Here is a 57,671-nt window from a genome sequence, read left to right on the forward strand (position 1 = left end):
CCGCGGAGCCAGACCTTCTCCTTCTCCGTCAGCGGGCGGTGCGTCTCGCGGGACTTGCACCAGTGACACGACATGGGCTGCGGTTTCGTCATGCCGCCACGATCCACCGGACCCCCCGCTACCGAAAGACCCCCGCGAGTCACGTCCTCGCGGGGGTCTTTCCTTTATCCGCCCGCCGCCGCGAAGGTTGAGAAGACGATCACGAGGCGGGACGCTTCAGCGGCTCAGGGGGCGACCAGCAGGTTGAACGCCCGGTCCTTCGCGGCCGCGTACCGCTTGGCGACGTCCTGCCAGTTGACGACGCGCCACATGGCCTCGACGAAGTCGACCTTCTGGTTCTTGTACTGGAGATAGAACGCGTGCTCCCACGCGTCGAAGACCAGGATCGGGACCGAGCCCTGGCCGACGTTGCCCTGGTGGTCGTAGATCTGCTCGACGATCAGGCGCCCGCTCACCGGCTCGTACGCGAGGACGCCCCAGCCGGAGCCCTGCGTCGTCGCGGCGGCCTTGGTCAGCTGGGCCTTGAACCCGGCGAAGGAGCCGAAGGAGGCGGTGATGGCGTCCGCGAGGTCGCCCACGCCGTCCGTGGCCAGCGGCTCGCCGCCGCCGTCGCCGGTCATGTTGTGCCAGTAGATGCTGTGCAGGATGTGGCCCGAGAGATGGAACGCGAGGTTCTTCTCCAGGCCGTTGATGGCGCCCCACGACTCCTTGTCGCGGGCCTCCTCCAGCTGCTCCAGGGTGTCGTTCGCCCCCTTCACATACGCCGCGTGGTGCTTGTCGTGGTGGAGCTCGATGATCTGCGGGTTGATGACCGGTTCGAGCGCCGCGTAGTCGTACGGAAGTTCTGGGAGCGTGTAAATGGCCATGTCCGAGTCCTCCGAGCTGCGTACTGCAGAGCTTATTGCAACTGATGCGCAAGTGCAGGCTAACAGCAGTAGTCGGTGGTGCAACGCGAAGGACCCCCGGGCCAGATGGCCCGGGGGTCCTCGGTGAGCTGAGCGGAGTCAGGCGGTGGTCGCCGCCCGCGACTCCGCCCTCTTCTGGCGTACGTAGCCGACGATCGCGAGCACGATGGTCAGGCCGCCCGTGTAGTACAGCTGCACGCGCGTGTCGTGCTCACGGGCCATCAGGACGAAGACGACGACCATCGCGACGAGCGCCAGGACCGTGAGGTACGGGTACGCCCACATCTTCACGACGAGCTTCTCCGGGGCCTCGCGCTCCAGCTTGCGGCGCAGCAGCAGCTGCGAGACGGCGATGAAGAACCAGACGACGAGGATGATCGCGCCGATGGTGTTGAGCAGCCAGGCGAAGACGTCGTCCGGGCGCCAGTAGCTGAGCAGGACGCAGACGAAGCCGAAGGCGGCGGAGATCAGGACCGCGACGCGCGGCACACCGCCGGTGACCTTGCCGATCGCCTTCGGGCCCATGCCGCGGGCGACCAGCGAACTGGCCATGCGGGAGGCGCCGTAGATGTTGGCGTTCATGGCGGACAGCAGGGCGATGAGGACGACCACGTTCATGATCTGGCCGGCGCCGGGGATGCCCAGGTGGTCGAGCGTGGCGACGTACGGGCCCTTGGTCGGGATCTCCTTCGCCGTCCACGGCAGCAGGACCACGACGACGGCCATCGAGCCGACGTAGAAGAGGGCGATACGCCACATCGCCGTACGGACCGCCTTCGCGACACCCTGCACCGGGTGCTCGGACTCGGCCGCGGCGATGGTGACGGTCTCCAGACCGCCGTACGCGAAGACCGAGGCGAGCAGGCCGACGATCAGTCCCTCCGTGCCGTTGGGCATGAAGCCGCCGTGGCCTGTGAGGTTGTCCATGCCGGGCGCGGAGACGTCGGGCAGGACGCCGAGGATCGCCAGTACGCCGATGACGAGGAAGAGCACGATCGCGCCGACCTTGAGCGTCGCGAACCAGAACTCGAACTCGCCGAAGTTCTTCACGGCCGCGAGGTTCGTACCGGTGAACAGCAGCATGAACAGCGCGACCAGCGCCCACTCGGGCACGCCCGGCAGCCACCCGTGCACGATGCCCGCCGCGCCGATCCCCTCCAGCCCCACCGCCACGCAGAGCAGGAACCAGAACGCCCAGCCCGCCGTGAAGCCCGCCCAGGGGCCGATGGCCCGCTCGGAGTGCACGGAGAAGGAACCCGAGGCGGGATACGCGGCCGACATCTCGCCGAGCATGCGCATCACGAGCATCACGAGCGCGCCCGAGATCGCGTAGGCGAGGATGATCGACGGGCCGGCGGCCGCGATGGCGGTTCCGGAGCCCACGAAGAGGCCGGCGCCGATCACACCGCCGAGCGCGATCATGGAGAGATGGCGCTGCTTGAGACCGCGCGACAGCGACGGCTCGGCCGGCGACTGATCGATCGGCTGCGCGTCGACCGGCGACTGCGCGGACGTCCGAGACATGGATGTGCCCTGTTCATTAGCTGAGACGGGGGAAAGGCCCACAGTCTGAGCAGCGGCACCGGCTACAGGGAACAGCTGACCGGTATACGGACACGACGCTCACACATCGTGAAGGTTCAGGCACGCCGCGCGCGCAGTTCCCGCACTCCCGCGACGGCCACGACGAGCGCGGTCGCGCCGGTCGACCACAGGAGCTGCGGACGCGCCGTGTCGTCGGTCAGCATCAGCCCGATGACGGCCGCCATCGCGGCGAGCGTCACCCACGTCAGCCACGGGAACCCCCACATCCGCAGCACGAGCCGCTCGGGCGCCTCCCGCTCGACGAGCCGCCGCAGCCGCAGCTGCGACGCCGCGATCAGCGCCCACACGAACAGCAGCACCGCGCCGACCGAGTTGAGCATGTAGAGAAAGACGGACTCCGGCCACTCCAGATTGAGCAGCACCGACACGAAGCCGAACGCGACCGACGCGAGCACGGCCCGGCGCGGCACGCCCCCGCCGCTCACCTTCAGCAGCGCGCGGGGCGCCTCACCGCGCTCGGCCAGCGAGAACACCATGCGCGAGGAGCCGTAGAGGTTCGCGTTCAGCGCCGAGAGCAGCGCCACGAACACCACGATGTTCATGATCTGGCCCGCGGACGGCACTCCGATCGCGTCGAGGACGGTGACGTACGGGCTGATGCCCGCCTTCTGCGCCGTCCACGGCAGCACCGTCACGATGACCAGCATCGAGCCGACATAGAAGAACAGGATGCGGAAGACCGCGCTGCGCACCGCCCGCGAGACCGCGCGCACCGGGTCGTCGGACTCGGCGGCAGCGATCGTGACGACCTCCAGGCCGCCGAACGCGAACACGACGGCGAGCACACCGGAGATGACGCCCTGCCAGCCGTGCGGCAGGAAGCCACCGTCATGCCCGGTGAGGTTGGTGAAGCCGACCGGGTCCGTGTCTGGCAGCAGCCCGAAGACCGCGAGCGTGCCGAGGATGAGGAACGCGACGATCGCGAACACCTTCAGGGCGGCGAACCAGAACTCGAACTCACCGAAGTTCTTCACGGCCGCCAGGTTCGCCCCGGTGAAGACCACCATGAACACCAGCACCCAGGCCCACTGAGGCACGCCCGGCGCCCAGCCGTTGGCGATCTGCGCCGCGCCCGTCGCCTCCACGGCGAGGACGACGACGAGCAGGAACCAGTAGAGCCAGCCGACGCTGAACCCGGCCCAGCGGCCGAGCGCCCGCTCCGCGTGCACGGAGAACGAACCCGACGCCGGCATCGCCGCAGACATCTCGCCCAGCATCCGCATCACACACATCGCGAGCGTGCCCGCGATCAGATACGAGACGACGATGCCGGGCCCCGCGACCGCGATCCCGGCGCCCGAGCCGACGAAGAGCCCCGCCCCGATCACGCCGCCGAGGCCCAGCATCGTCAGATGCCGTTGCTTGAGTCCGCCTCCGAGCGGTTCCGGTTCGGACGGGAGCTGGTCGTGCATCGGCGGTTCAGACTGCTTTCGGGGCTCGCGTGGGTTTGGCGGGAACCTACAGTCTCCCCGGCGGCCGACCCTGCGCGCAAAACGGCCCGTTTCGGTGCTGGCCTCAGTGACGAGCATCACGCCAAGTCGCGCATGAGTGAGGCCCTTTGTGAGGAGCCCACCAACACCCGCCGTCACCCTTTGTCGAGCAGTGACCGTGATCGGGGATCGGCCCCTGGGATAGCGTCACGGTGTCCCAACCTGCCCTCACCCCCGCGGAGTCCCGATGAGTACGGCTGCCGTCTCCACCCGCCCCGGCAAGGTCCTGGCCGACCTGCTCCCCGCTTCGCGCACCCGCGACATCGCGCTCGTGCTCGGCGGCGCCGCCCTCACCGGCGTAGCGGCCCAGATCGCCGTGCCCGTGCCGGGTTCCCCGGTCCCGGTCACCGGGCAGACCTTCGCCGCGCTCCTCGTCGGCACCGCGCTCGGCGCCCGCCGCGGCTTCCTCTCCCTCGCCGTGTACGCGCTCGTCGGCATGGCCGGCATGCCGTGGTTCGCCCAGGGCACCTCCGGTGCGGGCGGCGCCTCCTTCGGCTACGTCATCGGCATGCTGCTCGCCTCCACCGTCGTGGGCGCGCTCGCCCGGCGCGGCGGCGACCGCTCGGTCCTGCGCACCGCGGGCACGATGGTCCTCGGCTCCGCGATCATCTACGCGGTCGGCGTGCCCTACCTCGCCGCCGCCACCGGCATGACCCTCACGCAGGCCGTCGCCGCGGGCCTCACGCCGTTCCTCATCGGCGACGCGGTGAAGGCGGCCCTGGCGATGGGCGTGCTGCCCACCGCCTGGAAGTTCGCCAACAAGTAGTTCTCGCCACGGGCGCTCAGCGCACGTTGCAGCCCCTCCGGAAGAGGTTCGCCGGGTCGTACGCGGCCTTCACATCGGCGAGCCTCTTCCGCGTCTGTGCGTCGTACAGCCCCTCGGTACGGTCTCCGCCGAGCAGGCCCTGGAAGAGCTCGGGCTCGGCATCGGCGGAGACCGTGCGAAGGCGTGCGTCCGCCGTGACGACGTCGACCGACCGGACGTGATCGGCCGCGTGACCGAACTCCCGCGCCAGGATGCCGAGTCCGCCGCCCAGCGTGTAAGAGACCGCGCCCATGCCCGGCGCCGATCCCCCCACTGCCTCAAGGGCGTGGAAGGCACCCCCATTGCGGGACGAGGCCGTGGGGAGCGGCCGCCTCGACGACCTGCCGCCGGCGCGTCCCCGCCGAGACCCGCACCGTGCGCTCCGCCGTATCCACCACGACCTCGTCCAAGCGTCGCGTGGAGACCAGCACGCCGCCCTCGAAGCCGCCGGGCAGCCCGTGCCCGGTGGCCTGCACGCCGACCGGCAGTCCGGCACCGGCCGCGTACGCGACAGCGGCCACGACGTCATCGGCGGAGGTTGCCGCGAAGATGACGTCGGGCCGCTGGGCGAAACCGGTCCGGAAACCGGCGAGTTCCTCGTCGTACCCGGCGTCGCCGGGCCGCAGGACGAGCTGCTGTGTACGGATGCCGTCGGAGTTCATGCGGCAGACCTCTGCCCGCATCACCCGACACCCGCCGTCAGCTTTTGCGCTGACACCTTCCGGGAGGGCCCGGAAGGGTCAGGCGGAGACCTTCTTCCGCTTCTGCACCTGCTCGCGCACGAGCGCGATACCGACTACCAGGGCCGCCACGAGCAGCGACAGGACGACCTGCTCGCGGCCCGCGTCGTCGGTGAGCATGTAGACGAGCACGAACGAGATCATCGCGATCGTGGCCCACGTCAGATACGGGAAGAGCCACATCTTCACGACGAGCTTCTCGGGCTGCTCGCGCAGGATCATGCCGCGCATCTTCAGCTGCGTGAAGCAGATGACGAGCCAGACAAAGAGGGCGACGGCGCCGGAGGAGTTCAGCAGGAAGTTGAAGACGGTGTCCGGCCACTGGTAGTTGAACCAGACGGCGACGAAGCCGAAGACGACGGATCCGAGGATCGCGGCCTGCGGCACACCGTTCTTGCTCGTCTTCGCGAACGCCTTGGGCGCGTCACCGCGCTGGCCGAGCGAGAACGCCATGCGGGAAGCGGTGTAGAGCCCGGAGTTCAGGCAGGACAGCACGGCCGTCAGCACGATGACGTTCATGACCTGACCGGCGTGGGGGATGCCGATCGAGTTCAGGGCCGCGACGTACGAGCCGTCCTTGGCGATCGACTTGTCGTTCCACGGCAGCAGCGTCAGGACGATGAAGATCGAGCCGAGGTAGAAGACGCCGATACGCCAGATCACGCTGTTCGTCGCCTTGGTGACGGCACGCTGCGGGTCCTCGGACTCGCCGGCGGCCAGCGTGACGATCTCGCTGCCCATGAAGGAGAAGACGACCATGAGGACGCCGGTGAGGATCGACCCGGCGCCGTTGGGCATGAACCCGCCCGCGTCCGTCAGGTGCGAGAACCCTGCACCCGGATTGTCCGAGCCCGGCAGCACGCCGAACACGGCGAGCAGGCCGATGATCACGAACCCGCCGATCGCGACGACCTTGATGCCCGCGAACCAGAACTCGAACTCGCCGTACGAGGCGACCGAGGCCAGGTTCGTCGCGGTCAGGACGACCATCACGATCAGGGCCCAGCCCCACTGCGGCACGGCCGGTACCCAGCCGTTGAGGATCACCGCGCCGGCGGTGGCCTCGACCGCGAGGACGACGACCCAGAAGAACCAGTACAGCCAGCCGATGGAGAAGCCCGCCCAGCGGCCGAGCGCCTGGTCGGCGTAGGCGGAGAAGGAGCCGGACGACGGCCGTGCGGCGGCCATCTCGCCGAGCATCCGCATCACCATGACGACCATCAGGCCGACGAGGGCGTACGAGATGAGGATGGCGGGTCCGGCCTTGGCGATGCCCGAGCCGGAGCCGACGAAGAGGCCGGCGCCGATCACGCCGCCGATGGCGATCATCGACAGGTGTCGGTTCTTGAGGCCGGCCTTCAGTTGGTCGGGACCGTTATTTCCGGTCTGACCGCTGTCAGGCTGTGAATCTCCAGGATTGTGGGGCGCCTGGTCGGCCTTCGCAAGGGAGGGTTGCGAGGTCATGGACGAATCCTTAAGTCTCGGGTCACGAGCCCACGCATTCAAACCCAGGGACGTACCGGACGGAAGACCTGACTCCGTATCGTGATTTTCGACTCCGAGACGTTTGCCCGTAAACAAACGGTGACAACGACCCGACCGCGCCGTGCCCGGGTGGGACGTGCCACACTCGGACCCATGCGCGTGTACCTCGGCTCGGATCATGCCGGCTACGAACTCAAGAACCACCTCGTCGAATGGCTCAAGGCCCACGGCCACGAGCCCGTCGACTGCGGGCCCCACATCTATGACGCCCAGGACGACTACCCTCCGTTCTGCCTCCGTGCCGCGGAGCGCACGGCGGCGGACCCGGACGCCCTCGGCATCGTGATCGGCGGCTCGGGCAACGGCGAGCAGATCGCCGCGAACAAGGTGAAGGGCGTCCGTGCGGCCCTCGCCTGGAGCGAGCAGACCGCCGCGCTCGGCCGCGAGCACAACGACGCGAACGTGGTCTCCATCGGCGGCCGCATGCACACGCAGGAAGAGGCGACGAAGTTCGTCGAGATCTTCCTCTCCACCCCGTACTCGAACGAAGACCGCCACACGCGCCGCATCGAGATGCTGTCGCGCTACGAGGAGACGGGCGAACTCCCCGCGATCCCGCCCCACCACCCGCAGGGCTGATAAGTACAGCCCCTCCGGCGTTCGAGGAGCGGGGTCCGGGGCGGAGCCCCAGGTCTTTCGGGAAGGGGCGGGCTGGGGGAGTAAAGAACCCCAAGCCCGCCCCCACCCATCCCGAGGAGAAGGACGACGTGCCCGAGGGCCACACCATCCACCGCCTGGCCCAGGACCACGCGGAGCGCTTCGCAGGCCGCCCACTAGGCGTACGCAGCCCGCAGGGCAAGTTCTCCGACAGCGCCGCACTCCTGGACGGCCTGGTCCTCGACGAAGCGGACGCTCACGCCAAACACCTCTTCCTGGGCTTCGCGGAAACCGGCTGGATCCACATCCACCTGGGCCTCTTCGGCAAGTACACCCTCGGAGAGACCCCGGCCCCGCCCCCCACGGACACCGTCCGGCTGCGCCTGCTGAGCGACACGCACTACTCCGACCTGCGCGGCCCCACGACCTGCGCCCTGATCACGGATGCCGAGAAGCAGGCGATACACGACCGCCTCGGCCCCGACCCGCTCAGGAACGGCGACGACCCGGACCGCGCCTGGCGCCGTATCTCCCGCAGCCGCACCACCGTCGCCGCGCTGCTCATGGACCAGAAGGTGATCGGCGGCGTCGGCAATGTCTACCGCGCGGAGGTCCTCTTCCGGCACGGCATCGACCCGTACACCCCGGGCAAGGACCTCAGGCCCGACGAGTGGACGGCGATCTGGACGGACCTGGTGGCGCTGATGCGCGAGGGCGTCCGGCACAACCGCATCGACACCGTCCGCCCGGAGCACACCCCCGAGGCGATGGGCCGCCCGCCGCGCGTGGACGACCACGGCGGCGAGGTGTACGTCTACCGGCGGGCCACGATGCCGTGCCATCTGTGCGGCACGGAGATCCGCACGGCGTCACTCGCGGCCCGCAACCTCTTCTGGTGCCCGAGGTGCCAGCCGCCCCGCTGACCAACCAGCACCCGCCACACCTCGCCCGCTCAGAATCCGTGCGGCAGCCAGGGCGCCACGACAGACCCGAAGGCGAGCGCCGCCTCGCCGACCGCGCCAGGACGCAGCTCCCGCACCCGCCCGGCCGCCGCCAGCGCCGCCAGCGACGTGTCGCCGAGGTAGGCCGCCGCCAACTCCCGTACGGACAGGGCAAGATCGGCTGTGTCCTCGCTGTCCCCCGTGCGCTTGCAGGACGCCCCCTTGGCGTCCCCGGTCAGCCGCCACCGCCCCGCGTTCCACGGACAGAACTCGTCCGTCACGTCCAGGACGACGTCGACCGGCGCCTGATACGTGCGGGCCTCCAGCGCGACACCGAGGTCCACGAGCCGTACGTGCAGGGAGTCCCGCAGCCGCACCTGGCACCGCCGGATGTCGCTGACCAGGGAGAACAGCGGATCGTCCACCGGCCGGTTGCGCGCCTGGACGGTCGACGTCAGGTCGATGTCCAGGAGGAAGCGCCACAGCGCCGCGTACGCCGCCGCGTCGAGCGCGTCGATGTGCCGCAGCGTGATCCGGCCCTTGGGCCCGGCCGCGTCCCACTCGGGCTTGTTGTGGAAGCGGACGTATCCGACCGTCTCGCCGTCACGCTCGGCCAGCACGCACTGCATCGGCGACGCGCCCTCGCGCTCCGACGGCGCGTCGAGCAGCGGCAGCCGCTCCCAGCCGGGCCTGCGGGCGAGCATGCCGGGCCGGGTGCCGATCGTGCGCAGGTACACGGCCTCGCACTCGGCGGCGGCCTCGGCGACGTCGGCGAACCGCAGCCGTACGTCGTCCGTCCCCGCCGGAGCGTTGATCCGCACCCGCGTCGAGTCGATCTCCACGCTCGCCTGCCGCGTCCCGATCCCGTACCCGAACCGGCCGTAGATCGCGGGCTCGGACGCGGTGAGCACGGCGAGCGGCTCGCCCCAGGACCGTACGTCGTCGAGCTGGCGCCGCATCATCGACGTCAGGACCCCGCGCCGCCTGTCCGTCGCCGCGACGGACACCATCGTGACGCCCGCCGCGGGGACCTGGGCCCCGCCCGGCACCGTCACCCCGAACGTGAACGCCCCCGCCGTCCCCACGCACCGGTCGCCGTCCCAGACGCCGATGGACCGGTCGAACTCGGTGAGGTCGTCCCACAGCGCGCGCTCCTCGGGCGCTTCGGGGACTCCTCCGAAGGCCAGCTCCAGCTTCGCGTACCACTCGTGCCAGTCGTTCTGGCGCAGCACCCGTACGTCCATCGTCATAGGGCATCCCTACCAGGACGCTGCGGACGAAGCGAGAGATTTTCCCCGCCCGCGAAAGGTGCCGGAAGGGGCCTGGAAGAGGGACAAGTGGGACCTCCCGTGCGAAGCCCCTGGCCCGCTGTATAAGGTCCACGAGCAATGGCAGGACGACGCGCGCAAGCCGAGACGTTTCCGGCCCGGATGAAGATGAGACTGCACCGGGCCCGCATCGGCCTGCGCAGATCGGGTGTCGACTACTTCCGCGGCGACGGTTCCGACTGGGTCGCCCTGGCGGGCCTGCTCCTCACGGTCCCGGTCATCACCTGCGGCACCCTCCTCAACTCGGTCTGGTGTTCCCCGACGGCGCTCGTCCTGCCGATCGTCGCGGGCGGACTGCTGCTGCGCCCGGCCAGCCTCCTCGGCCTGTACGCGGCCGCCGCTGCGGCGCTCATCGTGGAGTCCGTCAGGCTCGGCCCGTACTCGGAGGGCGCCGCCCGGGTCACCCCGGGCACTGTCCTGGTCGTGGCGGCCTGCGGTTTCTTCGGGCTGCTCATCGCCCAGTTCCGCAGCCGGGTCGGCGTGCCCTGGCGGCGCGGCGGCACGATGCTGTTCGACCTGCGCGAACGCATCCGCGTACAGAGCAAGCTGCCGCAGCTGCCCAAGGCCTGGCACCGCGAGATGGCGCTGCGTCCGGCCGGCGGCCAGTCCTTCTCCGGCGACTTCGTGGTCGCGGCCCGTACGAACGGCGGCCGCACCCTGGAGGCGGTCCTCACCGACGTATCGGGCAAGGGCATGGACGCGGGGTCCAGGGCCCTGCTCCTGTCCGGAGCCTTCGGCGGGCTCCTCGGCTCCCTGCCGCCGCACGCCTTCCTGCCTGCCGCCAACGGCTATCTGCTCCGCCAGGACTGGGACGAGGGCTTCGCCACGTCCATCCACCTCGTCCTCGACCTGGAGTCGGGCGACTACGAACTCTTCTCCGCGGGGCACCCGCCGGGCCTCCAGCTCAGCGCGGGCAGCGGCCGCTGGGAGGAGAAGGCCGCCGAGGGCCCGCTCCTCGGGGTCTACGACGGCGCCCAGTTCGACTCCATAAAGGGCTCCCTGCGCCCCGGCGACGTCCTGATGCTCTTCACGGACGGCCTGGTCGAGACGTCCGACCGGGACATCGCCGAGGGCATCGACCGCCTCACCGGCGAGGCGGACCGCTATGTCTCGGGCGGGTTCCACGGCGCGGCCTGGCACCTCATCGAAGCGGTGGCCAAGGACGTCAACGACGACAGGGCGCTACTGCTGATCTGCCGGGACGCGTGACGGCTCCGCCTGCGCGTTGATGAGGCTGCGGCGAAGCCGCATGCCTTCAGATGCGCAGGGAACTGCGCGACCAGCCGCAGAAGACCCGCACCCGGCAACGAAAGCTCGCCCCTGGGGTGCGGACCCACCCGTCACACCCCGGCGCCCACTCGCTCATCGAGGGGCGCCCCATCCGGCCGCCCCCCTGGAAGGACCCGCGCGAGCCACTCCGAGCGGCCCGCCGCCATCGGTCCGAGGACGGCGAGCAGCAGTACATAACCCGCGATGAACGGCGACAGCCGCTCGTCCAGGCCCGCGCCCGCCGCCATCGTGGCGAGGATCAGGGCGAACTCACCCCGGGCGAGCAGCGTCGTGGAGATGTTCGCGGCGGGGCCGGGCCCGAACCCGTACACGCGCGCCGCCCCGAGTCCCGCGAGCACGTTCATCACCAGCGTCACCGCGACGGCCGCGAGGACCGGCCACAGCACCGTCGGCAGGTCGCCCGGGTCGATGGAGAGGCCGAACGCGAAGAAGAAGATCGCGCCGAACGCGTCCCGCAGGGGGTGCACGAGCTTGCGGATGCGCTCGCCCGACGTGGTGGAGCCGAGCATCAGGCCGACCATGAACGCGCCGATCGCGTCCGCGACTCCGAACCACTCGGAGACCCCGGCGACGAACACGGCCGCGCCGAGGAAGGAGATGACGAGGAGTTCGTCGTCCTTGGTGTTGAAGAGGTGGCCCACGATGCGGGTGCCGAAGCGCGCTGCGAGCGCGAGCAGCAGGAGGAAGCCGAAGGCCTTGCCGCCGTCCATGACCGCCGACGCGAGACTGTCCGCGCCGGACAGGATCGGCTGGAGCGCGGCCAGGTAGAGGGCCAGGAAGATGTCCTCGACGACGATGATCCCGAGGATCGGCTTGGTCTCCGGATTTCCGAGGCGGCCGGTGTCGACCAGGACCTTCGTGACGATCGCCGACGAGGAGATGCCGAGGACCCCGGCGAGGACCAGAGCCTCGGAGGTGCCCCAGCCGAGGGCGAATCCGAAGCCGAGGCCCGCGCCGACGTTCAGCGCGAGGTACGTCCCGCCGGCGACGGCCATTTTCCGGCCGCCGGTCTTGAGGTCGTCCAGATGGAATTTGAGGCCGAGGTAGAAGAGCAGCAGGACCAGGCCGAGCGCGGAGAGCATCTCCAGGTCGTGCGGGTCGGCGACGAGCACGATGCCGGGTGTGTGCGGGCCGAGGAGGATCCCGGCCAGGATGAACAGGGGGATGGTGGGGAGTCCGATGCGGCCGCCGAGGCGGGCGAGGACGGCGGCGGCGAGAAAGGCGCCGCCCATGGCTATCAAGGTGTCTGCATGTCCGATGGGTCCGTTCCTTCCGTTCTTGGCTTGGTCAGATGGCCGGCTTAGGTCAAGAGAGGGTCAAGAACGCGTCAATAGTTAGCTTACCAAACCATTTCCGTGGTCCGGGGTGGGGTTCTCCCCACCCCGGTTTCGCCAGCGGCCCTCATGGTCGGCAAGGCCCCTCCATCCGTACGTTCGAGACATCGAATCCGGCACCGCACGAGAGGGCGATCATGGGCCTGGGCACGAAGCGGCACGACGAGGCACCGCGTGACGACAGGTGGGCCGTCGACCTGCGCGGCGTCCGCCGTCAGTACGGCCGCGGCGGCGGCGCCGTGCACGCCCTGCGCGGCATCGACCTCGCCCTGCCCCGTGGCAGCTTCACGGCGGTCATGGGCCCCTCCGGCTCCGGCAAGTCCACGTTCCTGCAGTGCGCGGCCGGCCTCGACCGCCCCACCGGCGGCACCGTCCACCTCGGCGGCACCCTCATCACCGGCATGAGCGAGAACAAGCTCACCGCCCTGCGCCGCACCCGCCTCGGCTTCGTCTTCCAGGCGTTCAACCTGCTGCCCTCGCTCACCGTCGAGCAGAACGTCGTCCTGCCCATGCGCCTCGCGGGCCACCGCCCCGACCGTCGCCGCGCCGCCGAGGTCCTCGCCCAGGTCGGCCTCGGCGACAAGGGCAGGCGGCGGCCGGGCCAGCTCTCCGGCGGCCAGCAGCAGCGCGTCGCCATCGCCCGCGCCCTGATCACCCGCCCCGACGTCGTCTTCGCCGACGAGCCCACCGGGGCCCTCGACACGACAACGGCCGCCGACATCCTGGGACTTCTGCGCACGGCCGTCGACAGCATGGGCGCCACCGTCGTCATGGTCACCCACGACCCGGCCGCCGCGGCCTGCGCCGACCGCGTCCTGTTCCTCGCCGACGGCCGGATCGTGGACCAGCTGCACGGCGCCTGTGCGCAGGCGATCGCCGCCCGCATGACGACCCTGACGGCCCCCGGCTACGCGGGAGCGGCCGCCTGATGTTGCCCAACGGCCTCGCCCGCCGGCCTGACGGGGCAGTCCCCGTACGTCCCGCCGCTCGTGTACGGCTCCTTCGTCGGGTCCGTCCTGGTTCTCGGCCTGGACGCGACCGCGCTCCCGGCCCGGGCGGCTCTGCGCAGGCCGTAGGGTCGGCCGCATGCTGACCCTCGCCGAGGTGGAGGCCCTGGCACGCGGGGCCCACGTCACCCAGACGGACAAGGCCGGACGCCCCTACGCGGAACACCTGGAGGCGGTCGCCGAAGGTGTACGCGCCAGGGGCGGCGACGAAGAGCAGATCGCGGCGGCCTGGCTGCACGACGCGATCGAGGACGACGCGCTGTCGCCGCAGTGGCTGGCCGAGGCGGACCTCACGGACCGCACGAAGGCCGTCGTCCTCGCCCTCACCAAGCGCCCCGGAGAGCCTCAAGAGGCCTACGCGCAACGAATTCTGGCCACTCCTGGCGCGCTGCTGGTGAAGCAGTCGGACCTGGCCCACAACGCCGACCCCACCCGTCTGGCGGCTCTGGACGCACCGACGAGAGACCGCCTGGCGAGGAAGTACGCGGGGATGAGGGCCCTGCTGGGTATCGACGAAACCCCGTAGTTCCCCGCGCCCCTACAAGGGGCGCGGGGAACTACGCGACAAGCCCTCAGGTACCCGCACCCGCGCACCCGACGAACGGCGGCGGCACCCTCAGGCGCGGGCCCGCCCACGATCCCGGGCCACCTCGGCCGCGTCCTTCTTGAACGCCCACTCCATCTTCGGCTCCATCGCGAACCGGAACATGCGCTGGACCGGGGGAGTGCACAGGACCGTGATCAGGGAGGCCGCGACGACCGTCACGAACACCTCGCCCAGCGGCTTGTGCAGCCAGGCGTAGTCGTCGAACCAGCCCCAGAACCGCGAGCCCTTCGCGATGAAGCCGTGCAGCAGGTAGCCGTACAGCGTCCCCGCGCCCAGCACGGTGAACCACATCTTCCGCCGCGGCACCCACGCGAAGAAGCACGCGGTGAGGACGACCGAGCAGCCGAAGAGCGCGAACGTCATCACGGCACCGGCCCACCACGGCGCGCCCAGCTCCTGCGCGCTGTCGCGGTGGTAGAACCACGCCGACGTCATCCGCGGAGCGGCCCAGTAGGCCAGCACCAGGGCCACCGCGAAGATCGGCACGGACAAGATCCGCACCTCACGCCGGCGCACCAGCTGGAAGTGCTCGGGCTTCAGGAACAGGCCGACCACGAAGAAGGGGAGGAACTGCAGTACGCGCTGGAGGTCGAGGTCGTCGCCGATGTCGGGGGAGACGGAGGCGAGTACGGCGATGGCGACCGCGAGCGGCACCGGCCAGCGGACGATCTTCCACAGCGGGGTGGTGAGCCGCCACACGAACAGGGCGACCAGGAACCAGGTCAGATACCAGGGGTCGAGCAGGCTGAAGGGCTGCGTCGGATCGTCGTCCGCCCAGCGCTTGAAGAAGGTGTACGCGACCTCGAAGATCACGTACGGCACCGCGACCCCGGTGATGAGCCGCCGGAGCCGGTCGGGCCGCATGTCGAAGCTGCGGGAGAAGTAGCCGGAGATGACGATGAACGCCGGCATGTGGAACGTGTAGACGGTCATGTAGAGCGCCTCGGCGACGCGGCTGTGATCCGTCAGCGGTTCCCAGGAGTGGCCCATCGCGACCAGCACGATGGCCAGGTACTTGGCGTTGTCGAAGAACGCGTCCCGCTGTTTCGCGGGCTTGGCGGCCGGTGTGGGGGGAGCGGCTGCCGTATTCGGTGGCTGATGGGCGGGGGCCGTCTGTGCCGCAGGGAGCGGGGCTCGGGTGGGGGCAGCGCGGAACATCTGAGGCACCTTAGCGGCGCCCGCGGTATTTCGTAAAACCCTCACGTCAAATCCTCCTTACCGCGCGCATACCCCGGATTCGGAGAAGTCGGCATAGCGATGGCGAAGTTTTCGCAGGTCTTCCTGCGGGACTTCGGGAGGCATCCAGATGAGTCCGTTATGACCACTCTCATCCTGATTAAATAGCGCATATCGGCCGCACTCGACCACCTCGGATGTGGTCCCCGCGACAATTCGAATTAACGACGAACAGCACATGCGTGACCCGGCGTGCCCACGATGTGGACGTGCTGTGTGTGCATGGAAACGATCAGGCCGAATTACCGGCCACGGGGACCCGCGAAATTGCCCGGGGAACACGCGCTGATCATGTGCCCCAAGGGCGCGGGGCCGCCGCGCCGCCGCGGGGGAGTGGCCGACGATGCGTCACCCGCCGCATACGGAGGCCGTGTTGGTGGCACGATGGTTCTGGCGGGGGTGTGCGGGGTCGTACCCCCCGGGCCGGGAGAGCGGACCGACCTAGGGTGTGATCAGTGTGGCCATTTCGCTGTCAGTGGTACTGCTGTTGGCGATCATTCTCGTGGTGCTGATCCGGGGAGGGTCGATCAAGGCCGGACCTGCCGTGGTGGCGGTCCTGTTCGGGTTCTTCCTGGCCTCGACCGGAATGGCCGACGACATCCAGAGGTTCCTGAACTCGATAGCGGACACGATCAACTCGATCCAGTTCTGACCGCTCGGGAGTCTGTCCGGCCCAGGACGTGAAAAACCCCGGGCCCGGTTCATGAGAACCGGGCCCGGGGCCACAAGAGCGGGCGACGGGAATCGAACCCGCGTAGCTAGTTTGGAAGACTAGGGCTCTACCATTGAGCTACGCCCGCACACTTCGCGCCGCAGGTCGGTGACCGCGGCAACGGGAAGCATCGTAGCGGGTCCCGGACCCTCGCCGCACACCGCATTCACACCGCTCGTAATGCGGGAGCCGCACCGGCCGCGTGCATGTACCCTACGTGTCGCACCGACGGGGTGTGGCGCAGCTTGGTAGCGCGTCCGCTTTGGGAGCGGAAGGCCGTGGGTTCAAATCCCGCCACCCCGACCAGCGTCGCAACAGCAGCGTCTCAAGCGGTTGAACGCCTCCTCAAGATCGCGTTGTGGGACGGCTCCGGCTTGCCGTTACTATGCAAGCTGCGTGCCCGTGTGTCTCTTAACCGGGCAGGAACCCAGAAGTCAGCCCCCAAGGAGACCGAACCGTGAAGAGCGCCGTGGAGACCCTGAACCCGACCCGGGTTCGGCTCAGCATCGAGGTGCCCTTCGAGGAGCTCAAGGACAGCCTCGACGCGGCGTACAAGAAGATCAACCAGCAGGTCACGGTGAAGGGCTTCCGCAAGGGCAAGATCCCTGCCCGCGTCATCGACCAGCGGTTCGGCCGCGGAGCGGTGCTTGAGGAGGCCGTCAACGACGCGCTTCCGAAGTTCTACACCGAAGCGGTCAACGAGGCCGAGCTCAACGTGCTGGGCCAGCCCGAGGTCGACATCACGGAGCTGAAGGACGGCGAGACGCTGAACTTCACCGCCGAGGTCGACATCCGTCCCGAGATCGTGATTCCGGACTACTCCGGCATCGAGGTCGAGGTCGACGCCATCGAGGTCAGCGACGAGGACGTCGACAAGTCGGTGGAGCAGCTCCGTGAGCGCTTCGCCTCCACCTCCCCGGTCGAGCGGGCCGCCGAGGACGGCGACGTCGTCACGATCGACCTCGAGGCCAAGGTCGACGGCGAGGTGCTCGAGGACGGCGTCGCGTCCGGCGTCTCGTACACGATCGGCTCCGGCGAGCTCCTCGAGGGCATCGACGAGGCCGTGAAGGGCCTGGAGGCCGGTGGCGAGGCCACCTTCACCTCCGAGCTCAAGGGCGGCTCCGCCGAGGGCAAGGAGGCCGAGGTCACCGTCAAGGTCACCCAGGTCGCCGCTCGTGAACTGCCGTCCCTGGACGACGAGTTCGCGCAGCTCTCCTCCGAGTTCGACACCCTCGACGAGCTGAAGGCCGACAGCCGCAAGCGCCTCGAGAACATGAAGCAGTACGACCAGGCCACGCAGGCCCAGGAGCGTGTCCTGGAGAAGCTGCTCGAGCTGGTCGAGGTCCCCGTTCCCGAGAAGCTGCTCGAGGACGAGGTCAAGACCCGCAAGCACAACCTCGAGCACCACCAGCTCGGCCAGATGGGCCTCGACCTCGAGAAGTACCTCGAGATCCAGGGCAAGACGGTCGAGGAGTTCGACGCCGAGACCGCCGAGCAGGCCGTCAAGGGCATCAAGACGCAGTTCGTCCTCGACGAGCTCGTCAACAAGGAGAAGCTGAACGTCAACCAGGAGGAGCTCACCGAGCACCTCATGCGGCGCGCGCAGTCCTCCGGCATGTCCCCCGACCAGTTCGCCCAGGCCGTCGTCGAAGGCGGCCAGGTCCCGATGCTGGTCGGCGAGGTCGCCCGCGGCAAGGCCCTCGCGGTCGTCGTCGAGGCCGCCACGGTCAAGGACACGAACGGCGAGATCGTCGACCTCGAGGACGACGAGGACGAGTCGGCCGCCGCCGGCGAGACCGTCGAGGCGGACGGCTCCGCCGACGCCGAGGAGAAGAACGAGGCCTGAGCCGATCCCGGCTCCGCACGCTTCACGGGCCCCCAGGACGCCGCCTCGCGGCACCCTGGGGGCCCGCCCCTTTCCCGCTTCGCTCCCGGTGCTGCCCGGCGGGGGCTGTCGCGCAGTTCCCCGCGCCCCTGACGGGGCGCAACATGCGCTCACAGCGAACAGTTCCCCTTGCGGGATTCACCGAAGGGACCCGCGCGTTAGGGTCCATGAATACGAGGGCAGATGAGTCCCCGCAGCCGCCGCCGAAGGGCGGTGCGCAGGTGTGGGTTTCCGGCCCTCCGGATAAGACGCGAGACGGCGCGTTGCCGTCAGAGACGAGCAGGTGGATACGTGACGAATCTGATGCCTTCCGCCGCCGGTGAGCCGTCCCTCGGTGGTGGCCTCGGCGACCAGGTCTACAGCCGACTGCTCAACGACCGCATCATCTTCCTAGGCCAGCAGGTCGACGACGAGATCGCCAACAAGATCACTGCCCAGATGCTCCTCCTGGCCGCTGCCGACCAGGCCAAGGACATCTACCTCTACATCAACAGCCCCGGCGGTTCTGTGACGGCCGGCATGGCGGTCTACGACACCATGCAGTACATCCAGAACGACGTCGTCACCATCGGCATGGGCATGGCCGCCTCCATGGGCCAGTTCCTGCTGACGGGCGGCACCCCGGGCAAGCGCTTCGCCCTTCCGAACACGGACATCCTGATGCACCAGGGTTCCGCCGGCATCGGCGGTACGGCTTCGGACGTCAAGATCCAGGCCGAGTACCTGCTGCGTACGAAGAAGCGCATGGCGGAGATCACGGCCCGGCACTCCGGGCAGACCGTCGAGACGATCATCCGTGACGGTGACCGCGACCGCTGGTACACCGCCGAAGAGGCCAAGGCGTACGGCCTCATCGACGAGATCATCAGTGCCGCTACGGGTGTTCCGGGCGGCGGCGGCACCGGGGCCTGAAACCCCGGTTACGCGGTCATCCAAGCCCACCTCACCAGGACGGAACACCGACCATGAACAACATCCCCGGCAGCGGTCTGTACACCGGCCCGCAGGTCGACAACCGCTACGTGATCCCGCGCTTCGTCGAGCGCACCTCGCAGGGCGTGCGTGAGTACGACCCGTACGCGAAGCTCTTCGAGGAGCGCGTGATCTTCCTCGGCGTGCAGATCGACGACGCGTCCGCCAACGACGTCATGGCGCAGCTCCTGTGCCTGGAGTCGATGGACCCGGACCGTGACATCTCCATCTACATCAACAGCCCCGGCGGCTCCTTCACGGCGCTCACGGCCATCTACGACACGATGCAGTTCGTGAAGCCGGACATCCAGACGGTCTGCATGGGCCAGGCGTCCTCCGCGGCCGCCGTGCTCCTCGCCGCCGGTACGCCGGGCAAGCGCATGGCCCTGCCGAACGCCCGCGTGCTGATCCACCAGCCCTCCGGTGGCACCGGCCGTGAGCAGCTCTCCGACCTGGAGATCGCTGCGAACGAGATCCTCCGGATGCGTGAGCAGCTCGAGGAGATGCTGGCCAAGCACTCCACGACGCCGATCGAGAAGATCCGCGACGACATCGAGCGCGACAAGATCCTCACGGCCGAGGACGCCCTGGCGTACGGCCTGATCGACCAGATCATCTCCACCCGGAAGATGAACAGCGACGCTATCGCGTGACGTTCCGCTGTATCGTCTGCCGCTCCTTGGCACGGTTCACGTCAAAGTGAACCGTGCCAAGGGGGGCCCGAACGGGGGGCCCGGCAAGGTACCGTCGGATACAGGCACCAGGAGTCGCTTACGCGAGCGTCTCCCAGGCGAAGGGGAAGCACCTCGTGGCACGCATCGGTGACGGCGGCGATCTGCTCAAGTGCTCGTTCTGCGGAAAGAGCCAGAAGCAGGTCAAGAAGCTCATCGCAGGCCCCGGTGTGTACATCTGCGACGAGTGCATCGACCTCTGCAACGAGATCATCGAGGAAGAGCTCGCGGAGACGAGCGAGGTCCGCTGGGAAGAACTTCCCAAGCCTCGCGAGATCTACGAGTTCCTCGAGGGCTATGTCGTCGGCCAGGAGGCCGCGAAGAAAGCCCTCTCGGTCGCTGTGTACAACCATTACAAGCGGGTCCAGGCCGGTGAGAACGGCGGAGCCCAGGGACGCGACGACGCGATCGAGCTGTCGAAGTCCAACATCCTGCTCCTGGGCCCCACGGGCTCGGGCAAGACCCTCCTGGCCCAGACCCTGGCCCGCATGCTGAACGTTCCGTTCGCCATCGCCGACGCGACGGCGCTCACGGAGGCCGGCTATGTGGGCGAGGACGTCGAGAACATCCTCCTGAAGCTGATCCAGGCGGCCGACTACGACGTCAAGAAGGCCGAGACCGGGATCATCTACATCGACGAGATCGACAAGGTCGCCCGTAAGAGCGAGAACCCGTCGATCACGCGCGATGTGTCCGGTGAGGGCGTCCAGCAGGCTCTGCTCAAGATCCTCGAAGGGACCACGGCTTCCGTCCCGCCCCAGGGCGGCCGCAAGCACCCTCATCAGGAGTTCATCCAGATCGACACGACGAACGTGCTGTTCATCGTGGGCGGCGCGTTCGCCGGCCTGGAGAAGATCATCGAGTCGCGGGCGGGTGCCAAGGGCATCGGCTTCGGCGCGACGATCCACTCCAAGCGCGAGCTGGAGGAGAAGGACCAGTTCCGGGAGGTCATGCCGGAGGACCTGGTGAAGTTCGGGATGATCCCCGAGTTCATCGGCCGTCTCCCCGTCATCACCTCGGTCCACAACCTGGACCGCGAGGCGCTCCTCCAGATCCTCCTGGAGCCGCGCAACGCCCTGGTGAAGCAGTACCAGCGCCTCTTCGAACTCGACGGCGTGGAGCTGGACTTCGAGCGCGAGGCCCTGGAGGCCATCGCCGACCAGGCCATCCTGCGCCGCACCGGCGCGCGCGGCCTGCGCGCGATCATGGAGGAAGTCCTCCAGTCCGTGATGTACGAGGTCCCGTCCCGCAAGGACGTGGCGCGTGTTGTCATCACGGCAGAGGCCGTTCACTCGAACGTGAACCCGACGCTGATCCCGCGCGACGCCCGCGGCTCGGGCAGCGGGGAGCAGAAGTCGGCGTAGCGCATACGTGAGACATGGGAAGGGCCCCGGTCGGGTGACCGGGGCCCTTCTTTCATGCTGTGTCCTACGCGCTGTACGAGGTCAGGACTTGACGCGGACCTCGCCGCGGAGCTTGGTCGACGTGTCGGCCGCGCCCTGCAGATCCGCGCTCTTGCCCGTCATGGCCGTCGCCAGGTCGACCGGAATGACGATGCCGAGCGTGCTGTGGTCACCCCAGATGCAGACCGGCATCGACATCTCCTTGGGAGCGGTGGTGGTCTCGCCGCTGCTGGGCGTGTCGTTCTTGATCTTGGTCTCCTGGCACTTCATCACCGCGCCGTCGGAGTCGAAGCTCTGCGGCTCGCCGACCAGCTCACCGGTGTCGGAGTTGTCCGTCGAAGAGTTCTTCTTCATCTCGGCGAACATCCCGTCGACGACCTTCTCCGGGTCGGAGATCTCGCCGTACACGCCCATGAACTTCAGGTACTTGGCCGCGAGAGGGTTCGTCTTGGCGTCGCCGGCCTCGTAGTCCGCGCCGACGCCCTGGGCGTTCTTGACGCCGTTCTTCTCGGCGTCCTTGACGTCCTTGTCGCTCATGGTGGAGTCGTCGCCGCTCGCCGACTTCTTGTACTCCCCGAGCACCGTCGCCGGCGTCGTCAGCTTGTGGGGGCCGTCGTCCGCCACGGACGAGCCGCCCCCGCCGAACACGAAGTACGCGCCCACGCCGATCGCCGCGACCACGGCCACCGCGCCGATGATCAGGCCCGTCTTCTTCTTGCCGCCCTGGGGCGGGCCGGGGGGCGGAGGGACCTGCCCGTAGGGGGCCTGGGGCTGCTGGCCGTAGGGGCCCGGCTGCTGGGGCTGGCTGTAGCCGCCGGGCTGGCCGTACGGCTGTTGCGGCTGGCCGTACGGGGGCTGCTGCGGCACGCCCTGCGGGGCCTGCTGCGGGTAGCCGTAGCCGGGCTGGGGCGCGGCCGGGGGCTGCTGCCCGTAGGGGCCCGGCTGCTGCTGGCCGTAAGGTCCGGGCTGCTGAGGCTGCTGCCCGCCGTACGGGCCCGGCTGGTTGTAGCTCATTTCTGGGGTTCCCTCCCGATGCTTATGCGTTCCGAACATCCTGGCGGAAGGCGACCGTGTGTGGGGAACCCGGGGGCGGATCGGTGCCATGTTGTTGAAAGGTTGTTCCAGACGGCCGGGACCGCCGCCACGTCGCGCGGGAATCCGGTTTCGGGGCACCCCTGCCGCGCCTCTAAACTGGGCCCGTGACCGAGAACACTCAGCAGCAGAATCCAGCGCCCACCACCGAACTGCCGACCCAGTACGCGCCGGCCGAGGTAGAGGGGGCGCTGTACGAGCGCTGGGTAGACCGGGGTTACTTCACCGCTGACGCGAACAGCGAGAAGGAGCCGTACACGATCGTCATCCCCCCGCCGAACGTCACGGGCGCGCTCCACCTGGGCCACGCCTTCCAGGTCACGCTCATGGACGCCCTCACGCGCCGCAAGCGCATGCAGGGCTACGAGACGCTGTGGCTGCCCGGTATGGACCACGCCGGCATCGCGACCCAGAACAAGGTCGAGCAGCAGCTCGCCGAGGAGGGCAAGTCCCGCCAGGACCTGGGCCGCGAGGCGTTCACCGACCGCGTGTGGCAGTGGAAGGACGAGTACGGCGGCCGGATCCTCGGCCAGTTGCGCCGCCTCGGCGCGGGCCTCGACTGGTCGCGTGAGCGCTTCACGATGGACGAGGGTCTGTCGAAGGCCGTCCAGACCATCTTCAAGAACCTGTACGACGACGGGCTCATCTACCGCGCCGAGCGCATCATCAACTGGTGCCCGCGCTGTCTGACGGCGATCTCGGACATCGAGGTCGACTACCAGGACGACGACGGCGAGCTCGTCTCGCTGAAGTACGGCGAGGGTGACGAGACCGTGGTCGTCGCCACGACCCGCGTCGAGACGATGCTCGGTGACACCGCCGTCGCCGTGCACCCCGACGACGAGCGGTACGCGCACCTGATCGGCAGGCGCATCAAGCTGCCGCTCACCGACCGGACCATCCCGGTCGTCGCCGACACGCACGTCGACCCCGAGTTCGGCACCGGCGCCGTCAAGGTGACGCCCGCGCACGACCCGAACGACTTCGCGATCGGCCAGCGGCACGACCTGGAGTCCATGACGATCATGGACGAGCGCGGTGTCATCACCGTGCACGGTCCCTTCCAGGGCCTCGACCGCTTCGAGGCGCGCTCCGCGATCGTCGCCGCCCTGCGCGAGCAGGGCCGCGTCGTCGCCGAGAAGCGCCCGTACGTCCACTCCGTCGGCCACTGCTCGCGCTGCAAGACCACCGTCGAGCCGCGCCTGTCGCTGCAGTGGTGGGTCAAGGTCGACACGCTCGCCCAGGCCGCCGGTGACGCGGTCCGCGACGGGCGCGTCGCGCTCCACCCGAAGGACATGGAGAAGCGCTACTTCGACTGGGTCGACAACCTCAACGACTGGTGCATCTCACGCCAGTTGTGGTGGGGCCACCGGATCCCCGTCTGGTACGGGCCGAACGGCGAAGTCGTGTGCGTCGGCCCCGACGACCCGATCCCCGGCACGGAGGCCGAGGGCTGGACCCAGGACGAGGACGTCCTCGACACCTGGTTCTCGTCCGGCCTGTGGCCGTTCTCCACGCTCGGCTGGCCGGAGAAGACCCCGGACCTCGAGAAGTTCTACTCGACCGACGTCCTGCTGACCGGCCACGACATCATCTTCTTCTGGGTCGTCCGGATGATGATGTTCGGCCTGTACGCCATGGAGGACCAGGTCCCGTTCAAGACCGTCGCCCTCACCGGTCTCGTCCGCGACGAGTTCGGCAAGAAGATGTCGAAGTCGAACCCGAACGCGGTCGACCCGATCGACTGGATGAACGCGTACGGGTCGGACGCGGTGCGGTTCACGCTGGCCCGCGGTGCCAACCCGGGTGCCGACGTGCCGATCGGCGAGGACTGGGTCCAGGCCTCCCGTAACTTCGCCAACAAGATCTGGAACGCGACGCGCTTCGCGCTGATGAACGGCGCGACGGTCGAGGGCCCGCTGCCGGCGCCGGAGGAGATGACGGCGACCGACCGCTGGATCCTGTCCCGGCTCAACAAGACGGTCGCCGAAGTCGACGCCTTCTACGACGACTTCCAGTTCGCCAAGCTCTCCGACGCCCTCTACCACTTCGCGTGGGACGAGGTCTTCGACTGGTACGTCGAGCTGTCGAAGACGACGTTCTTCGAGGGCGGCGAGCAGGCGAAGGTCTCCGGCCGTGTGCTCGGCGAGATCCTCGATGTGACGCTGCGTCTGCTGCACCCGATCGTCCCGTTCGTCACCGAGACGCTGTGGACGACACTGACGGGTGGCGAGACGCTCGTGATCGCCGAGTGGCCCAAGGACAGCGGCTTCCGTGACGCCGCCGCCGAGAGCGAGATCGAGACGCTTCAGCAGGTCATCACCGAGGTCCGGCGCTTCCGTGCCGACCAGGGCCTGCAGCCCGGTCAGCGCGTGCCGGCCCGGCTCGACCTCGGGGGCACCGCGCTCGCCCCGCACGAGGCCGCCATCCGGCAGCTTCTGCGGCTGCAGCCCGAGGGCGACGCGTTCTCGGCCACCGCGACTCTGCCGGTCGCCGGTGCGCAGGTCGCGCTCGACCTGTCCGGCACGATCGATGTGGCGGCCGAGCGCAAGCGGCTCGCCAAGGATCTGGCCGCCGCCGAGAAGGAGAAGGCCCAGGCCACGGGCAAGCTCGGCAACGAGGCGTTCCTCGCGAAGGCGCCGGACGCCGTCGTCGACAAGATCCGCGGGCGCCTCGCCAAGGCGGACGAGGACATCGCCCGTATCCAGCAGCAGTTGGAGCGGTTGCCTCAGGCCTGACGCGTCCGACGTGCTCTGACGCGTCCGACGTGCCTGATGTGTGGTGAAGGCCCCCCGGGATCCTCTTGGTTCCGGGGGGCCTTCGTGTTTCTCCGGGTGCCTGGGGCCTTATGTACGCAGGGGCTTTATGCGCGCAGCCCCAGGCGTTGCAGCTCTGCGTCCGCCAACGCGTCCAGCACCACAGGGTCCGCCTCTCGCCAGCCCTTCGCGAGGGAGCCGGGGCCGGGATCCGGGGGGACGTCCAGGTCCAGGTCCGGGTCCACGCCCGGGTCCACGTCCGGGTCCTGGTCCGGGGTTCCGCCGGTTGCGGCCGGGAGCAGTTCCGCCGTCGCCGCCAGTTCGTCCAGCGGGCGCAACAGCGCTCTCAGCGCCAGCAGTTCACGGCCGTCCTCCGTCGAGGCCAGCTCCTGCGCTGCCGCAGCCTGGCGCGTCCAGCGGATGCGGCGGGGCAGCCACACCGTGAGCATCAGGCCCACCGGGATCACGAAGAGCGCCACCGCGCCCAGGACCGCGAGCGCCTGTGCGACCGCGGGGCCCTGCGGGGCCGGTGCCGCGCTCACGATCCGGTCGCCCGCGTGGGCCACGCCCCGCAGCGCTCCGTCCACCGAGCTGCCGAGGAGCGGGATACGGGGGCGGCGCTGGGCAGGCTGGGACGCCAGCTGCGCCAGCTGGTGCGCCGCCAGCGCCGCCGCTGCCCACAGCGCAATCCACAGCAGGGCGGCGCCGTCGCCCAGGAGTTGGAGTGCGCGGCGGCCGGGGTTGTGTGCGTACCACATGGTTCGATTGGACCTTCCCGGTACGGGGGTGGGGGCGCACCGCGCCGGGGGGTCTCCCGGCGTCCCCGGTTCGGGTCAGCCCTTTGTGGCCCCCACGCACCCTTCCGTTCGGGCCACTTACGCCGCCGTGAGCAGGCGCTGGAGCGAGTCGAAGTCCTCCACGCACGTGCCGCAGCCCAGCGCCACGCTGTCCAGCGGGGCCTCGGCCGGGAAGACCGGGATGCCTGTGGCCTCCGCCATGCGCAGGTCCAGGCCAGGAAGCAGCGCGCCGCCGCCCGTCAGCACGATGCCGTGCTCCATGACGTCACCGGAGAGCTCCGGCGGGCACTCCTCGAGGGTCGCCCTGAGTGCCGAGACGATCGCTTCGACGGGGGAGTTGAGGGCTTCCCGGATCTCCTGGGTGGTGAGCGTTGCGGTGTGGGGGAGGCCCGCCAGTCGCTGGCGGCCTCGTACCGTGAAGGTGCCGGTTTCGGAGAGTTCCTCGGCCGGGGCCGCGGAGCCGATGGCCAGTTTGACCGCCTCTGCGGTGCGTTCGCCGATCAGCAGGCCGTGTTCCTTGCGCACGTGGTCCGTGATCGCGACGTCCATGCGGTCGCCCCCGACACGTAGGGACTGTGCGGTGACGATGCCGCCCAGCGAGATCACCGCGACCTCCGTGGTGCCGCCGCCGATGTCCACCACCATCGAGCCGCGCGCCTCGGCCACCGGGAGGCCCGCGCCGATCGCCGCGGCCATGGGCTCCTCGATGACGTGGACCGCCCGGGCCCCGGCCCGCTGTGCCGCGTGGACGATCGCCCGGCGCTCCACAGGGGTGACTCCGCTGGGGACACAGATGACCATGCGGGTCCTGGGGCGGCGGCCCGGGACCGCCTTGCGGACGAAGTGGCGGAGCATCTCCTCCGCCGCCTCGTAGTCGCTGATCACACCGTCGCGAAGGGGACGGATCGTGGTGATGGACCCCGGGGTCCGGCCGAGCGTCTCCTTGGCCTCCGTGCCCACGGCGACGGTCGTCCTGTTCTGTTTGAGCGCCACTACCGAGGGCTCATTGAGCACGATCCCCTTGCCACGTACGTAGAGAAGAGTGTTGGCGGTGCCGAGATCGATGCCTATGTCCATGATCGCCAAGTTTGCAGGGTGATGCTGTGGTCCGGAGGGACCAAGGTCCCGAAACGGACGGGCCGAAAGTCCCTGACCTGCCGGGTGGGGTGCGGGCCGGGTCGCGCCGGCGGTTCTCCGTAGACTGGCTTGTGTGAGTGAGCTCCCCCCGCGCGACAGCGGCGAATCCGACGGCTTCGACGACATCGTGGACGCCGAGACCGAGCGTGACCCCGATCTGGCACTGATCGAGGCCGGCAGTCGTACCCTCCGCACGCAGGGGGGTGCTCCGCAGGGGGACGGCGTGCCCGCGCGGCCGCAGGACCCCGAGGTGGCAGAGGCCCTGCGAGAGGTCGAGACCGAGCTCGCGGGGCGGTGGGGCGAGACCAAGCTGGAGCCGTCCGTCTCGCGCATCGCCGCTCTGATGGACGTGCTCGGCGACCCGCAGCGCGCCTATCCCTCGATCCACATCACGGGGACGAACGGCAAGACGTCCACGGCCCGCATGATCGAGGCGCTTCTCGGCGCATTCGAGTTGCGTACGGGGCGTTATACGTCGCCGCACGTCCAGTCGATCACCGAGCGCATCAGTCTCGACGGCGCGCCGATCGACTACGAGCGGTTCATCGAGACCTATCGGGACATTGCTCCGTATGTGGAGATGGTCGACCAGAAAGAGGAATTCCGGCTTTCCTTTTTCGAGGTGCTCACGGGGATGGCGTACGCCGCCTTCGCCGACGCGCCGGTCGATGCCGCCGTCGTCGAGGTCGGGATGGGCGGCAGCTGGGATGCCACCAATGTGATCGACGCGTCGGTCGCCGTCGTGACGCCCATCGATCTGGATCACACGGACCGGCTGGGCTCCACCCCGGGTGAGATCGCCCAGGAGAAGGCCGGGATCATCAAGCAGGGCGCCACGGTGATCATGGCGCAGCAGCCCGTCGACGCCGCTCAGGTGCTCCTGAAGAAGGCCGTCGACGTGGACGCGACCGTGGCCCGCGAAGGGCTCGAGTTCGGCGTCGTCTCCCGCCAGGTCGCCGTGGGCGGGCAGCTGCTGACCCTGCGCGGGCTCGGCGGCGAGTACGACGGGATCTTCCTTCCGCTGCACGGTGCCCACCAGGCGCACAACGCGGCCGTCGCGCTGGCCGCCGTCGAGGCCTTCTTCGGGATCGGGGCCGAGCAGGCCCGGCTCCTCGACCTGGACACCGTCCGCAAGGCCTTCGCCGGCGCCACCTCGCCCGGCCGGCTCGAGGTCGTGAGGCGTTCGCCCACCGTGGTGCTCGACGCCGCGCACAACCCCGCCGGCGCCCGCGTCACCGCCGAAGCCATCAGCGAGGTCTTCGACTTCAGCCGGCTGGTGGGTGTCGTGGGAGCGAGCGGCGACAAGAACGTGCGCGGGGTGCTCGAGGCCTTCGAGCCGATCTTCGCCGAGGTCGTCGTCACCCAGAACTCCAGCCACCGCGCGATGGACGCCGACGAGCTCGCCGCCATCGCGGTCGAGGTTTTCGGGGACGAGCGCGTGCAGGTCGAGCCCCGCCTCGACGACGCTCTCGAGGCCGCCATCACGCTGGCCGAGGAAGAGGGCGAGTTCTCCGGCGGCGGCGTGCTCGTCACCGGCTCCGTGATCACTGTCGGCGAGGCCCGGCTGCTGTTGGGGAAGGGCTGATCCGCCGTGCGCGTGCTGTGTTCATCGACTCTGATCGGTGAGTTCTTCGTCATCGGCTTCGCCGGGCTCGTCGCCATGAAGGACCGCGACCTCTCGGGCGGCGTCGTGTGGGGCGTGTGCGGGGTCGCCATGCTGCTGTCCGTGCTGCTGTGCGGGGCGCTCGGGCGGCGCGGCGGCATCGAGCTGGGGTGGGTGCTTCAAGCGGCGCTCGTCGCCAGCGGGTTCGTCGTGCCGATGATGTTCATCCTGGGTCTCTGCTTCGCCGGGCTCTGGTGGGCCTCTGTTCACTTCGGCCGCAGGATCGACGAGGCCAAGGCCAGGTGGGCCGCCCAGGCCGAGGCCGGAAGTAACACCGCGTAGCCGTGCCCGGTATCGTGCGGGCATCCCACGAAGATTTTGGAGCCGCACCATGAGTCAGCGCACCCTTGTCCTTCTCAAGCCCGACGCCGTCCGCCGCGGACTCGTCGGCGAGATCATCGGCCGCATCGAGCGCAAGGCCGGCTGGACGATCAGCGCGCTGGAGCTGCGGAACCTGGACCAGGACACCCTGGAGCAGCACTACGGCGAGCACAAGGGCAAGCCCTTCTACGAGCCGCTGGTCGCCTTCATGGCGTCCGGGCCCGTGGTCGCTCTCGTCGTCGAGGGCGAGCGGGTCATCGAGGGTGTGCGTCAGCTGGCCGGCCCGACCGACCCGATCGCCGCCGCGCCCGGCTCCATCCGCGGCGACTTCGGCACCATCGTGCGCGAGAACCTGATCCACGCCTCGGACTCGGAGGAGTCGGCCGAGCGCGAGCTGAAGATCTTCTTCCCTGGACAGGTGTAGTCCGGTCCGTGAGACCGTAAAGTTCTTTTTCTGACGCCGCGTCAGTGACGGAGCGCTGCTGAACAGGGGCGGCCGGAGAAATTCGGCCGCCTTTTGGCATATGCGCCCCCATCGGGGGAACGCGACACTCCGTCGGCACGTCCCCAATAGCGGAGCGGGGATTCATCTGCTGACAATGGCGAAGACCCTCGCGCCGTGTTCGTGCAGGCGAGACTACGATGTAAGCCTCCACGCCACTCGCACCCACCTCGCCTACCTAACAAGCCATCAAACGCTCCACTTGGGAAGGCCAGACGAATCCTGATGGGGAACTCAATGTCGTTCATCGGCCGTGACATGGCTGTCGACCTCGGGACCGCCAACACGCTGGTGTACGTCAGGGGTCGCGGGATCGTACTCAACGAGCCGTCCGTCGTCGCGATCAACACCAACACCGGCGGCATCCTCGCCGTCGGTGCCGAAGCCAAGAAGATGATCGGCCGCACGCCCGGCAACATCGTCGCCGTGCGACCGCTGAAGGACGGCGTGATCGCCGACTTCGAGATCACCGAGCGCATGCTCCGCTACTTCATCCTGAAGATCCACAAGCGGCGCTACCTCGCTCGTCCCCGTGTCGTGGTGTGTGTGCCCTCCGGCATCACCGGAGTCGAGCGCCGCGCGGTCATCGAGGCCTCCTCGCAGGCCGGTGCCCGCCAGGTGCACATCATCGAGGAGCCCATGGCCGCGGCCATCGGCTCCGGCCTCCCGGTCCACGAGGCCACGGGCAACATGGTGGTCGACATCGGCGGCGGCACCACCGAGGTCGCGGTGATCTCGCTCGGCGGAATCGTCACAGCACAGTCCATCCGGGTCGCCGGGGACGAGCTGGACAACGCGATCATCCAGCACATCAAGAAGGAGTACTCGCTGCTCCTTGGTGAGCGGACTGCCGAGCAGATCAAGATCACGATTGGCTCCGCGTACGACCTCGACTCCGACGAACACACCGAAATCCGCGGGCGCGACCTCGTGTCCGGGCTTCCGAAGACCGTCGTCATCTCGGCCGCCGAGGTGCGCAAGGCGATTGAGGAACCGGTCAACGCGATCGTCGACGCCGTCAAGACAACGCTGGACAAGTGCCCGCCCGAGCTGTCGGGCGACGTCATGGACCGGGGCATCGTGCTCACCGGCGGCGGCGCCCTGCTGCGCGGCCTCGACGAGCGGCTGCGTCGTGAGACCGGCATGCCGATCCACATCGCCGAGGACCCCCTCGACAGCGTGGCGCTCGGCTCCGGCAAGTGTGTCGAGGAGTTCGAGGCGCTCCAGCAGGTGCTGGACGCCCAGCCGCGCAGATGACCTGACGCGAGACGTCCGCCGTACGAGTGCCTGCCACTTCGTACGGCGGATCGTTGATATATAGGCAAGGCGTAAGAATTCCCCATAACCTGCGGTACCTCAGGGTTTCCGCAGAATCCGATTGAGGAAGGCACGGCCGCCGCACGTGAGGGACACACGAGAGAGCCGGCTGCTCCTGGTGCTGCTGATCGCCATCGCGTTCGCACTGATCACGGTGGACATCCGCGGTGGGGAGGACTCGCCGGTCGACGGTGCCCGCCGGGCCGCCGCCACGGTCTTCGGCCCCGTGGAGAACGGCGTCTCCAGCGCAGTCGACCCGATCGGCAACGCCATAGCTGCCGTCAAGGACTCCGGTGAGCGGCACAACCGCGTCAGCGAACTGGAGCGCGAGAACGCCGCCTTGAAGGCGAGACTCGGCAGCGACGACCGCAACCGAAGCAAGATCCGCCAGTTCGACTCCATGCTGAAGACGGCCGGCGCAGGGCAGTACGGCATCAAGGGGGCCCAGGTCATCGCCATAGGAGCAGCCCAGGGTTTCTCCTGGACCGTCACCATCGACGCCGGCGCCAACGACGGCCTCAAGCGCGACATGACTGTCCTGAACGGGGACGGGCTCGTGGGGCGCGTCACCACCGTCGGACCGAACACCGCGACCGTCCTGCTCGCCAACGACCCCGACTTCACCGTCGGCACCCGCATGGAGCGCACCGACGAGCTCGGCTTCGCCTCCGGACAGGGCGACCGGCCGCTGCGTGTACAGCTCCTCAACGGCAAGGCCAATATCAAGAAGGGCGACCGTCTGGTGACCTTCGGGTCCCAGGCCGACAAGCCGTTCGTGCCCGGCGTGCCGGTGGGGCAGGTGGTGCGCGTCGATCCGTCCGGCGGCGACCTGACCCGGACGATCTATGTGAAGCCGTACGTCGGATTCACCAAGCTCGACGTCGTCGGCGTGGTCGTGCAGGCCCCGCGCACCGATCCGCGCGACGAGGTGCTGCCGTCCAAGCCGGCCAAGCCCAAGCCGACGCCCACCGTCACCGTCACGGCCACGCCGTCCGGGACCCCGGCCGACGCCAACGGCATCGACGAGCAGTAGGAGCTGGATCTCATGCGCTTCAACCGGTTGCTGCTCTCCGCCCCCCTGGTGATCGTCGCCCTGGTGGTCCAGGTGTGCGTACTCGCCCGTCTCCAACTGCCCGGCGCCGTGCCGGACCTCGTGCTCCTGACCGTCGTCGGCCTCGCCCTCGTGTACGGCCATGTCGGCGGCGCGTTCATCGGGTTCGGCGCGGGTCTGCTCGCGGACCTCGCGCCGCCCGCCGACCACGCCGCCGGGCGCTACGCCCTCGTGCTGTGCGTCGTCGGCTATCTCGTAGGCCTCGCCAAGCCGGACAACGGCCAGCTCAGGTCGGCCTTCGGCCCGATGGTCGTGGTCGTCGCCGCGGCTGTCGGCTCGACCCTGCTCTACGCGGTCGTCGGAGCCCTCGTCGGTGACACCGCCGCCCGCCATGTGGGCATCGGCAGCCTGCTGTTCACGGCCGCGCTCTACGATCTGCTCCTCGCGCCGTTCACCGTCCCGTTCATCATCGCCCTGGCCAGACGCGCCGAGAACGATCCGCTCGCCGATTCCTCGCCCGGCGCCGGCAAGGCGACCGACGTCACCGCCGGCTGGCTCTCCTCCGGCACGGGCCTGCGCATCGGCAACCAGCGCGGCGGACTGCGCCTGAAGACCGCCAGGGCGCGCACCGCGCGGGCCGGTCGCATCAAGGGGGTCAAGCGCCTGTGACCGCAGCGCACATCACCACGTACACGCACTGAGAGGGGGAGGCAGCATGACCAACATTCCCGAGACCGGGCGGACCCCACGCGTCCAGATCCGGCTCGTCATCCTCCAGATCCTGGTCCTGTCCCTCCTGCTCACCCTCGGCGGCCGCCTCTGGTACCTCCAGATCCGCAACGGCGCCGAGTACGCCAAGGAGGCCTCCGGCAACCACGTCCAGCAGGTCGTCAGCCCCGCAGTGCGCGGCTCGATCCTGGACGCCCGCGGTGTGCCGATCGCCGACAACGAGACCCGCCTGGTCGTCTCCGCGTCCCGCACGGACCTGATGAAGATGCCCGACGACGGCAAGGCCGTACTGGCCAAGCTCGCCGACGTGCTGGGGATGACGTCCAAGGACGTCACGGAGAAGGTCCGCCTCTGCGACGCCAAGACGCCGCAGCCCTGCTGGAACGGCTCGCCCTACCAGCCCATCCCGATCACGGACGAGGCCACGCCCAAGCAGGCCCTCCAGATCCGCGAGCGCTCCGAGGACTTCCCCGGCATCACCGCCGAGCCCGAGGCCGTACGCCGCTACGCGGGGCCGGGCGGCTCCAACACCGCGCAGGTCCTCGGCTATCTCTCGCCCGTCACCGACGCCGAGATCGAGAAGGCCAAGGACACCTCGTCGCCGTACCTGCGCTCCGACCAGGTCGGCCGCTCCGGCCTCGAGCGCACCTACGACAAGGAGCTGCGCGGCAAGGCCGGCGTCACCCGCTACGAGGTCGACAACCTCGGCCGCGTCATCGGGCGCGCCAAGAGCGACGAGGCCGAGCCCGGCGCCAACGTCGTCACCTCGATCGACGCCCGCGTGCAGGGCGTCGCCGAGCGCGAGCTCAACGAGGCGATGAAGGTGGCCCGCCAGCAGTTCGACAAGATCACCGGCGAGAACTACAAGGCCGACTCCGGCGCGGTCGTCGTCATGGAGGCCAAGACCGGCCGGATCGTCTCCATGGCGTCCGCACCGTCGTACGACCCGAACGTCTGGATCGGCGGCATCTCCGCCAAGGACTACAAGCAGCTCACCGGCAAGGGCTCCGACTACCCGCTGCTCAACAGGGCCATTCAGGGTCAGTCCGCGCCCGGTTCGACGTTCAAGGTGATCTCCACGGCCGCCGCCGCCGAAGCCGGCTACAAGTGGGACGGCGACTACCCCTGCACCAGCTCCTACTCGGTCGGCGGCCAGGTTTTCAAGAACTTCGAGGGGGAGAACTTCGGCCCCATCTCTCTCGGCCGCGCGCTGGAAGTCTCCTGCGACACCGTCTTCTACGGCCTCGCCGACCGGGAGTGGAAGAAGGACGGCGGCATCAACCCGAAGGGGACCCCCAAGGACTACTTCTACAAGGCCGCCCACCAGTTCGGCCTCGGCAAGACCACCGGCATCGACCTTCCCAACGAGGTCACGGGCCGCGTCCCCGACCGCCAGTGGAAGAAAGCCTTCTGGAAGGCCAACAAGGACAGCTGGTGCAAGACCGGCAAGAAGGACGGCAGCTACGTCGAGAAGATCGCCTACGAGAACTGCCTCGAGGGCAACAAGATGCGCGAGGGCGACTCGATCAACTACTCCATCGGCCAGGGCGACACTCTCCTCACGCCGATTCAGGAGGCCATGATCTACGGGGCCCTCGCCAACGGCGGCACCGAGTACGTCCCGACCATCGGCAAGGCGATCATCAGCGCCGACGGCAAGACGGTCAGGGAGATCAAGCCCCAGGTCAGGGCCAAGCTCCCGATCACCAAGGCGACCCTCAAGGGCATGGACGACGCCCTCGCCGGCGTCGTCACCCGCGGTACCGCCGCCTGGAAGTTCGGCGGCTGGCCCCAGGACAAGATCCCGCTGCACGCCAAGACCGGCACCGCCGAGGTCTACGGCAAGCAGACCACGTCATGGCTGGCCACGTACTCCAAGGACTACTCGGTCATCATGACGATCTCCCAGGCCGGTACGGGCTCCGGAGCCTCCGGTGAGGCCGTCCGCAAGATCTACAACGCGCTGTACGGCGTCGCCGCCGACGGCACGATCGACAAGAAGAAGGCCCTGCTGCCCGAGCCGGAGAAGAACCTGCCGAAAATCCAGCGGGACGGCTCGATCGACGCACCGACCATCAAGCCCTACAAGCCCGCCGAGCCGAGCCCGTCCCCCGAGCAGGAACTGGCGGCGGTCATCGGCACCCCGGTCACCGGAAGGCGGGACTGACGCACCATGGCTGGCACCAACGGCTTCTCCGTCTCCGGGTACGGCCCCGAGCGCTCCACCCTCGCCCGGCTCATGGCCAGGGACTCGGTGCTGCGCCGCCTCGACTGGCCGATCCTCCTGTCGTCGCTCGCCCTGTCCCTCATCGGCTCGGCGCTCGTCTACTCGGCGACCCGCAACCGCACCGTGATCAACCAGGGCGACCCGTACTTCTTCCTGTTCCGGCACCTCATGAACACCGGCATCGGCTTGGCCCTGATGATCGGCACGATCTGGCTCGGCCACCGCACCCTGCGCACGGCCGTGCCGATCCTCTACGGCGCCTCGGTCTTCCTGATGCTGCTGGTGCTGACCCCGCTCGGCGACACGATCAACGGACAGCGCAACTGGCTGTCCGCGGGCGGAGTGTCGCTCCAGCCCGCCGAGTTCGCCAAGATCACGATCATCCTGGGCATGGCGATGCTGCTGGCCTCACGGGTCGACGCGGGCGACAAGCAGTACCCCGACCACCGCACGGTAGTGCAGGCGCTGGGCCTCGCTGCCGTCCCGATGCTCGTCGTGCTGCTCATGCCCGACCTCGGCACGATCATGGTCGCGGCCATCATCGTGCTCGGTGTGCTGCTCGCCTCCGGCGCCTCCAACCGCTGGGTGTTCGGCCTGCTCGGCGCGGGTGTGCTCGGCGCGATCTCCGTCTGGCGGCTGCACATCCTCGACGAGTACCAGATCAACCGCTTCGCCGCGTTCGCCAACCCGGCGCTCGACCCGGCCGGCGTCGGCTACAACACCAACCAGGCCCGCATCGCGATCGGCTCGGGCGGCCTCACCGGCACCGGCCTCTTCCACGGCTCCCAGACCACCGGCCAGTTCGTCCCCGAGCAGCAGACCGACTTCGTCTTCACCGTCGCCGGCGAGGAACTCGGCTTCGCCGGAGCCGGGCTGATCCTGCTCCTGCTCGGTGTCATCCTGTGGCGCGCCTGCCGCATCGCCCGCGAGACGACCGAGCTCTACGGCACGATCGTCGCCGCCGGGATCATCGCCTGGTTCGCCTTCCAGGCCTTCGAGAACGTCGGCATGACGCTCGGCATCATGCCGGTGGCGGGCCTGCCCCTGCCGTTCGTGTCGTACGGAGGATCGTCCATGTTCGCCGTCTGGGTGGCGATCGGGCTGCTCCAGTCGATCCGCGTCCAAAGGCCCATGTCGGCGTAGGGACGCCGGACGAGACAGCCCCCTGCCGGAGCCGGGTAGAGACCTGGCTCCGGCAGGGGGCTGCCCATATGACCGAATGGCGACTAAATTCGGTTCGTGACTCCTCCACCCCGCGAGCGGGGCGGCTTCTCACTCAACTCCATCGAGCTTCATGACGGCCAAGCCCTGACCGCTACCCGAGGGCAGGTGCACAACGTAGAACGCATCGGCATCGGCGTCGCTGATACGGACTGGTGGTTCACTCGAAGGGAGGGCCGATGGCGGAGACGAAGCGAGAGATCGAGCGTAAGTACGAGGCGCCTGTGGCCGACGAAGGCTTCGGGCTGCCGGATCTGAGCCGTGTCGCCGGGGTCTTCGCCGTCATCGACAAAGGCGTCGTCGACCTCGACGCCGTCTACTACGACACGGCCGACCAGCGCCTCGCGGCCGCCGCGATCACCCTGCGGCGCCGCACCGGCGGCGCCGACGCGGGCTGGCACCTCAAGCTCCCCGTCTCCCTCGCCGAGGGCGTACGGGACGAGATCCGGGCCCCGCTCTCCGACGACGTGCCCCGCGACCTCACCGGCCTGGTGCGCTCCCGGGTGCGCGAGGCCGATCTCGTACCCCTGATGCGGCTGCGCTCCTCGCGCGACGTCCACGATCTCACCGGCGCCGACGGCGCGCTCCTCGCCGAGGTCAGCGTCGACGGCGTACGGGCCGAGCGGCTCACCGGCGGGGCCGGCGCCACCTCCTGGACCGAGATCGAGGTCGAGCTGGCGGACGGCGGCGACCCGGCGTTCCTCGGCAAGGTCGAGAAGAAGCTCCGCAAGGCCGGGGCGAGCCGCTCGGCCTCCTCGTCGAAGCTCGCGCGGGCCCTCACGGAGACCGGCATCGGCCCGCGCCCGCCCCGGCCCGCAGACGACCCCGAGACCCCCGCCGACCACGTCCTCGCCTACCTCAGGGCCCAGCGCGACGCGATCGTCGACCTCGACCCCGCCGTCCGGCGCGACCTGCCCGATTCGGTGCACCAGATGCGCGTAGCCACGCGCCGGCTGCGCAGCGCGCTGCGCTCGTACGGCAAGATCCTCGACCGGGCCGTGACGGATCCGATCGGCGGCGAGCTGAAGTGGCTCGCCGGTGAGCTCGGTCTCGACCGCGACCAGGAGGTCCTGACCGAGCGGCTGAGCGCGGCCCTCGACGAACTGCCGCGTGAGCTGTCCACCGGCCCCGTCCGCACCCGGCTGCGGACCTGGTCGCGGGCCAGGCGTTCCGGATCGCGCCGCCATCTGATCGCCGTACTCGACGGCAAGCGGTACCTCGCGCTCCTGGCCGTCCTCGACGCACTCGTCGACGCGCCCCCGCTGCGGGCCAAGCAGTCGAAGAACGCCCTGGCCAAGGCCGTGAAGAAGGACTTCAAGCGGCTCGCGGGACGTGTCGACGAGGCGCTCGCCGAGGATTCCGGCCCGGCGCGCGACCACGCCCTGCACGACGCCCGCAAGGCCGCCAAGCGCACCCGGTACGCGGCCGAGGTCGCCGCGCCCGCGCTCGGTGACCGGGCGAAGGACGTCGGCAAGCACGCGAAGGCGATCCAGTCCCTGCTCGGCGAGCACCAGGACAGCGTGATGGCGCGCGAGGCGCTGCGCGACCTGGCGGCGCAGGCCCACGCGGCGGGGGAGAGCTCCTTCACTTACGGGCTGCTGTACGGGCGCGAGGAGGCGCTCGCCGAGCGGGCCGAGGCGGAGCTGCCGCCGCTGTGGGCGAAGGCTGTCTCCTGACCGAGTTACGCTTGACAGTCATCCTTGTCAGCTCACGAAGGTCCCGGGTATGCCTGCCGAAGCCGCAGAGTCGGTTTTTCCACAGCTCGAAGCTTTGCTCCCGCATGTGCAGAAGCCGATCCAGTACGTGGGCGGTGAGCTCAATTCCACCGTCAAGCCGTGGGAGAGCTCCGACGTCCGCTGGGCGCTGATGTACCCGGACGCCTACGAGGTCGGGCTCCCGAACCAGGGCGTCATGATCCTCTACGAGGTGCTGAACGAGCGCGAGGGCGTCCTCGCCGAGCGCACCTACAGCGTGTGGCCGGACATGGAAGCGCTGATGCGCGAGCACAAGGTGCCGCAGTTCACCGTGGACTCGCACCGGCCGCTCAAGGCGTTCGACGTGTTCGGGCTCTCCTTCTCCACCGAGCTCGGCTACACGAACATGCTCACGGCCCTGGATCTCGCCGGCATCCCGCTGGCGGCCAAGGACCGCACGATCGACGACCCGATCGTCCTCGCGGGCGGCCACGCGGCCTTCAACCCCGAGCCGATCGCCGAGTTCATCGACTGCGCCGTCATCGGTGACGGCGAGCAGGCCGTCCTCGACATGACGGAGATCATCCGCGCCTGGAAGGCCGAGGGGTGCCCCGGCGGCCGCGAGGAGGTGCTGTTCCGCCTCGCGAGGACGGGCGGCGTCTATGTCCCCGGGTTCTACGACGTCGAGTACCTGCCGGACGGCCGCATCGGCCGCGTCGTGCCGAACAGGTCCGGCGTGCCGTGGCGCGTCAGCAAGCACACCGTCATGGACCTCGACGAGTGGCCGTACCCGAAGCAGCCCCTCGTCCCGCTCGCCGAGACCGTCCACGAGCGGATGTCCGTCGAGATCTTCCGCGGCTGCACCCGCGGCTGCCGTTTCTGCCAGGCCGGCATGATCACGCGACCCGTGCGGGAGCGAAGCATCACCGGCATCGGCGACATGGTCGAGAAGGGTCTCAAGGCGACCGGCTTCGAGGAGGTCGGCCTGCTCTCGCTCTCCTCCGCGGACCACTCCGAGATCGGTGACATCGCGAAAGGCCTCGCCGACCGGTACACCGAGGACAAGATCGGCCTGTCGCTGCCGTCGACCCGCGTGGACGCGTTCAATGTCGACCTGGCGAACGAGCTCACGCGCAACGGCCGCCGCTCCGGTCTGACCTTCGCCCCCGAGGGCGGCTCCGAGCGCATGCGCAAGGTCATCAACAAGATGGTCTCGGAAGAGGACCTCATCCGGACCGTCGCGACGGCGTACGGCAACGGCTGGCGCCAGGTGAAGCTGTACTTCATGGTCGGCCTGCCCACCGAGACCGACGAGGACGTCCTGCAGATCGCGGAGATGGCGGCGAACGTCATCGCCAAGGGCCGTGAGGTCGCGGGCAACGACATCCGCTGCACGGTCTCCATCGGCGGCTTCGTACCCAAGCCGCACACGCCGTTCCAGTGGGCCCCGCAGCTGTCGTCCGCCGAGACGGACGCCCGCCTGGAGAAGCTCCGCGACAAGATCCGCGGCGACAAGAAGTACGGCCGTTCCATCGGCTTCCGCTACCACGACGGCAAGCCCGGCATCGTCGAGGGCCTGCTCTCCCGCGGTGACCGCCGCATCGGCTCCGTCATCCGCGCGGTCTACGAGGACGGCGGCCGCTTCGACGGCTGGCGCGAGCACTTCAGCTACGACCGCTGGATGGCCTGCGCGGAGAAGACGCTGCCCGAGTTCGGCGTGGACGTCGACTGGTACACGACGCGTGAGCGCACGTACGAGGAGGTCCTGCCCTGGGACCACCTGGACTCGGGCCTCGACAAGGACTGGCTCTGGGAGGACTGGCAGGACTCGCTCGACGAGACCGAGGTCGAGGACTGCCGCTGGACTCCGTGCTTCGACTGTGGCGTGTGCCCGCAGATGGACACGCACATCCAGGTCGGCCCGACGGGCAAGAAGCTGCTGCCGCTGACCGTGGTCAAGTAGCTTTCGAACAGCGGGAGTTGAGGGGCCGGGACGCCGATGACGGTGTCCCGGCCCCTCACTCATGTCACGCCGTGATCGGCTTGTCGTCCACGCGGACGTGGTCGACCGCCCAGTACCAGTTGTTGCCCGCGTCGTACATGCGGAACTTCAGGGTGACCGACTTCGCGCCCGCCGGCACCGCGAGTTCCTTCGTCACGAAGGTGTTCTCGGCGTCGTGGCCCGCGTTGTCGTTGCCCGTCGCGTCGGCGCTGTAGTAGAGGAGACGCGTCTCCTCGCCCGTGTCGAAGACCGCCGTCACCGCCGCCTTCTGCGGGGCCTCCTGGCGGTAGTGCGAGTCGAAGGCGACGTACAGCTTCGACGTGCCGGACGGGACCGGGACCGCGGGGGATACCAGCGTCGAGTCGAACGTGCCCTTCGTCGACGGCGATCCCGTGTCGTCCCAGTCGTCCGGGTCGGCGACCGCGACGACGCCGAGCGCACGGCCGAAGCTGCCCCGGTCCTGACCCCCGGGTGACCAGGCCCGCTTGGTGTGGAACGTCCAGCCCTGGAGGCGGGCGGTGCCCTGCGGCATACCGGCCGCGTTCACCACGGACCAGCCCTTCGGGGCCTTCGCCGTCCAGCCGACGACGCCCGAGACCGGCTCCAGCGCATCCGCCACCGACTCGAAGTCCTCGCCGAGCAGATGGCCCGCCATGGACGGGGCGGTACGCGCCGAGACCTCGCCGTCGGCCAGGACGAACCGCTCGCCGGACCGGCCCCGCGCCGTCACAAGCAGCCGGTACGCGGCCGTTCCCGACAGCTCCTCCGGGACCTGCACCTCCCACTCGGCGGACGCCGACGCGCCCGCCGCGAGCGAGGCGGGCGGCGCCGAAACCGCCTTCACCGCCCAGCCCTTGGGCACCACCGGGTGCGCCTCGATCGCGGACACGGCGGTCGTCGCGTCGAACCGTGCGCGCACGCGGGCGGCCTTGCCGGGGACCAGGATCGCCTCGTCGATCGTGGTCGACGCCGCCTCCAGGGACACCGTGACGCCGAGCGCGTCGGGCAGCCCCATCGCGGGGTCGGTGACGCCTTCGAGCTTGCCGGGGACCCGGCCCGCGTACCGGCGCAGGAAGCCGGGCTCGTCGCGGACGGTGACGGCCACGTCGTACCAGCCCTCGCGCGGCACGCGGATCCGGACGGTGCGGTGCGCGCCCGCGCCGACGCGGAACTCGCGGGTGCCGCCGCCGTAGGCCAGGTCACCGACGAGGAACGTGCGGGTGGTGCGGGCGTGGTTGGTGAGCTCGACGTCGGCGTCGCGGCCGTCGTCGGCGAGGTCCAGGTGCGCCTCGAACGAGCCCGCCGCGTCGCCGCGCAGCTGCCACAGGGCGCCGTTCGGCCCGTGGACGCGCAGGTCGTAGCCGTTGTCTCCGGGGCTCCACACGTCGGACAGCTTCGACTTGGGGCTCAGCGTGTAGTGCTTCGGCGCGATGCCGGGCTCGGGGTACACCGCGAGGACGGCGCCCTGACGGCCGTGGTTGGCGAGATCCAGGGTGACCTTGCCGCCGCGCACGCGGGGCGTGACCCGCAGGTCGTACGGGGTGGGGCGGGCGGTGCGACTGCCGCGCTGCTGCTCGGGCAGGAGCTGCGGCCTGGGCACGGTGGGCGCGGGCAGCTTGCCGGTGTCGGTGACCTTCTGGCGGTTGCCGCTGGTGTCGGGCAGCGTGGGCCACGACGGGTTCTTGCCGGAGAAGTCGAAGACGTCGGTGAGGTCACCGGTGACCTCGCGGCGCCAGGGGCTGATGTTGGGCTCGTGCACCCCGAAGCGCTTCTCCAGGAACTGGATGACGGACGTGTGGTCACACACCGTCGACGCCACGGCGCCGCCGCGCGTCCACGGCGACACGACGATCATCGGTACGCGCATGCCGAGCCCGAGCGGGAAGGGCCCCGCCGCCTTCGTCTCACCGGCGGGCAGCGTGTCGGACCAGGTCAGCGTCCCGTCGGCACCCTTCACGCGGTACTGGCCCTGCTGGTTGACGGGCCGGTAGAAGGACGAGCTGCCCTTGCTGACCCGCACCACGACCTCGCCGTCGGGCGTCACGGTCGACCGGCCGCGGCCCTCGGCGACCGGCGGCACGGGCGCGACCAGGTGGTCGTAGAAGCCGCCGTGCTCGTCGTAGTTCAGGATGAACGCGGTCTTGGCGAAGACCTCGGGGCTGTCGGCGAGCGCGGACAGCAGACGCGCCGTCAGATCCTCCCCGTGCGGCGGCGCGTAGCTGGCGTGCTCGGACAGCGCGGCCGGCGCGACGAGCCAGGAGACCTGCGGCAGCGCGTCGTTCTTCACGTCCTCCGCGAACGCGGCGACCAGCGCGTCACCCATCGCCCACGGGTCGTTCGTCTGCGCCGGGTTGCCGACCTTCTTCATGCCCTTCTCGTACAGCGCCTCACCGGGCTTGGCGGCACGGAAGGTGTTGAACCAGGCGAGCGCGTTGTCGTCGAAGTTCTCCTGCGCCTGGTACGTCTTCCAGGAGATCCCCGCCGCCTCCAGCCGCTCCGCGTACGTCGTCCACTCGAAGCCGGGCTCCTGGTTGTCGATGACGGCGATGTCGCGCACCGTACCGCCGCTGGTGCCGGTCATCAGGTGCTCGCGGTTGGGGTTGGTGCTGGTCTCGGTCGAGCAGTAGTAGTGGTCGCAGATGGTGAAGACCGAGGCGAGCGCGTTGTAGAAGGGCATGTCGGCGGGCTCGTAGTAGCCCTGGCCGAGCCAGCCGCTGCCGCGCCGGGTGACGTAGCCGTCGGCTATGCCGTCGTTGCGGGCGTTCATCGAGTCGCCGAACCCGAAGGCGGCGGCGCCCTGCTGGTACGCGCTGGTGTGCGCGGCGTTCATCGCGAACGGCGCGAGCCAGCCCTCCGCGCGCGACGGGTCGGGCTGGTGGAACACGGGCTTGCCGTTGATCCCGCGCACGGCGGCGCGGTCACCGAACCCCCGTATCCCCTGCATCGTGCCGAAGTAGTGGTCGAACGACCGGTTCTCCTGCATGAACACCACGACGTGCTGGATGTCCTCCAGCTTGCCGGGCCTGCCCGGCGCGGCGAGCGCGGTGCGCAGGCTCAGCGGCAGCGCGGCCAGCGCACCGGCGGCCGCGGCGCCGCCGATGAGGGTGCGGCGGGAGAGTTCGGGTCTGTCCTCGGGGTGCGGCGAGCTCGTGCTCATCGGTGGTGTCCTCCAACGTCCTTCTGCAAGCGGCCTGTTCGGCCCAGACCCGTTATGAATACGAGATAAAAGTGGCCGGGGCCAGAGGTGTGCGTGAAGTTCCCATGACGCGGATCCGTATGCCGCGCTCCGGCGTCTGTGAAGACATGGACTGGGAGAAGCACCCGACGCCCGCGGAGCACGCGACCGCCGAACGCCCGCCCGAGGGCTGCCTCGTGGCCGCGATCCGCATCCCGGTGCGCATCGTCGTCCTGGTCCTCGTCGTACCGATCCGCCTGGCTTGGGACGCGGTCGCCGCCGGCGGTCGTGTTGTCTGGCGTCGCGGCCTCGTCCCACTGGCCCGCGCGTTGTTCGTGGTCCCGTGGGTGTGGCTGTGGCGACGCGTACTAGCCCCGGTGGCACGGAGTGTGGGCGCCGCGCTGACGTGGCTCGGCAGGGCGTTGTTCGTGTGGCCGTGGGTGGCGTTGTGGGGGTACGTGCTGGCTCCGGTCGGCCGGGCGGTCGCTGTCGCGTTGAGGTGGCTCGGCAGGGCGTTGTTCGTGTGGCCGTGGGTGGCGTTGTGGGGGTACGTGCTGGCTCCGGTCGGCCGGGTGGTCGCCGTTGCGTTGAGGTGGCTCGGCGGGGCGTTGTTCGTGTGGCCGTGGGTGGCGTTGTGGGGGTACGTGCTGGCTCCGGTCGGCCGGGTGGTCGCCGTTGCGTTGAGGTGGCTCGGCGGGGCGCTGTTCGTGTGGCCGTGGATTGCCTTGTGGCGCTATGTCCTCGCGCCGGTCGGGCGCGGGGTGCGGGCCGTCGCCCTGTGGGTGTGGTGGAAGGGGGTCGTCGCCTCGGTCGCCTGGTGGTTCCGGTGCGTGATGACGCCGGCCGGGCACGGGATCGCGTGGCTGGGGCGGGGTTTTTGGGCGGGCCTCGCTTTCGTGGGCCGGGGGATCGGACGCCTCGCCTCTGTCGTCCGGTCCGGGGTTGCCGGGGTGGGGCGCGGGATCGCCTGGCTGGCGCGGGGCCTCGCGGCGGCGGGCCGCGCCCTGGGGGCAGGAGTCGCCGCCCTGCTGCGCGCCCTCGTCGTCGTCCCCGCGGTGTGGTTCTACGCACACGCCCTGGCCCCATTCGGGCGCGGCACGGCGACCGCCGTCATCTGGCTCTCCAAGGCCCTCTTCGTATGGCCCTGGGTCTGGCTCCACGCCCACGCGCTCGCACCCGTAGGACGCGCAACTGCTCTTGTGCTCAAGCTGGTTGGGACCAGTCTCGCTCTCGCCGGCCGAGCGCTCGGCGCGGGACTCACATGGCTTGGCCGGGGCGTGTGGTCCGGGCTCGCGTGGCTCGGGCGCGGGATCTGGGCCGTCGTCGTCACCCTCGTACGGTGGATCTTCGTCGTGCCCGCCGTCGCTCTCCGGCGCTGGGTTCTCGTACCCGTCGGGCGAGCCGTCGTCGTCCTCGTACGGGAGATCTGTGACGCGCTCGGGCACGCGTGGCGTGTCGCCGGACACGTCTCCCGGGCCGTCGGCCGGCTCCTCGGCCGGCTCCTGCGGTGGATCTTCGTCGACCCGGTGCGCTGGGCGTACCGCACTGTGTGCACCCCGCTGGGACACCTCGTACGGGACTCCGTATGGCGGCCCGCGGCCCGGGCGGTCAAGGACGCGGGAGCCGCCGCGCGCCAGGCCCTCGCGGCGGCGCGGGAGAGCGTGCGCCAGGCCAGGGCCGACGTCCGCAGGGCGCTCTTCGGAGCGAAACGGGCGGAGCCTCAAGCGCTGGTCAAGGACCGGCGGGAACCTGGTGCGTCTCAGGCACGTACTCTAGGTAGCAGTACGACCGCACTCACGAAGGACTAGAACACTGGGCAAGCGACAGCCCGAAGGCCCGCCGCCCGCACCCGCGGTGCAGCGCATCCGACTGCGCTACACCAAGCGCGGCCGCCTCCGGTTCACCAGCCACCGTGACTTCCAGCGCGCCTTCGAGCGTGCGCTGCGCCGCGCCGAGGTGCCCATGGCGTACTCGGCGGGGTTCACGCCGCACCCGAAGGTGTCGTACGCCAATGCCGCACCCACCGGCACGGGCAGCGAGGCCGAGTATCTGGAGATCGCGCTCACCGAAGCGCGCGATCCGGAAAAGCTGCGCGAGCTTCTCGACGAGTCGCTCCCCACCGGGCTCGACATCATCGAGGCCGTCGAGTCCCGCACCTCGGGCCTTGCCGACCGGCTCACCGCATCCGTCTGGGAGCTGCGGCTCGACGGCGTCGAGGCCGCTGAGGCCAAGGCCGCCGCGGACGCGTTCGTCGCGGCGGAGGCCGTCGAGGTCCAGCGAAGGACCAAGAACGGGATGCGGACGTTCGACGCCCGCGCCGCCGTCGTGAGCCTCGAGGCCGTCGAGGCCCCGCAGGCGCACGAAGACCGGGCTGATAGGCCGACCGACAAGGCCTGTGCGATACTGCGCCTGGTTGTTCGGCACGTGACGCCTGCCGTTCGACCCGACGACGTCCTGTCCGGTCTCCGAGCTGTGGCCGACCTGGCGCCGCCGGTCCCCGCAGCGGTGACCAGGCTGGCGCAGGGGCTTTTCGATGAAGAGACCGGCACGGTGACCGACCCGCTCGCGCCCGACCGCGAGGCAGTCGAGGCCGCACCTCCCGCAAGCGGGGGGAGCGCCGCAGCTGCCGCCGCGACGGCGCCGGTGCCAGGTTCCGCGTAAGGACGGTCGTCAAGCGCCGCCCTCGTACTCGGGAGCCACCTGGGTCGGGCAGCGCACGAACCCAAGGACTTTCGCCAGGCCGTACGCACACATGGCGTACGGAACCGGCGAGAACAGACAGAGAGCTCCCGTGCGGCGCCCGCGCCCCGGACGGCGGCACCGCGCATGAACGCGCGAGCCGCGGACGTCACCGGACCAGGCGCGGCGCCCGGGAGCCTGACGGGAGATCCACCCGCATGCTTGAGCCGACCGAACCCACCGAGACGTCGTCGTCCGGGGGAACCGACAACAACAGCCCCAGCGACACCCTGCCGCCGCGCCGCCGGCGCCGTGCGGCCTCGCGCCCCGCGGGCCCGCCCACGGGTGCCGCCGCTGACACCACCCAGGCCGTGACGGCCGCCGCCGAGCCCGTCGCCGAAGAGACCGAGGCAAGCGCGGCCGCCGAGGCCCCCGCGCAGGACGCCGCACCCGCCGGGCGCCCGCGTCGGCGCGCCACCCGCCGCGCCTCCGCGCCCTCCGGCGCACCCAAGACTTCCGACGCAGCCGAGAGCGCCGAGGCCGAGCCCGCTGCCGCCGCCGCGCCTGCCGTCGCCGCAGAAGAGACCGCCCCCGAGCCGGAGGCCGCGCCCGCCGGGCGCACCCGTCGCCGCGCCACGCGCCGCGTCTCCGCCCCCGCCGGTACCCCCGAGCAGGCCGAGGCTCCCGCCGTGACCGAGCCCGCCGCCGAGCCCGCCGTGGCCGCGGAAGAGACCCCCGCCGAGCCGGCGGCCGCCCCCGCCGGGCGCGGCCGCCGCCGCGCCACTCGCCGCTCCACCGCCCCCGCCGGGGCGCCCGAGCAGGCCGAGCCCGTGGCCGCCGCCGAGCCCGCCGCGGCCGAGGCTCCCAAGGCGGAGACCCCCGCCAAGGCCGAGGCCCCCAAGACAGAGGCCCCCGCCGCGGCCGAGGAGGACGCCGAAGGTGGGCGCCGCCCCCGTCGCCGCGCCACCCGCAAGGCCGCGGTCGGTTTCTCCGAGCCCGCGCAGCGCTCCGCCAGGAAGGCCGCCACGCGCGCCGCCGCCGAGCCCGCCGCCGACGAGACCAAGGGCACGAAGGGTTCGCGCCGTCCCGCGCGGCCGTCCGTCGCCGTCTTCCAGGCGCCGGTCTTCGCCGAGCCGATGTTCCAGACCCCGGAGCGCGCTGCCGCCGCGGCGGCAGCCGCCGAGGCCGCGGTGGAGGAGGAGCCGGTCGAGGCCGAGGCTCCCGTCGAGACCGTGACCGTGGCCGACGTGGTCGCTGAGGAGACGCCGCGCCGTCGCCGTCGCCGTGGCCGCGCCGCTGAGGAGCAGCCCGCCGCCCAGGCCGCCGAGCCGCAGCGGCCCGCCGCCGTCGAGGAGCGCGCCGAGGCCGAGGCTGAGGCCGAGGACGCCGAGGGCGCCGACGAGGGTGACCAGGACCACGAGGACCACGACGAGCAGGGCGACCGCCCCACGCGCCGCCGGCGCCGTGGTGGCCGCCGCCGCCGTCGCGGTGACTCCACGGACGCCGAGTCCGACGAGCAGCACGACGAAGAGGCCGAGCCCACCGACGAGGGCGCCGAGCCCACCGACGAGGGCGATGAGGCCGACGAGGCCGACGAGCGCGAGGAGTCCGGCCCGTCCGGCTCCAGCAGCAGCCGTCGCCGCCGTCGCCGTCGCCGTCGCGCGGGTGACTCCTCCACCGACAGCGAGCCGGGCGACAGCGACCCCGAGCGCACGGTCGTGAAGGTCCGCGAGCCCCGCAAGCAGGAGGAGCGCGGCACCGGCGCCGACGAGGTGCAGTCCATCAAGGGCTCGACGCGTCTCGAGGCGAAGAAGCAGCGCCGCCGCGAGGGCCGTGAGCAGGGCCGCCGTCGTGTGCCGATCATCACCGAGGCCGAGTTCCTGGCCCGCCGCGAGGCCGTCGAGCGTGTGATGGTCGTCCGCCAGCACGGCGAGCGCACCCAGATCGGCGTGCTCGAGGACGACATCCTCGTCGAGCACTACGTCAACAAGGAGCAGTCGACCTCGTACGTCGGCAACGTGTACCTGGGCAAGGTCCAGAACGTGCTGCCGTCCATGGAGGCCGCCTTCATCGACATCGGCAAGGGCCGCAACGCGGTGCTGTACGCCGGTGAGGTCAACTTCGAGGCGCTCGGCATGGCCAACGGGCCGCGCCGCATCGAGACCGCCCTCAAGTCCGGCCAGTCCGTCCTCGTACAGGTCACGAAGGACCCGATCGGCCACAAGGGCGCCCGCCTGACCAGCCAGGTCTCGCTGCCCGGCCGCTACCTGGTCTACGTCCCCGAGGGGTCGATGACCGGCATCAGCCGCAAGCTGCCCGACACCGAGCGCGCGCGTCTGAAGACCATCCTCAAGAAGATCGTCCCCGAGGACGCGGGCGTTATCGTGCGCACCGCCGCCGAGGGTGCGAGCGAGGAGGAGCTGAGCCGCGACGTCGAGCGTCTGCAGGCCCAGTGGGAAGAGATCCAGAAGAAGTCGAAGCAGATCTCGACGAGCTCGCCGAGCCTGCTGTACGGCGAGCCGGACATGACCGTCCGCGTCGTGCGCGACATCTTCAACGAGGACTTCTCCAAGGTCATCGTCAGCGGTGACGAGGCGTGGGAGACCGTCCACGGCTACGTCAACCACGTGGCGCCCGACCTGTCCGACCGCCTCTCGAAGTGGACCTCCGAGGTCGACGTCTTCGCGACGTACCGGATCGACGAGCAGCTCGCCAAGGCGCTCGACCGCAAGGTCTGGCTGCCCAGCGGCGGCTCGCTGGTGATCGACAAGACCGAGGCGATGATCGTCGTCGACGTCAACACCGGCAAGTTCACCGGCCAGGGCGGCAACCTCGAAGAGACCGTGACGAGGAACAACCTCGAAGCGGCCGAGGAGATCGTGCGCCAGCTGCGCCTGCGCGACCTCGGCGGCATCGTCGTCATCGACTTCATCGACATGGTCCTGGAGTCCAACAGGGATCTGGTCCTGCGCCGGCTCCTCGAGTGCCTGGGCCGTGACCGGACCAAGCACCAGGTGGCCGAGGTCACCTCGCTGGGCCTGGTCCAGATGACCCGTAAGCGCGTGGGCCAGGGCCTCCTGGAGTCCTTCTCCGAGACCTGCGTCCACTGCAACGGCCGTGGCGTCATCGTCCACATGGAGCAGCCCACGTCCGCCGGTGGCGGCGGCGGCAAGCGCAAGAAGCGCGGCCGTGGCGGCAACGGCGCGGAGCACACGCACGAGCACGACCACGAGCAGGCGGCGCTCGAGACGGAGGTGGAGACCGAGGAAGAGGTCGCCGCCGAGGTCGCGGCGCCGGTGGCCCTGGCCGAGCCCGAGTTCGTGCCCGACGAGGAGCTGTACAGCAGCCCCGCCGAGGCGGAGGCCGCGGCCCGTGGTGGCCGTTCGCGCCGTCGTGCGACCCGCAGGGCGTCGGCTCCGGCCGGCGCGCCCAAGGGCGAGGCCGCCCCGAAGGAGACCGCCAAGGCGGAGGCTCCCAAGGTGGAGGCCCCGCAGTTCGAGGCCGAGCCCGTCGTGGCCGAGCCGGTCGTGGCGGAGCCCGCCGCGGTCGAGGACGCCGCTCCCAAGGGCCGTACGCGCCGTCGGGCGACCCGTAAGGCGACGGCCCCGGCCGGTTCGCCGAACGCCGCCGCCGAGGCCGAGGTGACCGTCACGGCGCCCGCCAAGCCCGAGCCGGAGCCCGCCGTGGCCGAGGAGAAGGCCGAGCCCAAGGCCGCTGAGGCCGAGGCGCCCGCCGAGAGCGCGGCTCCGGCCCGCCCGCGTCGCCGCGCCGTCCGCAAGGCCACCGCGCCGACCGCGTCCGAGGAGACGGCCCTGATGGTCGTCCCGTCGGCCACGGAGGCGCAGGCCGAGCCGGAGCAGGCCGAGTCCGAGGCCGCCGAAGAGGCGCCCGCCGCCAAGAAGGCGGCCCGTAAGACGGCCAAGAAGGCGACGGCGAAGAAGGCCGCCACCAAGAAGACCGCGGCCAAGAAGACGGCCGCGAAGAAGACGACGGCCAAGAAGGCGGCGACCAAGACCGCCGCCAAGAAGGCGACCGCCAAGAAGACCGTGGCGGCCGAGCAGCAGGCTCAGCCGTCCGTCTCCGCCGCGGCCGACGAGGCCTGAGCAACGCGGTAGATCCGGATCCGACGCCCCCGTTCCGCACGTGCGGAACGGGGGCGTCGGCCTGTCACGGATCACGTCACACCACTGAGCCGCACCCTGCCTCTTGGAGGCCGGCCAACTACCTGTAAAACTCATGGAGTCGCACGAGTGAACAAGAACGATCACGCGACCGCGCGTTGGGGAGAACACGCGGCCCGTGAAACAGGGGAGGGGTAGCAATGGCGCACGCGCGCCTGAGAGGCACGGGCCGTCACCGTGCCGTGAAGCCGGTCAAGGGCGGCAGACAGGCCGTGGCAATCGCCACGGTTCTCTCGGCGGCCGGGATCCAGGCCACCGCGTCCGTGGGGACCGCCGCCGCGGACACCCCCACGTGGACCGAGGGGCCGATCTTCAACGACCCGCACGGCACCACGGACCAGCAGTACGCGATCCGCACCAGGCTGATCCAGCTGACGAACGCGGCGCTGCCCGGTTCGGTGATCAAGGTCGCGGTCTACCACGTGTGGGAGCAGTCGGTCGTCGACGCGCTCGTCGCGGCCAAGAACCGCGGCGTCAACGTGCAGATACTGCTCGACGAGTCCAGCGTCAGCGACCGCCCCACCAACACGTCGTACGCCTCGCTGAAGGCCGCCCTGGGCACCAGCAGGACGAGCCCGTCCTTCGTGACGCTCTGCCCGGCGCACAAGTCCTGCCTGGGCGACCCCAAGTACGGCCAGTCGATCATGCACAACAAGTTCTGGCTGTTCTCCGCGGTCGAGGGCGCCACGAACGTCGTCGTGCAGACCACGTCGAACTCGACGCCGTCGGCGCACACGAAGTTCTACAACGACGCGCTGATGCTGCCGAACAACGGCGTGATGTACGAGGCGTACTCGGACTACTTCACGGACATGACCGGCAAGAGCTGGTCGACGTGGGACTACCGCACCGTCAGCAGCGGCCTGTACAAGGCGTACTTCTTCCCGCGGGCCGGCACGGTCAACGAGTCCGACACGATGTACTCGGTCCTCAACAACGTCGCGTGCTCCTACAAGGACCCGGTGACCGGCGCCGCGAAGAAGACCGTCATCCGGGCCGCGATCTTCAAGGTCACCCGCAAGCAGATCGCCGACAAGCTGGTCTCGCTGAAGAAGCAGGGCTGCTCCGTCAGCCTCATGTACGCGGAGACCGACAGCGCCAAGAGCCTGGGCGGCCCCAAGGGGACGTGGGAGGGTCTGCACGCCACGGGCGGGCCCTCGCTGCGCTGCCTCAACGACGACCGGGACCCGCTGAACCCCGGCAAGAAGCTCACGACGCCGTACATCATCCACTCGAAGTACCTGCTGGTGGACGGCATGTACGACGGCAAGCGGAACAAGATCACCTTCACCGGGTCGCAGAACTACACGGGCCCCGCGCTGCGCGAGAACGACGAGGCGATCGTCAAGGTCGACGACGACTCCGTGCACGACGCCTACCGCGACCACTTCAACCGCGTGTGGAACGTCGCCTGGCCCGGCACGGCCGACGCCACGGACCTGTGCAAGGGCGTGAAGCCGCTGCCGCAGGACGGTGAGAAGCCGCCCGCGTAGCCCGCGCGCACGCGGCGGAAGGGGGCTGGTTTGACCCTTTCGGCGGGTGACCCGTAACCTTGACCGTCGGCGTCTGTTGAGCGCCGCACCCCTGAGCACCTCACCTCCCGGTCCGCCGGGGGAGGCCGCTCGTCCAATCCGGAACATCATGAGCCCTCGGGCACGTGTGAGCGGCTGGCTTCAGGGGTTTCGTTCCGAGCGAAAGAGAGATCCGCGTGTACGCCATCGTGCGCAGCGGTGGTCGCCAGCACAAGGTTGCTGTCGACGACATCGTTGAGGTTGACAAGATTTCCACTGCCAAGGTTGGCGACACCGTAGAGCTCTCTACGCTGCTCGTTGTCGACGGCGACGCTGTGACCAGCGACCCGTGGGTGCTGGCCGGCATCAAGGTGCAGGCCGAGGTCGTTGACCACCACAAGGGTGCCAAGATCGACATCCTTCGGTACAAGAACAAGACCGGCTACCGCCGTCGTCAGGGTCACCGTCAGCAGTACACGGCGATCAAGATCACCGGCATCCCCGCGGCTGCGAAGTAAGGGACTGAGACAAGATGGCACACAAGAAGGGCGCATCGTCCACTCGGAACGGGCGCGATTCCAATGCTCAGCGGCTCGGTGTGAAGCGCTTCGGCGGTCAGACCGTCAACGCCGGTGAGATCCTGGTCCGCCAGCGCGGCACCCACTTCCACCCCGGCACGGGCGTCGGTCGCGGTGGCGACGACACCCTGTTCGCGCTGAACGCCGGTGCGGTGGAGTTCGGTACGCACCGCGGCCGCAAGGTCGTGAACATCGTTCCGGTCGCCTGAAACCCCTAGTTCCTAGGACTCAGGCTCCGTAGAGCGTTTTCGCGAGGGCGGACCTTGCTTGCCCGGCCAGAAGCTTCGGCTTCCGGATCGGGAAGCAGGTCCGCCCTTCGTGTGTTTCCAATAAACGCAGAGCAAAGACATTTCGCACTCCTCCGGCCTTTCGCCGGGGGAACCCCCAGGAGGCACTGAACCATGACCACCTTCGTGGACCGCGTCGAACTGCATGTCGCCGCGGGTAGCGGAGGCCACGGCTGTGCCTCCGTTCACCGTGAGAAGTTCAAGCCGCTCGGCGGCCCGGACGGCGGCAACGGCGGCCGTGGCGGTGACGTCATCCTGGTCGTCGACCAGTCGGTGACGACGCTCCTCGACTACCACCACTCCCCCCACCGCAAGGCCACGAACGGCAAGCCCGGCGAGGGCGGCAACCGCTCCGGCAAGGACGGCCAGGACCTCGTCCTGCCCGTGCCGGACGGCACCGTCATCCTCGACAAGGCGGGCAACGTGCTGGCCGACCTCGTCGGCCAGGGCACGACGTACGTCGCCGCCCAGGGTGGCCGCGGCGGCCTCGGCAACGCGGCGCTGGCCTCGGCCCGCCGCAAGGCGCCCGGCTTCGCGCTCCTCGGTGTGGCCGGCGACCTCCAGGACATCGTCCTCGAGCTCAAGACGGTCGCGGACATCGCGCTCGTCGGCTACCCGAGTGCCGGAAAGTCGTCCCTCATCTCGGTCCTGTCGGCCGCGAAGCCGAAGATCGCCGACTACCCGTTCACGACGCTCGTCCCGAACCTCGGTGTGGTGACGGCCGGCTCGACCGTCTACACCATCGCCGACGTGCCGGGCCTCATCCCGGGCGCCAGCCAGGGCAAGGGCCTCGGCCTGGAGTTCCTGCGCCATGTCGAGCGCTGCTCGGTCCTGGTCCACGTACTCGACACGGCCACCCTCGAGTCGGACCGTGACCCGGTCTCCGACCTCGACATCATCGAGGCGGAGCTCAAGCAGTACGGCGGCCTCGACAACCGTCCGCGCCTCGTCGTCCTCAACAAGGTCGACGTGCCGGACGGCCAGGACCTCGCGGACCTGGTCCGCCCCGACCTGGAGGCCCGCGGCTACCGGGTCTACGAGGTGTCGGCCGTGGCCCACAAGGGCCTCAAGGAGCTGTCCTTCGCCCTCGCCGAGATGGTCGCCTCGGCGCGTGCCGCCAAGCCCAAGGAGGAGGCGACCCGCATTGTCATCCGTCCGAAGGCGGTCGACGACTCGGGCTTCACGGTCGCGCAGGAGGAGGACGGCCTCTTCCGTGTGCGCGGCGAGAAGCCGGAGCGCTGGGTGCGCCAGACCGACTTCAACAACGACGAGGCCGTCGGCTACCTCGCCGACCGCCTCAACCGCCTCGGCGTCGAGGATTCCCTGATGAAGGCCGGCGCGGTCGCGGGCGACGGCGTGGCCATCGGCCCCGAGGACAACGCGGTCGTCTTCGACTGGGAGCCCACGGTCATGGCAGGCGCCGAGATGCTCGGCCGCCGAGGCGAGGACCACCGCATGGAGGAGCCCCGCCCCGCTGCCCAGCGTCGCCGCGACAAGCAGGCGGAGCGGGACGACGCGGAGCAGGAGTACGACGAGTTCAAGCCGTTCTAGGCCGTCGGGTGGTGCTCGGGCCGACGGACGGAGTCCGGCGCGGCTGCCCCGAAGCCTGGGCGGCCGCTTGCGGCCGGGCGGTGTGAGGGCTGCCGTGGGGAGCTTCAGCCCACCGTATGGAACAGCTGAGCATGGGGAAGGCCCCCGGGAGAATCTCCCGGGGGCCTTCCCCATGCTCAGCCTGCGCGCGGAGCGCTACGCAGTGACCGTGTCGCCCGACTCCGGATCCGATTCCAGGGCCTCGGCGATCTCGTCGGCCGTGTCCGTGTCGCGCTGGCCGGGGATCTCCGCCGCGAGGCGGGACTCCATGCGCACGCGTCGCTCGTCGGCCCGGGCGCACAGCGCGCGCACCGCGTCGTTGAAGCGGTCCAGGGACGGCGGGTCAGAGGGGCCCAAGAGGTGCTCCTTGAGCTCCGCGCGGGCCTCCGCGTGGGAATCCGTCTCCGGGGCGCGTACGGCCGCGAGAAGGGCGGGTACCTCCGTTGCCGCGGGCGTCAGGATCGTCGCCGCGCTGACCGTCGGGAATCCGGCGCGGAAATCGCCCTCGGTCATGCCGGAGGTGTTCGCGACGGCGTACGGCTTCTCGCTCGTCAGCCAGTCCGAGACGACCGAGGAGACGTCGCTGATGAGGACGTCGGCCTGGTTGAAGCAGGTGAAGATCGCCGGGCGGGCGTCCGTGATGACCAGGTGCTCCCACTCCGGGAAGGACGCCCAGTACGCGGCCTCCCACGCGGCGGTCGCCTCGGCGACGGCGGCCTGCCGGCCCCCGTCGGGCGTGCCCTGGAGCAGCATGCGCTCCATCTCGTCCGCGCTGGAGCGGAACGCGGTCGACGTCAGCTTGTCCAGCTCCGCCGCGCGGCGCACCAGCTCGGCGGCGGCCTCGGGGCCCGGCCGCGCGCCGGAGCGCTTCGCGGCCGCCTCGCGGACCATCGCCTTGATGCGCTCGTTCGCGGCGCCCGCGCGCGGGTCGACCGAGCCGGTCATCGGGTGCGGCTTGTAGAGGAGGCGCACGGAGTCATCGGCGAGCAGGTGCTTGACGATGTTCTCGCCGGCGAGAACCACCGACGTGTTGCCCGGGTTGCCGTCCCAGCCCTCCCACGTGGGGGCGTAGAGGACCGTCGTGAAGCGTTCATCTGTGGCTCCGCCACGGGGGCCCTGCGGCGCGCCGGTGGAGCGCTTGATGGGCGACAGCTGCGGGCGGCCCACCTCCACGACGTCCTTGTCCTCGACGCCGATGTCGGCGAGCTGGTAGCGCTCGCGGGCCGCGGGCCCGGCCACCCACACCTCGTCGTACGCCTTCGCGTACGGGTTGCAGGAGGACAGCTTGTCGCTCTCGCCGTGGTTGATGAACGCGTGCTTGATCGTCGGGATGCGCAGGACCTGGGAGGTCTTCGCGGCGTTCGCCGGGTGCAGCACCATCTTCAGCGTCGAGTTCTCCAGGGAGAACATCGTGGCGACCTTCGGGAAGCAGATGATCGGCACGTCGGTCGCGTCGATCTTCTGGACCATGAACCGCTCGCGCAGCACGATCAGCGGCTTGCCGTCGACCTCGGAGAGCGTGGAGAGCCACATGTTCGCCTGGTACGCGGACGACGTGCCGCCCGAGAAGTACATCGCGACGGTCGGCTTGTAGTCGGCCAGCCAGCGGTCGAGCCAGGCCATGACCTTCTGCTCGCTCAAGGCGCGCTTCTTCGGGAGCAGCCAGGTCGCGAGATAGACCGTGCCGCCGCCGAGCAGCACGATCGAGACACCGAGGCCGATGACGCCCCAGAGCGCGTCGGTGGTGGCCGCCGTGATCAGCAGGCCGATGGTGCCGGGGGCGGCGAAGCCGAGCAGGCGGTGACCCTGGCGGCGGGCCAGGATGCGCGGCGGGGCCGCGGACAGCCGCAGCTCCGACGCGTCGATGTTCCGCGTCACGATGGGCAGCGCGCGCGTGCGGCGCACCAGGACGGCCACGGCCTGGCACACGAAGTGCAGGGCGTAGAAGGCGAGCAGCGCGATGGTGAGGGGCGACTGCTCGGCCAGCGGCTCGATGCCGTCGATGCGCAGGAGACCGACCAGGATCAGCATGTCGCGCAGCAGCTGCCGGACGGTGACATCGAAGCGGATCTTGCCGAGGAGGGAGAGCAGGCCGGGCTGCTTGTACTGGAGATACGTGTCGAGCGCGAGACCCGCGGCGCTCGCGGCGACGAACACCGGGACGTACGGGATCAGCGCGCTGACGAGCTGGGCCGTGTAGAGCGCGAACATCGCGAAGAGCGCTGAGAGCTGCACGACGCGGCGGGAGGCAAGGCCGGCGGAGGGCACTGGGCGGGGCTCCTGGCAGGGGGGATCGGATGGCGGGGGGAAAGATTTGCGGGGGGTGCGCGGCATTCTTCGACGAAGGCCGACCACTGACCGTATGACTTTCGCGCCCTCGCTAGCAATCCTTCGTGACAGCAATCACCGGATAAAGGGGCAAAGGCCCCAAGGGCTCTGGGTAACGATTCCTTCCGCGGCCTCCGGCGGAATTCCTCTGGGGTGAGCCTGCCGTCCGCCCCTCGGAACCCGGAGGCGCCGCGCCGTACCGCTCACGTAGATTGCAGGACCAGGGCCGTGGCCGGGACGAGGCCCACGGCCGGTCAGCACTGATGGGGAACGCACGTGTCAGCGGCAGGGCAGGACATGAGGCAGGGCGTGGCGGAAGCCCGCAGGATCGTGGTCAAGGTCGGATCCTCCTCGCTCACCACCGCCGAGGGCGGCCTCGACGCCGACCGGGTCGACGCCCTCGTCGACGTGCTCGCCAAGTCCCGCAGCGGCGGCGAGAGGGAGATCGTGCTCGTCTCGTCCGGCGCCATCGCCGCCGGGCTCGCCCCGCTCGGCCTGCGCCGCCGCCCCAAGGACCTCGCCCGCCAGCAGGCGGCCGCCAGCGTCGGCCAGGGCCTCCTGGTGGCCCGCTACACCGCCTCCTTCGCGCGCTACGGCGTCCGCGTCGGCCAGGTCCTGCTCACCAGCGACGACATGGCCCGCCGCGCCCACCACCGCAACGCGTCGCGCACCCTCGACCAGCTCCTCGCGATGGGCGCTCTGCCCGTCGTGAACGAGAACGACACCGTGGCGACGGACGAGATCCGCTTCGGCGACAACGACCGGCTCGCCGCTCTCGTCGCCCACCTCGTCCACGCCGACCTCCTCGTCCTCCTCTCGGACGTCGACGGCCTCTACGACGGCGACCCCGCCAAGCCCGGCAGCTCGCGGATCTCCGAGGTCCGCGGCCCCGCCGACATCGCGCACGTCAAGATCGGCAGCGCGGGCAAGGCGGGCGTCGGCACCGGCGGCATGGTCACCAAGGTCGAGGCGGCCGGGATCGCCGCCGCCGCGGGTATCCCCGTCGTCCTCACCAGCGCGGTGCACGCCGCCGACGCGCTCGCCGCCCGCGACACGGGCACGTACTTCCACCGCACGGGCCGGCGCAGCGCCGACCGCCTCCTGTGGCTCCAGCACGCCTCCACCCCGCAGGGCGCGCTCACGCTCGACGACGGGGCGGTGAAGGCCGTCGTCGAGGGTCGCAAGTCGCTCCTTCCCGCAGGCATCGCGGCCGTCGAGGGCGAGTTCGGCGCGGGCGACCCCGTCGAGCTGCGCGACGCCACGGGGCGGGCGATCGCACGCGGCCTGGTGAACTTCGACGCCAAGGAGATCCCGCAGCTCATCGGTCGCTCCACCCGCGAGCTGGCCCGTGAGCTCGGGCCCGCGTACGAGCGTGAGGTCGTCCACCGGGACGATCTGGTGCTGCTGCACCCCTGACCGCCCCGGCGTACTCGTGAAGATCCGGCGTCCGCGCCGGGCGTAAACCGTGTAGACGGCCGAAAGCCGGGCCTCCCGCGGGGGACCTTCCCCAAAACGGCCCCACGAGGGCGCTTGGCCTGCTCAACTTTGGTGCAGGAAGTTCCGCACGACCATTGCGCAAAGGAGGCCGTCGTGAGACGAGCGCGCCCGGGGGCGACGTCCCGAGGGTCGGCGGAGCGGGCACTGACCAGCGTCGCGGCCGGCGAGTCGTACCAGGGCAGCGGGCAGGAGGAGAGCGCCGT

At 69.9% G+C, this 57,671-nt stretch carries 45 protein-coding genes, 2 tRNA genes and 1 pseudogene (2 of these 48 only partly in view); 32 read left to right on the plus strand and 16 right to left on the minus strand.

Annotated elements, in window-relative coordinates:
• The 4 genes from OG574_RS29975 to OG574_RS29990 form a co-directional block, all read right to left on the minus strand.
• Positions 1–92, minus strand: partial view of a hypothetical protein gene (locus OG574_RS29975; RefSeq protein ID WP_326775751.1) — the 5' end (the start) only. It extends 127 nt beyond the left edge of the window; the window shows 92 of its 219 coding nt (coding positions 1–92); the start codon lies at positions 90–92; the stop codon falls past the left edge of the window.
• Positions 93–224: 132 nt separating this feature from the next.
• Positions 225–866, minus strand: coding sequence for a superoxide dismutase (locus OG574_RS29980; protein ID WP_326775752.1), 642 nt, complete (start codon positions 864–866; stop codon positions 225–227).
• A gap of 138 nt (positions 867–1,004) precedes the next feature.
• The gene (locus OG574_RS29985) at positions 1,005–2,429 is read right to left on the minus strand and encodes an amino acid permease (protein WP_326775753.1); all 1,425 of its coding nucleotides are present in this window, start codon (positions 2,427–2,429) and stop codon (positions 1,005–1,007) included.
• 116 nt (positions 2,430–2,545) lie between these two features.
• Positions 2,546–3,922 (minus strand): amino acid permease, encoded by a 1,377-nt coding sequence (locus OG574_RS29990; protein ID WP_326775754.1) that lies wholly within the window; start codon positions 3,920–3,922, stop codon positions 2,546–2,548.
• 265 nt (positions 3,923–4,187) lie between these two features.
• On the opposite strand from OG574_RS29990, the gene OG574_RS29995 reads away from it, so the two are divergent.
• Entirely contained in the window at positions 4,188–4,766 is a 579-nt protein-coding gene (locus OG574_RS29995) for a biotin transporter BioY (protein ID WP_326775755.1), read from the plus strand.
• A gap of 16 nt (positions 4,767–4,782) precedes the next feature.
• On the opposite strand, the gene OG574_RS30000 is transcribed toward OG574_RS29995, so the two are convergent.
• The 3 genes and pseudogenes from OG574_RS30000 to OG574_RS30010 all read right to left on the minus strand — a co-directional run bounded on the left by OG574_RS30000 (position 4,783) and on the right by OG574_RS30010 (position 7,009).
• Complete coding sequence (locus OG574_RS30000) at positions 4,783–4,875, minus strand: BBE domain-containing protein (RefSeq protein ID WP_442816937.1); 93 nt, start codon at positions 4,873–4,875, stop codon at positions 4,783–4,785.
• Positions 4,873–5,467, minus strand: a pseudogene (locus tag OG574_RS30005) (FAD-binding oxidoreductase); the annotation flags it as partial. The gene OG574_RS30000 and the pseudogene OG574_RS30005, both read right to left, overlap by 3 nt.
• A gap of 78 nt (positions 5,468–5,545) precedes the next feature.
• Positions 5,546–7,009, minus strand: a complete 1,464-nt coding sequence (locus OG574_RS30010) for an amino acid permease (RefSeq protein WP_326775756.1) — start codon at positions 7,007–7,009, stop codon at positions 5,546–5,548.
• Between the two features lie 174 nt (positions 7,010–7,183).
• Here OG574_RS30010 and OG574_RS30015 point away from each other — a divergent pair, with 174 nt between their 5' ends.
• Together OG574_RS30015 and OG574_RS30020 are read left to right on the plus strand one after the other, a co-directional pair.
• Positions 7,184–7,669, plus strand: coding sequence for a ribose-5-phosphate isomerase (locus OG574_RS30015; protein WP_326775757.1), 486 nt, complete (start codon positions 7,184–7,186; stop codon positions 7,667–7,669).
• Between the two features lie 128 nt (positions 7,670–7,797).
• Entirely contained in the window at positions 7,798–8,610 is an 813-nt protein-coding gene (locus OG574_RS30020; protein WP_326775758.1) for an Fpg/Nei family DNA glycosylase, read from the plus strand.
• 29 nt (positions 8,611–8,639) lie between these two features.
• Here OG574_RS30020 and OG574_RS30025 read toward each other — a convergent pair whose 3' ends face one another.
• A complete protein-coding gene (locus tag OG574_RS30025) occupies positions 8,640–9,878 on the minus strand; it encodes a GNAT family N-acetyltransferase (RefSeq protein ID WP_326775759.1) in 1,239 nt (412 codons plus the stop codon).
• 138 nt (positions 9,879–10,016) lie between these two features.
• On the opposite strand from OG574_RS30025, the gene OG574_RS30030 reads away from it, so the two are divergent.
• Complete coding sequence (locus OG574_RS30030; RefSeq protein ID WP_326775760.1) at positions 10,017–11,165, plus strand: PP2C family protein-serine/threonine phosphatase; 1,149 nt, start codon at positions 10,017–10,019, stop codon at positions 11,163–11,165.
• A gap of 131 nt (positions 11,166–11,296) precedes the next feature.
• Here the strand turns inward: OG574_RS30030 and OG574_RS30035 are convergent, their stop codons facing one another.
• The gene (locus OG574_RS30035) at positions 11,297–12,478 is read right to left on the minus strand and encodes a cation:proton antiporter (protein WP_326775761.1); all 1,182 of its coding nucleotides are present in this window, start codon (positions 12,476–12,478) and stop codon (positions 11,297–11,299) included.
• Positions 12,479–12,717: 239 nt separating this feature from the next.
• Here OG574_RS30035 and OG574_RS30040 point away from each other — a divergent pair, with 239 nt between their 5' ends.
• Positions 12,718–13,509, plus strand: coding sequence for an ABC transporter ATP-binding protein (locus OG574_RS30040; RefSeq protein ID WP_326775762.1), 792 nt, complete (start codon positions 12,718–12,720; stop codon positions 13,507–13,509).
• A gap of 157 nt (positions 13,510–13,666) precedes the next feature.
• Positions 13,667–14,113 carry an HD domain-containing protein gene (locus OG574_RS30045; RefSeq protein ID WP_326775763.1) on the plus strand — a complete coding sequence of 149 codons (447 nt, stop codon included), beginning with the start codon at positions 13,667–13,669 and terminating at the stop codon, positions 14,111–14,113.
• Between the two features lie 90 nt (positions 14,114–14,203).
• Here the strand turns inward: OG574_RS30045 and OG574_RS30050 are convergent, their stop codons facing one another.
• The gene (locus tag OG574_RS30050) at positions 14,204–15,352 is read right to left on the minus strand and encodes an acyltransferase family protein (protein ID WP_326775764.1); all 1,149 of its coding nucleotides are present in this window, start codon (positions 15,350–15,352) and stop codon (positions 14,204–14,206) included.
• Between the two features lie 535 nt (positions 15,353–15,887).
• Between OG574_RS30050 and OG574_RS30055 the strand changes: the two genes are divergently transcribed.
• Positions 15,888–16,082 carry a hypothetical protein gene (locus OG574_RS30055; protein WP_100594330.1) on the plus strand — a complete coding sequence of 65 codons (195 nt, stop codon included), beginning with the start codon at positions 15,888–15,890 and terminating at the stop codon, positions 16,080–16,082.
• Between the two features lie 77 nt (positions 16,083–16,159).
• On the opposite strand, the gene OG574_RS30060 is transcribed toward OG574_RS30055, so the two are convergent.
• A tRNA-Gly gene (locus OG574_RS30060) sits at positions 16,160–16,230 on the minus strand.
• 141 nt (positions 16,231–16,371) lie between these two features.
• Here OG574_RS30060 and OG574_RS30065 point away from each other — a divergent pair.
• The 5 genes from OG574_RS30065 to clpX all read left to right on the plus strand — a co-directional run bounded on the left by OG574_RS30065 (position 16,372) and on the right by clpX (position 21,094).
• Positions 16,372–16,448 (plus strand) — tRNA-Pro (locus tag OG574_RS30065).
• A 151-nt stretch (positions 16,449–16,599) separates the two neighbouring features.
• Entirely contained in the window at positions 16,600–17,988 is a 1,389-nt protein-coding gene (gene tig / locus OG574_RS30070) for a trigger factor (RefSeq protein WP_100594204.1), read from the plus strand.
• A gap of 342 nt (positions 17,989–18,330) precedes the next feature.
• Entirely contained in the window at positions 18,331–18,939 is a 609-nt protein-coding gene (locus OG574_RS30075) for an ATP-dependent Clp protease proteolytic subunit (RefSeq protein ID WP_100594331.1), read from the plus strand.
• A gap of 53 nt (positions 18,940–18,992) precedes the next feature.
• On the plus strand, positions 18,993–19,652 hold the full coding sequence (locus OG574_RS30080; protein WP_100594205.1) for an ATP-dependent Clp protease proteolytic subunit: 660 nt from the start codon (positions 18,993–18,995) through the stop codon (positions 19,650–19,652).
• A 155-nt stretch (positions 19,653–19,807) separates the two neighbouring features.
• Positions 19,808–21,094, plus strand: coding sequence for an ATP-dependent Clp protease ATP-binding subunit ClpX (gene clpX / locus OG574_RS30085; protein ID WP_326775765.1), 1,287 nt, complete (start codon positions 19,808–19,810; stop codon positions 21,092–21,094).
• 81 nt (positions 21,095–21,175) lie between these two features.
• On the opposite strand, the gene OG574_RS30090 is transcribed toward clpX, so the two are convergent.
• The gene (locus OG574_RS30090) at positions 21,176–22,147 is read right to left on the minus strand and encodes a hypothetical protein (protein ID WP_326775766.1); all 972 of its coding nucleotides are present in this window, start codon (positions 22,145–22,147) and stop codon (positions 21,176–21,178) included.
• A gap of 185 nt (positions 22,148–22,332) precedes the next feature.
• On the opposite strand from OG574_RS30090, the gene OG574_RS30095 reads away from it, so the two are divergent.
• Positions 22,333–24,963: a valine--tRNA ligase gene (locus OG574_RS30095; protein ID WP_326775767.1), complete on the plus strand. Its 2,631-nt coding sequence runs from the start codon at positions 22,333–22,335 to the stop codon at positions 24,961–24,963.
• 125 nt (positions 24,964–25,088) lie between these two features.
• Here the strand turns inward: OG574_RS30095 and OG574_RS30100 are convergent, their stop codons facing one another.
• Both OG574_RS30100 and OG574_RS30105 read right to left on the minus strand, forming a co-directional pair.
• Entirely contained in the window at positions 25,089–25,739 is a 651-nt protein-coding gene (locus tag OG574_RS30100) for a hypothetical protein (RefSeq protein ID WP_326775768.1), read from the minus strand.
• Between the two features lie 117 nt (positions 25,740–25,856).
• Complete coding sequence (locus OG574_RS30105; RefSeq protein WP_326778675.1) at positions 25,857–26,855, minus strand: rod shape-determining protein; 999 nt, start codon at positions 26,853–26,855, stop codon at positions 25,857–25,859.
• Between the two features lie 133 nt (positions 26,856–26,988).
• Here OG574_RS30105 and folC point away from each other — a divergent pair, with 133 nt between their 5' ends.
• From folC to OG574_RS30155, 10 genes are all read left to right on the plus strand, one after another.
• Entirely contained in the window at positions 26,989–28,500 is a 1,512-nt protein-coding gene (folC, locus tag OG574_RS30110; protein WP_326775769.1) for a bifunctional tetrahydrofolate synthase/dihydrofolate synthase, read from the plus strand.
• 6 nt (positions 28,501–28,506) lie between these two features.
• Positions 28,507–28,860, plus strand: a complete 354-nt coding sequence (locus OG574_RS30115) for a DUF4233 domain-containing protein (protein ID WP_100594212.1) — start codon at positions 28,507–28,509, stop codon at positions 28,858–28,860.
• 49 nt (positions 28,861–28,909) lie between these two features.
• A complete protein-coding gene (gene ndk / locus OG574_RS30120) occupies positions 28,910–29,323 on the plus strand; it encodes a nucleoside-diphosphate kinase (protein WP_100594213.1) in 414 nt (137 codons plus the stop codon).
• Between the two features lie 315 nt (positions 29,324–29,638).
• Positions 29,639–30,658 (plus strand): rod shape-determining protein, encoded by a 1,020-nt coding sequence (locus tag OG574_RS30125; RefSeq protein ID WP_059131610.1) that lies wholly within the window; start codon positions 29,639–29,641, stop codon positions 30,656–30,658.
• A 145-nt stretch (positions 30,659–30,803) separates the two neighbouring features.
• Complete coding sequence (gene mreC, locus OG574_RS30130) at positions 30,804–31,751, plus strand: rod shape-determining protein MreC (RefSeq protein ID WP_326775770.1); 948 nt, start codon at positions 30,804–30,806, stop codon at positions 31,749–31,751.
• Between the two features lie 12 nt (positions 31,752–31,763).
• Complete coding sequence (mreD, locus tag OG574_RS30135) at positions 31,764–32,438, plus strand: rod shape-determining protein MreD (RefSeq protein WP_100594215.1); 675 nt, start codon at positions 31,764–31,766, stop codon at positions 32,436–32,438.
• A 46-nt stretch (positions 32,439–32,484) separates the two neighbouring features.
• Positions 32,485–34,665, plus strand: a complete 2,181-nt coding sequence (gene mrdA / locus OG574_RS30140) for a penicillin-binding protein 2 (RefSeq protein WP_326775771.1) — start codon at positions 32,485–32,487, stop codon at positions 34,663–34,665.
• Between the two features lie 6 nt (positions 34,666–34,671).
• A complete protein-coding gene (rodA, locus tag OG574_RS30145; protein ID WP_326775772.1) occupies positions 34,672–35,868 on the plus strand; it encodes a rod shape-determining protein RodA in 1,197 nt (398 codons plus the stop codon).
• Between the two features lie 257 nt (positions 35,869–36,125).
• Complete coding sequence (locus OG574_RS30150; RefSeq protein WP_326775773.1) at positions 36,126–37,622, plus strand: CYTH and CHAD domain-containing protein; 1,497 nt, start codon at positions 36,126–36,128, stop codon at positions 37,620–37,622.
• A 49-nt stretch (positions 37,623–37,671) separates the two neighbouring features.
• Positions 37,672–39,603 (plus strand): TIGR03960 family B12-binding radical SAM protein, encoded by a 1,932-nt coding sequence (locus tag OG574_RS30155; RefSeq protein WP_326775774.1) that lies wholly within the window; start codon positions 37,672–37,674, stop codon positions 39,601–39,603.
• Between the two features lie 64 nt (positions 39,604–39,667).
• On the opposite strand, the gene OG574_RS30160 is transcribed toward OG574_RS30155, so the two are convergent.
• Positions 39,668–42,799, minus strand: coding sequence for a phosphocholine-specific phospholipase C (locus OG574_RS30160; RefSeq protein ID WP_326775775.1), 3,132 nt, complete (start codon positions 42,797–42,799; stop codon positions 39,668–39,670).
• A 104-nt stretch (positions 42,800–42,903) separates the two neighbouring features.
• On the opposite strand from OG574_RS30160, the gene OG574_RS30165 reads away from it, so the two are divergent.
• From OG574_RS30165 to obgE, 7 genes are all read left to right on the plus strand, one after another.
• Positions 42,904–44,625 carry a hypothetical protein gene (locus OG574_RS30165; RefSeq protein ID WP_326775776.1) on the plus strand — a complete coding sequence of 574 codons (1,722 nt, stop codon included), beginning with the start codon at positions 42,904–42,906 and terminating at the stop codon, positions 44,623–44,625.
• Positions 44,626–44,671: 46 nt separating this feature from the next.
• Entirely contained in the window at positions 44,672–45,478 is an 807-nt protein-coding gene (locus OG574_RS30170) for a TIGR03936 family radical SAM-associated protein (RefSeq protein WP_100594221.1), read from the plus strand.
• Positions 45,479–45,714: 236 nt separating this feature from the next.
• A complete protein-coding gene (locus OG574_RS30175; protein WP_326775777.1) occupies positions 45,715–49,599 on the plus strand; it encodes an Rne/Rng family ribonuclease in 3,885 nt (1,294 codons plus the stop codon).
• A 218-nt stretch (positions 49,600–49,817) separates the two neighbouring features.
• Positions 49,818–51,170, plus strand: coding sequence for a phospholipase D-like domain-containing protein (locus tag OG574_RS30180; protein ID WP_326775778.1), 1,353 nt, complete (start codon positions 49,818–49,820; stop codon positions 51,168–51,170).
• Positions 51,171–51,385: 215 nt separating this feature from the next.
• Complete coding sequence (gene rplU / locus OG574_RS30185; RefSeq protein ID WP_116513007.1) at positions 51,386–51,706, plus strand: 50S ribosomal protein L21; 321 nt, start codon at positions 51,386–51,388, stop codon at positions 51,704–51,706.
• A gap of 14 nt (positions 51,707–51,720) precedes the next feature.
• The gene (gene rpmA, locus OG574_RS30190; RefSeq protein ID WP_100594223.1) at positions 51,721–51,975 is read left to right on the plus strand and encodes a 50S ribosomal protein L27; all 255 of its coding nucleotides are present in this window, start codon (positions 51,721–51,723) and stop codon (positions 51,973–51,975) included.
• A gap of 192 nt (positions 51,976–52,167) precedes the next feature.
• Positions 52,168–53,604, plus strand: a complete 1,437-nt coding sequence (gene obgE, locus OG574_RS30195) for a GTPase ObgE (protein ID WP_326775779.1) — start codon at positions 52,168–52,170, stop codon at positions 53,602–53,604.
• A gap of 195 nt (positions 53,605–53,799) precedes the next feature.
• Here obgE and OG574_RS30200 read toward each other — a convergent pair whose 3' ends face one another.
• Complete coding sequence (locus OG574_RS30200) at positions 53,800–55,911, minus strand: hypothetical protein (RefSeq protein ID WP_326775780.1); 2,112 nt, start codon at positions 55,909–55,911, stop codon at positions 53,800–53,802.
• Between the two features lie 357 nt (positions 55,912–56,268).
• Here OG574_RS30200 and proB point away from each other — a divergent pair, with 357 nt between their 5' ends.
• Together proB and OG574_RS30210 are read left to right on the plus strand one after the other, a co-directional pair.
• Positions 56,269–57,387: a glutamate 5-kinase gene (gene proB / locus OG574_RS30205; protein WP_326775781.1), complete on the plus strand. Its 1,119-nt coding sequence runs from the start codon at positions 56,269–56,271 to the stop codon at positions 57,385–57,387.
• A gap of 174 nt (positions 57,388–57,561) precedes the next feature.
• Positions 57,562–57,671, plus strand: the 5' portion of a protein-coding gene (locus OG574_RS30210; protein WP_100594227.1) for a hypothetical protein. 352 nt of this gene lie beyond the right edge of the window; 110 of the gene's 462 nt are visible here — the first part of the coding sequence; it begins with the start codon at positions 57,562–57,564; the stop codon falls past the right edge of the window.

Source organism: Streptomyces sp. NBC_01445 (assembly GCF_035918235.1).
In the GTDB taxonomy this organism is placed as follows: Bacteria; Actinomycetota; Actinomycetes; order Streptomycetales; family Streptomycetaceae; genus Streptomyces.

Bases quoted from the DNA above. Each gene is read 5' to 3' on its own strand.
- OG574_RS29980 (WP_326775752.1), bottom strand. From the start codon at position 866: ATGGCCATTTACACGCTCCCAGAACTTCCGTACGACTACGCGGCGCTC.
- OG574_RS29985 (WP_326775753.1), bottom strand. From the start codon at position 2,429: ATGTCTCGGACGTCCGCGCAGTCGCCGGTCGACGCGCAGCCGATCGAT.
- OG574_RS29990 (WP_326775754.1), bottom strand. From the start codon at position 3,922: ATGCACGACCAGCTCCCGTCCGAACCGGAACCGCTCGGAGGCGGACTC.
- OG574_RS29995 (WP_326775755.1), top strand. From the start codon at position 4,188: ATGAGTACGGCTGCCGTCTCCACCCGCCCCGGCAAGGTCCTGGCCGAC.
- OG574_RS30010 (WP_326775756.1), bottom strand. From the start codon at position 7,009: ATGACCTCGCAACCCTCCCTTGCGAAGGCCGACCAGGCGCCCCACAAT.
- OG574_RS30015 (WP_326775757.1), top strand. From the start codon at position 7,184: ATGCGCGTGTACCTCGGCTCGGATCATGCCGGCTACGAACTCAAGAAC.
- OG574_RS30025 (WP_326775759.1), bottom strand. From the start codon at position 9,878: ATGACGATGGACGTACGGGTGCTGCGCCAGAACGACTGGCACGAGTGG.
- OG574_RS30030 (WP_326775760.1), top strand. From the start codon at position 10,017: ATGGCAGGACGACGCGCGCAAGCCGAGACGTTTCCGGCCCGGATGAAG.
- OG574_RS30035 (WP_326775761.1), bottom strand. From the start codon at position 12,478: ATGGGCGGCGCCTTTCTCGCCGCCGCCGTCCTCGCCCGCCTCGGCGGC.
- OG574_RS30040 (WP_326775762.1), top strand. From the start codon at position 12,718: ATGGGCCTGGGCACGAAGCGGCACGACGAGGCACCGCGTGACGACAGG.
- OG574_RS30045 (WP_326775763.1), top strand. From the start codon at position 13,667: ATGCTGACCCTCGCCGAGGTGGAGGCCCTGGCACGCGGGGCCCACGTC.
- OG574_RS30050 (WP_326775764.1), bottom strand. From the start codon at position 15,352: ATGTTCCGCGCTGCCCCCACCCGAGCCCCGCTCCCTGCGGCACAGACG.
- OG574_RS30075 (WP_100594331.1), top strand. From the start codon at position 18,331: ATGCCTTCCGCCGCCGGTGAGCCGTCCCTCGGTGGTGGCCTCGGCGAC.
- OG574_RS30080 (WP_100594205.1), top strand. From the start codon at position 18,993: ATGAACAACATCCCCGGCAGCGGTCTGTACACCGGCCCGCAGGTCGAC.
- OG574_RS30090 (WP_326775766.1), bottom strand. From the start codon at position 22,147: ATGAGCTACAACCAGCCGGGCCCGTACGGCGGGCAGCAGCCTCAGCAG.
- OG574_RS30100 (WP_326775768.1), bottom strand. From the start codon at position 25,739: ATGTGGTACGCACACAACCCCGGCCGCCGCGCACTCCAACTCCTGGGC.
- OG574_RS30105 (WP_326778675.1), bottom strand. From the start codon at position 26,855: ATGGACATAGGCATCGATCTCGGCACCGCCAACACTCTTCTCTACGTA.
- ndk (WP_100594213.1), top strand. From the start codon at position 28,910: ATGAGTCAGCGCACCCTTGTCCTTCTCAAGCCCGACGCCGTCCGCCGC.
- OG574_RS30125 (WP_059131610.1), top strand. From the start codon at position 29,639: ATGTCGTTCATCGGCCGTGACATGGCTGTCGACCTCGGGACCGCCAAC.
- mreD (WP_100594215.1), top strand. From the start codon at position 31,764: ATGCGCTTCAACCGGTTGCTGCTCTCCGCCCCCCTGGTGATCGTCGCC.
- mrdA (WP_326775771.1), top strand. From the start codon at position 32,485: ATGACCAACATTCCCGAGACCGGGCGGACCCCACGCGTCCAGATCCGG.
- rodA (WP_326775772.1), top strand. From the start codon at position 34,672: ATGGCTGGCACCAACGGCTTCTCCGTCTCCGGGTACGGCCCCGAGCGC.
- OG574_RS30150 (WP_326775773.1), top strand. From the start codon at position 36,126: ATGGCGGAGACGAAGCGAGAGATCGAGCGTAAGTACGAGGCGCCTGTG.
- OG574_RS30155 (WP_326775774.1), top strand. From the start codon at position 37,672: ATGCCTGCCGAAGCCGCAGAGTCGGTTTTTCCACAGCTCGAAGCTTTG.
- OG574_RS30160 (WP_326775775.1), bottom strand. From the start codon at position 42,799: ATGAGCACGAGCTCGCCGCACCCCGAGGACAGACCCGAACTCTCCCGC.
- OG574_RS30165 (WP_326775776.1), top strand. From the start codon at position 42,904: ATGACGCGGATCCGTATGCCGCGCTCCGGCGTCTGTGAAGACATGGAC.
- OG574_RS30175 (WP_326775777.1), top strand. From the start codon at position 45,715: ATGCTTGAGCCGACCGAACCCACCGAGACGTCGTCGTCCGGGGGAACC.
- OG574_RS30180 (WP_326775778.1), top strand. From the start codon at position 49,818: ATGGCGCACGCGCGCCTGAGAGGCACGGGCCGTCACCGTGCCGTGAAG.
- rpmA (WP_100594223.1), top strand. From the start codon at position 51,721: ATGGCACACAAGAAGGGCGCATCGTCCACTCGGAACGGGCGCGATTCC.
- obgE (WP_326775779.1), top strand. From the start codon at position 52,168: ATGACCACCTTCGTGGACCGCGTCGAACTGCATGTCGCCGCGGGTAGC.
- proB (WP_326775781.1), top strand. From the start codon at position 56,269: ATGAGGCAGGGCGTGGCGGAAGCCCGCAGGATCGTGGTCAAGGTCGGA.